Below are 53,951 nucleotides of genomic sequence, written 5' to 3' on the forward strand. Positions count from 1 at the left end.
TAGACGATTGGGTAAGGCAGCACCCGGATCACCGCAGGTTATACGACGAAGCCGCCGCGGTGTGGGATAATGCCGCCGGTGCGCCGCGTTACCAGCTGCCTGATAAAACGGCACTGCTCCGTGAAATTAGAAAACAGGCAATAAAACAGCGGCCCCGGGTAACTGCCTGGCGCATGGCTGCTGCATTACTGTTGCTACTGGGGGCTGTTGCGCTTTATTTCGTACTGCGCCCACCCGGGCATAAAAGCGCTCCTTTGGTTATCCGGCAAACCACTACCGGCATTTACCGCGATACCCTGCCCGATCACTCGCTGGTGGTATTGAATAATCATTCTTCCATAAAATACCTGCCAGGCGAAACAAGGCAAATACAATTAACGGGCGAAGCCTGGTTTAATGTAACTTCTGATCCGCTAAAACCGTTTATAGTATCTGTGGGAGATCTCCGCATTGAAGTACTGGGCACCGCCTTTAATGTGCGACAGCTGCCCGGTGCTATTGAAATAGCGGTTAGCAGCGGTGCAGTAAAGGTGAGCAGGGGCGATACTGCCATTACCGTAAGGGCGGGGCAACAACTCAGCTATGATATCAGTACGCAGCGTTTCAGTATGGTAAACACTTTTAACCCTAATGAAACAGGATATGCTACAAGGGTCTTTAATTTTGAAAATGCTTCCCTGAAAGAGATTATTGCACAACTGGAAAAGGCATACGGAATTAAAGTAACACTTGAAAATGAACGTCTGGGAAACTGCACTATGAGCAGCGCTTTTGAGAATAAACCTATACAATACGTTTTTGAAGTGATTTCAATTACGTTAAATGTACAATGCAGATTTGAGAATGACCGGGTATATATCAGCGGGGCAGGATGTAACTAATCTGCTGTCGAAGTTTTTTATGATGGTGTGGCTCACCTTCATCACCACAATGGTTTCCGCGCAAACGGCGAAGGTAAATCTCCATAAAGAAGTGAACATTCCGGCTGCAGATATGCAGCTGGGTGAATTGTTGCATCTCGTGAGTAAACAGGCAGGTACCCGGTTTTCGGTGAACACCAGGAAGTTTCCCGGCGCCACGGTGATACATGTGAAGAAAGGCCGTCAGCCTTTATTACGGTTGCTTGCGGATCTTCGTGCATCTACCGGTATGGGGTACCGCGTGCTGGAAAGTCATATTATTTTTGTAGATGACCCGGCGCCTGTTGCTGCGAAAAGAACGTCTGCCACCGCAATGAAGCAGGCTAAAGTAATAGCGCCGGTCCGTATGCGGGCGCCCTCCGGGCATGCAGCCCCGTTGCTAATAAACAGGCTGTATACGCTGGGAAGTGATACTGGCTTTTTGAGAACACCATTGTTGATAGACGCTTTCCCTACATCAGGCGCCGGGAGAACGGATACCAGGCATCTGACGTTACCGGCAGGGCCTTCATTGATAAATGCTTCTTTTACATCAGATACGGGGAAAACAGATACCGGGTATCTGAGATTATTAACAGGATCTTCTTTCATAAACGCTTCTTCCCCATTGCGGGATACTGCATATGCCGGGTCACGGATCACAAAGCAGGACTCCGTTACCGGCGGCTCATCAGTAGCCCGCTTCGGACTACGTATATCCGGTAAGGTTAAAGACACCACAACGGCAAAGCCGCCAATCGTTTCCCGGCCCCGCAAGTCTTTCGCAGCAGATTTGCTGGAACGCCTGCGGTCAGCAGGTGGTTATACACCCGTGGCCGGTAGCACAAAGAACAGGGGGCCACTATTTTCATTTAAACCATATGCAGCTGCCGGCCTGTTGGCAGACGAATCATTTTATATAAACCCCACTATCCAGGCAGGACTGCCATTCCTTTATGCAATTGGCTCCTGGAGCACTAATTTCTCTTTTTCTATGTTACGGTATGGCGCAGGAACCTCAGTGCGTTTGTCAGACAACTGGCGCTTACACGCCCAGGCTACTACCGGCCGTATCGAAGCCGCAGGTTACGACTCTCTTGGCTTTATCCCCGTTACAGTGAAAGCGCAGTTGCATAAGCTATCCCTGGTAGCAGAAAAACAAATCGGCCATCACTGGCGGCTGCAGTTTGGCGCTGCATTGAACAACCTGCAAACAACCTATTACCGGCATGGTAAACAAGCTCCGTTGAACAAAGAAGAGAACGAAGCATTGGCCAATATAAAATATTTCAAACCACCTTATACTATCAGCAATAATTTCTCTCCCGGTGCAAGCCGTAGTAATAAATTGTGGATAGGTTTCCAGGCAGGCATTCTCTATCGTTTTAATTTTTATAAAGAATAAGGGTTTTTTCCAGGCTGCGTGTAACAATAATGCAACAGTACCATAGGTACTATATTTTTCATTTTGAGAAGGTATTAAGATGATTGCATTATTAAAAACAGCAGAGCGTACAAACAATACTTCCAGTATCAATAACTACGTTTACCAGCGTCATGTGTTTGCTTATAAAGCCGTTCCCTTATCTTATATTTCCGGTAAACAGGTGCTGGAACTGGGCTGTGCATTCTTCCAATGTTATCAGGTATCCCCAGCCATTCATTTGATACCGTGATCTGCTTCCAGGTAATTGAACATATCAGGAAAGACCATTTACTGCTGGAAGAAATTAAACGGGTGTTGAAACCGGGAGGCGCATTGCTGATGACGACCCCCAACAAATCAATGTCTCTTTCCCGTAACCCCTTTCATGTAAGAGAGTACCTGCCGAATGAAATGGAAACATTGATCCGTTCCCATTTTTCCACTTATACCATCCAGGGCGTTTCCGGTAATGAAAACATGATGGCATATTATGAAGAGAATAAGAAAAGCGTGGCCGCTTTTGCCCGGTATGATATCCTGAACCTGCAATACCGTATGCCTGCATTTTTACTACGGGCGCCGTATACCTTACTGAATAATATAAACCGCCTGTTCCTGTTACAGAAAATAGCAACGGTTACTGCTAATCTTACGCATCGCGACTTCTTCCTCAGCGAAGAGAACGCTGATTGCCTGGATTATTTTGTAACAGCGTTGAAAGAGTAGATGTGCTGTTCCCCCAACAATGCCCAACCAGGGGCGTTCCGGCTTTGGAGCGCCCTTTTTTAGTAAAGCGATCCATATTTTCTGCCACATATTTGAATACTTTTATAACATTTGTAACCGGCAAACAGCACAGAATAATTAAAATCGCAGCAACAAACCAATTATTATCAGATGAAAACATACCTGCTTTATTTATTAATGCTCCTTTCGGGATATGCCTACGCACAACTCCCCGCGCAGCAGGAGCTTGCATTGGTAGGGGCTACCATCTATACTGCTCCCGGGGCTGCACCCATCAAATCGGGAGTGGTTATTATCAGGAACGGTAAAATTGCATTGGCAGGCAATGATAAACAGGTAAAAGTACCTGCACAAATGAAAGTAATAGACTGTAAAGGCCTGGTGATGATGGCTGGGTTCTGGAATTGCCATGTACATTTTATTGAGCCCAAATGGGACCATGCAGATAAACAACCAGCAGCTCAGCTCAGCGGGCAAATGGACAGTATGATCAACAGCCGGGGTTTTACACATGTATTTGACCTGGCTGCGCTGAACTACCCCAACCTGCTGGCGCTTCGTGCCAGGGTGATGTCTGGCGAAGTAAGGGGCCCTGCTATTTTCACAGTAGGTGAGCCCTTTGTGCCTCCTCATGGGAATCCTTTCTATATCCGGCCGCTTTCCCTGCCGGAAATGAATACGCCGGAAGAAGCAGTGGCGCATGTTACCAAACAGATCAGGGCTGGCGCCGACGGAATCAAGATAATGTCTGCATCCCCAGATGGGCACGGGATCGTGCCAATGCCTATGAATATTATTAAGGCTGCCAGCAGTACTGCGCATAAATTTCATAAGCCGGTATTTGCACATCCCACAGCTGATACGGGATTGCATATTGCGCTCGATGGGGGAGTGGACATCCTTGCTCACGTGGCGCCGGATGGTTATCACAGCTGGACAAAAGCAGAAACGGACCAGCTGTTACAACATAAGGTGGCGCTTATCCCTACACTCAAGCTTTACAAATGGGAACTGGAAAGAAACCAAATACCGCTGACTAACCCGTTAATGACAACCGCGGTACAGCAACTGGGTGCATATGCAGGTGCAGGTGGTGAAATTTTATTTGGTACCGATGTGGGATACATTACGGACTATGATACCTCCGATGAATTCAGGCTGATGTCTGAAGCGGGAATGAGCTTTGAGCAGATACTCGCATCATTAACAACCGCTCCTGCCAAAAGATTTGGAATGGCGCAGCACAGCGGCCGTATCGCCAAAGGGATGAATGCGGATATTGTGCTGCTGAGAGCGGATCCACATACAGACATTCGTCATTTTGCCGAAGTGGCGTATACCATCCGCAATGGTAAAGTGATTTATGCGGCGCCGGGGTTGCAACATTAAATAACCGGAGTTGTGGCGGCACAACTCCGGTTATTTTAATTAAGGAGCGTCTTACCGATTTGCTGGCCTATATGGTGGAGCAACCTTCGCACATCGCTTACCGGGCTCCCATAGCGGAAGAGATCCGCTACCTGCAGGATTTTGTAACATTGCGTGCCTATCGGCGACGCCTATATGAAACAGTTTATGGAAGCGAATAATATGCCGAGGTAAACAGTGAACCGGCAGTCAACTTAAAAACAGATACAATGAAAAAACTATTCCTGTTAGCAGCTTTGTTAACCGGTATGCAAACGCCGGTGCAAAGCCAGGCAAAAAAAACTCCCAATATTATTTTTTTCCTGGTAGATGATATGGGATGGCAGGACACTTCCGTTCCGTTCTGGGACAGTATTACACCGGCCAACCAAAAGTTCCGGACACCCAATATGGAGCGATTATGCAAAGCCGGTACAAAATTTACCAATGCCTATGCCGCCTCTATCTGTACGCCATCGAGGGTGAGCTTCCTCACGGGGATGAACGTGGCGAGGCATCATGTAAGCAACTGGACGGCTTACAGAAACAAGGCAGTAGACGGGCAGGACAGCCTGCTGGAAATACCAGCCTGGAATGTAAACGGCATTTCCCCGGAGGCTTCGCAGGAAAGAAGCGTATATGCCACCCCGTTACCCCAGCTGCTGAAAGAGCATGGCTACTACACTATCCAGTGCGGGAAAGCGCATTTCGGCGCCTATCAAACCATCGGCGCGGATCCCCTAAACCTGGGCTTTGTAAAGAATATCGGCGGCAGCGCAGCCGGCAATCCTGCCTCTTACCTGGCAGAAGACGATTTTGGCCGGCGGCCGGACCGTTTTATACTACAGGCGGAAATTCCTGGTATGGAGAAATACCGTGGAAAACACTCCTTCCTCACCGCCGATCTTACACAGGAAGCCATGCTTGCCATGGACACCGCCCAATTAAAAAAACAGCCTTTCTTCCTTTATATGGCGCATTATGCAGTGCACCTGCCTTACAACGCGGACGACCGCTTTATTCAACGCTACCTCGATATGGGGCTTCCACAACCCGAGGCAGCGTATGCCGCGCTGGTGGAAGGAATGGATGAAAGCCTGGGGCAACTGATGGATTACCTTGATCAGCATCATCTTACAGAAAATACCATTATCGTGTTTATGTCGGACAACGGGGGATATTCCCATCCGCCACGACAGGGAGCGCCTAATACGCAAAATTACCCACTACGCGGCGGTAAAGGCTCCTTGTATGAGGGTGGGGTAAGGGAACCGATGATTATAAGCTGGAATGGTGTTACAAAGCCCGGTACGGTGAATAGCCAATATGTGATCATGGAAGATTTTTATCCGACTATCCTGGAATGGGCGGGTATACGGAAGTCCAGAACAGTGCAAACCGTGGATGGGCGCAGTATGGTGCCTTTCCTGAAACAACCGGGGTTACGTGATCAAACGCGCCCGCTGGTATGGAATTTCCCGAACGACTGGACAGGGGGACGGCTAGGCGAAGATAACAGCTGGCTCACAGCTATCCGCCAGGGGAAATGGAAGCTGATCTATTTTGAGAAACAGCAGCGGCTGGAGCTGTATAACCTGGAAGAGGATATCCATGAAGCTGTAAATGTAGCGGCGCGTTATCCCGTTAAAACAAGGGAGCTGGCCGGTTTACTTACCAAAGAATTGAAACAACGTGGAGCGCAACTACCGGTATATAAGGCCACAAAGAAAGCGGTACCATATCCCGGTGAATTGCCGCTGAAGTAGAAGGCGTGTACAAGAACCCCTGAAACCACGCATTACGCGCAGTTCCAGGGGATGCTCCTTTTCTAGTCTTCCGCCTCATGAATCGCCATCACCGTTTTTATGATTGCATCTGGTGTAACTGAAATACTATCTATGCCCTGCTCCACAAGGAATTTTGTGAAATCAGGAAAATCGGAAGGGCCCTGCCCGCAGATGCCCACTTTTACTTTCTGCTGCTTCGCCACTTTGATCAGGTGTGCAATCATCCGCTGCACCGCAGGGTTACGCTCGTTATAAAGATTGGCCACCAGGGAGGAATCCCTGTCGAGACCAAGTGTGAGCTGTGTCAGATCATTGGATCCTATCGAGAATCCGTCTATGTATGCAGAAAATTCTTCGGCCATCATAATATTGGAAGGCAGTTCAGCCATCAGGTATACTTCCAGCCCGTGCTGCCCGCGGCGCAACCCGAACTCTTCCATCGTTGCCAGTACCAGCTGCAGTTCTTCCACGGTGCGGCAGAAGGGGATCATGACCACTACGTTTTTCAATCCCATCGTTTCCCTTACTTTCAGCAGCGCTTTACATTCCAGTTCAAAAGCCGGTTTGTATTGAGGGGAATAGTAGCGGGAAGCGCCTCTCCAGCCAATCATCGGGTTTTCTTCCGTTGGCTCAAAGTGGTTACCGCCCAGTAAATTGAAGTATTCATTACTCTTGAAATCAGAGAAGCGCACAATTACTTTTTCGGGATAAAAGGCGGCGGCAATTTTTCCCACGCCATAAGCCAGCTTGTCGACGAAATATGCTGTTTCATTGGCATGCCCTTGTATGAGCTGTGCAATTTTTGCCGACAATTCCGGGTCGTTCAGTTCCCGGTGATGCAGCAATGCCAGCGGGTGCGCTTTGATATAGTTGTTGATGATGAACTCTTCGCGGGCAAGCCCTACGCCTTTATTGGGCAGGTGTGTAAACTGGAAGGCCATAGACGGGGAGCCTACATTCAGCATCAGCGGTGTGCGGATGGAAGGCAGCGCGCCCAGGTCCAGCTGGTTTTCCCGGAAGGGAAGGAGGCCGTCATATACAATACCATCGCTGCCTTCTGCGCAGCTAACAGTAATGTTTTGCCCGTCGTTTAGTTTTTCGGTGGCATCGCCGCAACCAACAATAGCAGGGATGCCCATTTCGCGGGCCACTATGGCGGCATGGCAGGTGCGCCCGCCTTTATTGGTCACAATAGCGGAGGCCATTTTCATGATCGGCTCCCAGTCCGGGTCCGTCATATCTGTTACCAGTACATCACCCGGCTTGAATTCACTACCGGTAATGAGCCGGTTATCGAGAGAGAAAAGGATGTTTACTTTACCGGCGGCTATTTTGTCTCCTACGGCAATTCCTTTGAGCAATTGCCGTGGCGGGGTGCCGTTATGCTCGATGGCATAGGTGGTCACCTTGCTGTGGTCCTTGCGGGAATGAATGGTTTCCGGTCTTGCCTGTACAATGAACAGGTCGTTGGTAAGCCCGTCTACCGCCCATTCAATATCCATAGGGCACCAGCGGCCTTTCTTTTCGGAGTAGTAACTTTCTATGCATCGTACCCAGGTGGCCAGCTGCATGATCTGCGCATCGTTCAAACAAAAATGCTGCTGCTGCTTTTTTTCTACCGGGATGATCTTTGTTCTTTCATCACTGCTTTCCCCGTACACCATTTTTTTATCTTTTACTCCCAGTTTTTTTTCGATGATGGGGGTATAACCCTGCTGCATACACGGTTTGAATACCATGAATTCATCAGGCGATACAGCGCCCTGCACCACCATTTCCCCTAATCCGAAAGAGCCATTGATCACCACCACTTCTTTAAAGCCCGATTCTGTATCGAGCGAGAAGGCCACGCCGGAGGCGCCAAGATCGGCACGTACCATTTTCTGCACGCATACGGATAAGCCTATACTAAAATGGTCGTACCCGAAATTCTGACGATAGCTGATGGCGCGGTCGGTAAACAGGGAGGCGAAGCAGTTCCTTACGGCATCAATCAGGGCGGCAGGTCCTCTTACGTTAAGGAAGGTTTCCTGCTGACCGGCAAAAGAGGCGTCAGGAAGATCTTCCGCGGTAGCAGACGACCGTACTGCCACATCGGTTTGTTCCTGCCCGTATTGCCGGGATAAAGCATAATATGCGGCAATGATCTCCTCGCTCAGTTCATGTGGGAACCGGGTGCTGCTGATAGCCTGTCTTATTTTCTGACCCGCCCTGCGCAGGGTGATGATGTCGTTAAAGTCGACTGTAGCTACCTGTTCTGCAATAAATTGTTCCAGGCCGCTTTGCTTCAGAAAATCATAGTATGCCCTGGTGGTAATGGCAAACCCGGAAGGAACAGCTACGCCTGCTTCCGACAAATTAGCGATCATCTCGCCCAATGAAGCGGATTTACCGCCCACTAAGGCAATAGCATCCATGCCCACCGCATGAAGCGGCAGTACAATACTTTCTCTCATGTAAAAATGAGTTTAATGAATAATAATGTGGAGGACGGTTGGTTGTCTTCCAAACGTGGTTTAGATTTCTATAACAGCAAGTTAGATGAAGCAGCAATGGAATGACGGTGACACAGATAAAAGCGAAAACAAAACTAAAAAAATGGCACATTGCCGACTTTTTTTCATTAAATCAGTAGTAGTATCGCTATTTTTGAAAAAAAAATCACCCATGAATTTCATACCTGACCAGATTGATATGTGTATAATGGACATATTGCAGGAAGACGCCAGGACCACCAATAAAGAGATTGCGGCCAGGTTAGGTAAGTCAGTTACTTCCATTTTTGAACGGGTGAAACGTTTGGAGGCAGAGGGGTATATTTTACGCTATATCGCTGTGCTTAATAAACACAAGCTGGGCAAAAACCTGGTGGCATGGACCAGTGTAACCCTTAAAGAGCATGGCCAGGACAGGCTTCCGGCGTTTGAACAAAAGATCAATACATTCCCGGAAGTAATGGAATGCTATAAAATGAACGGGCAGTTCGACTACCTGCTTAAAATACTGGTGGCAGACATGGAAGCCTATGAACTGTTTAATCTCACCAAACTATCCAGATTGGATAACATCTATAAGATCCGCAGCCTGTTTGTTTTAGCAGAAACCAAACAGGAAGTGGAGCTGAACCTCAAAACAGGGTTACCCATTAAACTGCAACAGAAAAATAAATAATTTTAAAAAGTGGAGATGATGGTGGTGGCAGTACCTGCGGCCATCCGGGAAATCCCCAGAATAACCGCAGGTAACTACCGCATCAAGTCCACCTTTTGTGCATGCGCCAGGTATGCGCTAAGCTATGACCAGCCGGCTTCTCCGCCATTTTCAGGCATTATCACTGTCCGTTCACTACCGGGAACTGGGAAATGCGCAATTGAGTGCATCCAAAAGGCACTAACGTGATCTCTTCCTCTTCACCTGTTTCCATGCCATAGGCGATACTATACGGAATAGGACCGGTCATTTCATTGTATAATTTCCAGGAAGGGATCCTTTTTGCTGTTGTTTTCAGGGAGATGGGGGCCTGCCCCGGGGTCCACGGCCAGGCGCTCTGGCGGCCGCTTTTCTCTACGCGGAAACGTGCTTCCAGTTTATCGTCCGGCGTGGCTATCAGTGCATAATTCCATGGGGTAGTGGGGCGTACTTCCCGGTAGCTGTCGCCATAGTCCAAAGCGTCTTTATCATTCTTTACGGTAGTTACTTCTTCTCCAATCTTCAGCGCGTAAGTCACCGGACCGCGTTCAACTGATAAAGAATTTTCAAACCAGTGTTCCTGGTAGATGTGCATCGGCAACGCCAGCTCCATCACATCGCCCTGTTGCCAGGTCCTTTCCACTTTCACTACCTGGTTACCGGTTGCTTCCTGCCATACTTTCCCGTTGATCTTTATGGTAGCCTGTTTGCACCAGGCAGGGATGCGCAGGTGGAAAGGAAAGCTCACTTTTTTTGGAGTGCTGATGTGAAAGGTAACCCCTTCTTCAAACGGGTAATTAGTGATTTCCTTTACAGTAACCGGGGTTTGTCCTGCTACATATATTTTCACTTCGCTGGGTGCATACAGCAGTGCAGCCACGCCGCTATCGGCGGTAGCGTACCAGAGGTTCTGTGCAAATTTAGGCCATCCCTGGTGCATATTGGAGGTGCAGCATGCGTAGCCGGACAGCAACCCGTAGCAAAGATCCGTACCGCTGTGGTTCACATCAAAGTTGCGGATATGCCGTGTAGCCATCACCTGGTTGGACTGCTGGAAATACTGCCGGGTCATAAAGTCTTCCGTGATCTGTGAAGGCAGCACATTAAAAGCGATCTTCTCCAGCTGATCAGCATACCGCACATCGCCGCTTATTTCCAGGATGCTTTCCAGCGAAAACATCATTTCCACCGCCGAACATAACTCTGATCCCTGTGTCGGATTGTTGCCGTGCAGGGCTTCATCTCCGCCATAAAGACCGTTTGCCATCCCGTTAAATGTACGGAGATCATCGAATCCCTTGGCAGTGGCTTTACGGTATATGGAATCGGGATGCTGCTGAAAATAGATCATGGGCTCCTTTATTCCCTGTGCCAGGTTTACGCCATGAATGCTTCCTGTTGTTGACAGCAGGCTGGTATACATAAACGCATTGGTATAGTCGAAGGTCTGTTTGTGGATCAGCTCTGCAAGATCCAGCAGGAACGCATCCCCGGTAATATTATACAACCAGTACACTACCGCCAGGTTATCGCCTGCGCGGTATTTTGCCCAGAAGGTCCAGTGGTCCAGCGGTTTCTGTGGCAACTCTTTCAGCTGGTAGCGGAAATAGTTCGTCATCAGTTGAATGATCCGGGGATCAGCTGTGGCGTCGTAGTATTGTTTCAATACTTTCAGCATCACCATTTTGGGCCACCAGTCATGGCTGTTGTCCCGCTGTATGCCCGCTTCATATGGATAGTCTTTGGCTGGCCCGAAGTAACCATCGGGTTGCTGGCTTTTAATGGACCATTCCACCCAGGGTTTTACTTTCGCGATCAATGCCTCGTCTTTCAGCAGGTAAGCCAATGGCAGTAACCCATCAATCCAGTAAGGACCGCGTTCCCACTGGTCCCCATCGCCGCCCAGCCATCCGTTCCGCTGGTTCATCACCAGCGGGTAGAGTTTATCCAGCTGGCCGGTAGCGCCGTTCTTTTGCTGTACCAGCACCGTGCGCAGCCATCCCTGGGGAGTAATGGCGCCCAGGGGCAGCATGGTATAAGGTTTGGTATGAAGCGGTGCACGGTTGTTATAGTAATGCGGTACAGGTGCCGCATTTTTCTTTCCCTGTGCGGTGGCATGTAAGGTGAGCCCCAGCAATATGGCGGAAGCAATCGCAAAATGTTTCATAAATGATTTCTAACGTAGCAAAATGAAGGTCCAATATACCTTGTTTTTCTCCCCGTAGTTATCGCCATTGACTCATTCTTTCTTTTAAATGTATCATATATTTCCTTATGTTTGGAGGAAAAAGATGCGGCATTTATTGGCAGTCCTGTTAACCGTAGTGATAGGAATCAACACATCTACAGCACAAACCACTCCTTTTGTTTTAGGCGAAACACAGCAGTTTTCTTCCTCCATACTGAATGAAACCCGTACCCTGAATGTATACCTGCCTGATGGATATGCGCCAGCCGGGAACACCCGCTATCCCGTGATATACCTGCTGGATGGCTCGGCGAATGAAGACTTTATCCATATTGCCGGTATCGTGCAGTTCCTCACTATGATCAAACAGTTGCCGCCCAGTATCCTGGTTGGTATTGCCAATGTAGACCGGAAGCGCGACTTTACCTTCCCCACCACCGTGAAAAAAGATAAAGCCGATTTTCCTACTACCGGTGGTTCGGAAAACTTTATCCGCTTCCTGGATAAAGAGCTGAAACCCTATGTACAACAGCATTTCCGCACCAACGATACCAGTACCCTCATCGGGCAATCGTTAGGCGGATTGCTGGCTTCCGAAATAGTGCTTAAGCATCCGGCCATGTTCAACAACTACGTAATTGTTAGTCCCAGTCTCTGGTGGGACCAGGAATCTTTACTGAAGCAGGCAGGGAAATTACCGGAGGGACAAGCCAGTGTATTCGTTGCCGTAGGAAAGGAGGGAAAGATGATGGAAGAACCGGCGCAACAGCTGAGTGGGTTGCTGAAAGGCAGGTCCGGTATGCGTGTTAATTTTGCGCCGTTGCCGGAAGAAACACATCTTACCATTTTGCATAACGCAGCATACAAGGCATTGCAGTGGCTAAACGGAGTGAAGTAACCTATGTATAAATGATCTGGCAGTTGTTACAAAAGAAACTTCGCCGGTTCGTTTTCCCAAGATAGGCTTTAATAAGCGGGATGTTACAACGCGGGCATATTTTTTTCGTATGTGCGAGCCAGTGCTTTTTCAGTACAAATGCTTTCTTCCATTCCAGGAAGTCGTAGCTGTATTGTACGGCCTCCCGTACCAGTTCTTTCCGTTTTTTCAGCGGCAACTTTCCCACCAGGCTTTGCGGGTGTACGCGTATACGGAACAGCACTTCGTTCTTAATAATATTTCCTACACCGGCAAAAATATCCTGGTTCAGCAGGGCATCGCAAACCAATGCATCCGGGATCTTTTTGAGTTTGGCCATTGCTTTTGAGGCGTCCCAGTTTTCATTCAATACATCGGCGCTCCAATCGTACACTTCATCCAGGGGCTCTTCTATGATCCTTATGGATGAAGTGTAGAAGTTTATTTCCCCGGTATCAAATTCCAGTTGCAAACGGGCGGGCATGTCTTTGACTTCATTGATCCGGTAGGTGCCAAACATCAGGAAGTGGATGCGCACGGTGAAGCCCGGGAAGCAGATCAGGAAATGTTTGCCCCAGCTTTTAAAAGCAAGTACTTTTTTTCCTGTTATCCGGCTGAAATCAATTGTTTTTGAATTGCCCGAGGCGCGGATCACCTTCTTCCCGGCAAAGCGGGCCACTTCTTCTTTCAGTATTACTATCGACGGTCCTTCTGGCATAAAATTGATGTAAATTTATCTATAGGTAACCTCACTAAATTATGTGCCGTATATATGTCGCAGTTAAGTTTTTTTGATGACAACGAAAGCCTGCGTTTCCCGGAGAACCTCCTGGAATACTATCCCCATTTCCTGGAGGCAGGCCCCGCGCTGGCATTAATGAATGAACTGATTGCCACGGCGCCCTGGAAGCAAACTACACTTACCATCAAAGACAAAGTACTGCTCACCCCAAGGCTCACGGCCTGGTTTGGGGATGCAACAGGAAGTTACCGTCTGTCCGAAAAGCAGCTCAATCCTCACCCGTGGACGCCTGCGCTGAGTGCGTTAAGGGAAAAGGTGGAAGCTTTTACCCACATGAATTTCAACAGCGTATTGCTGAATTACTACCGTGATGGAAACGACTCGGTGGCCTGGCACAGTGATAATGAAAGGGAGTTGGGGCAACATCCCAATATCGCCTCCCTGAGCCTGGGGCAGGCGAGGAGCTTTGATTTCAGGAATAAAAAAGATCATCAGCAGAAGTATTCCCTCCGCTTAGGCAACGGCTCCTTACTGATCATGAAAGGGGATCTGCAGCATCACTGGGAGCATCGCATTCCCAAATCGGCCAGGCCCCTGCAACCAAGGATCAATCTTACTTTCCGGATCATTTATTAGGCGCTGTTATTACACAGTTGAGGAATAATGTCACACCCGCTCATGTCATCTTATTACAAATCCTTACTTTCGCAGCACGTTAAACACCTGTTTTATGAAACTATATACGGCAGTAGCATTACCGTTATTCCTTCTGACCCTGCATCCCATGGAGGTGCACAGCAGCAGTAAAGCTGGACTGGAAATAACGGCCCCAAAGCCAAAACCAAGGATCTCTTTTGGTAATGGCATTGATCTCATTGTAAAAGGCCTTGGGCTGAATATCGACAATGTCCGTTTTATCAAAGCCCCTAAAGCCACCGATTATTTTAAAAAAGCCAATGATAAAGCCCCGTATGCGCCTTCCCTGATTATTGCGGCACTTAACGGGGTGGAATCGCTGCGCGATGTGAACCCGGAATCGCCGGCCACCAGGGAGCAGTTTGCCATTGCTTTGTATGAGGCTATCCAATCCACAGGCCAGTATCCTGTGAATATGATGTTCATCAACATTAAAGATGAAAGCTCATTTGTAAGCGGTGGAATGAATGCGGTACAAACATTGATCAAGTTTAAGGTGGTAGACCTGGAAAACGGCAACTATCGCCCAAAATCCTATATCACGAAAGCGGAAGCTGCGAGAATGGTGGAGAAGGCAACTGCATTTATACAGGCGCATAAAAGCGCTGCGGCGGAACACAGTGGAAAAGGGCCGGTGAGCTTTGCTTCTACGCCAGTGAATGATAAGGTAAACAGCATTGTTATTACAGCAGAAAACCAGCCTACTTCCGGTTATACGCTTAAAGTAACCCGTATTGTTTTCACGGAAGCTAATGAAGCGGAGATCCATTATAAGCTTACTCCGCCGCCTTCCGGCAGTATGAACCTGCAGGTGATCACGTCGCCAACGGCGGAAACGTATGTGCCTGCCGGTTATACGGTGGTATTGAAGGAAGACTGATAACAGATCATAAAAAGAAGCGGGCGTACTATTTGGTGCGCCCGCTTCTTTTTTATCATTAATTTTTAACTCAGATGCTATCCTTGCCTATCACGGTCCAGTCTTCATTGCCATGCCCCTTTTCAATCCAACGGTCCATTTCCGCGGCGATAGCCGGTAATACGGCAAGAGGAACATTACTTTTATTCGCTGCATCTATAAACAGCTGTGTGTCTTTCCTTGCCATGCTCAGCTCCCAGGATGGATTGCTGTAATTGCCGGAAGTCATGCGTTGTAAACGGGCCGGTAAGGCGCCACCGGGGTTCCATGAGCTGAACAGGGCGCTTACATCGCTCAGCGGGATCTCCAGGGCTTTGGTAAGCGACAGGGTATCTGCCAGTGCGGCGGTAAGCCCTACCAGGAAGCTGTTCCCGATGAGCTTCATGCCTGCCGCCTTACCGGTAACATCACCAAAGTTGATCACCTGCCCGGTCATTTTTGAGAGAGCGGGCTCCCAGGTACTGATCACTGCCTGATCGCCGGAAACCAGCATATAGCCGGTGCTGTCCAGCGCATTTGCAGGCCCCATGAACACAGGCGCATGCAGGTAGGTAAAACCCCGTTCTTTCCATTCTTTCGTTCTGGCCACGGCGCCATCGGCGGAGGTGGTGGTGTGATCAATGATCACTGCGCCTGGTGTGAGCCCGGCTGCGGCTGCCGCCAGTACTTCATTTACCGTATGATCGTCTTTTAAAGTGAGATGAATATGGCTGGCGCCTTTAACAGCGGAGGCGGCATCAGCGAATGCCTTAGCGCCGTATGCCTCCAGGGCTGCGGCTTTTGAAGCAGTACGGTTCCAAACCTGTACCTGTTCGCCCTTACTGATCAATGCCCTTACGAAATTTGACCCCAGGAGGCCCATGCCTAAGAATGCTATCATAACCTTTTTTTTCCGAAGATAGGAAAAAGTTAAGCAGTGGCTGTTGGCTGTATGGACAACAAGAGATAGCAACAGTGCAGCTGTTACTATCTCTCCAAAAAAATCCAACCTTACTATCTCCCAAAAAAATCCAAAAAATAAATCAGCAAAATCAGCGTAATCCTGAGTCAGACAAAATCCGCTCAGGTCCGCGCTTTCTCGAAACTTCCGTTCTCTGCACCGGTACTGGTTTGCAGCAGTATAACGAATGGCGCTGTGCGCGGCGCATTTCCCACCTGGATAAAGTATTCATTCTTCCCGATCATCTCAGGCGTAATTTCAGCTGAAGGTTGCGCCAGCGGAGAGGCTTTCAGCAGCGTAGTGTGGGGCGGCAGTTTCACCCGCAGGTTACCGGATACCGGCACATTGCATACCACCATGAAAACGCTGTCTGTACCCGCTTTGCGGATATAGTATCCCCAGTCCTGTTTATCAAAACCTGCATAGCCGCCACCATAGATGGCATTGCCGTTTATCTTCATCCAACTGCCTGTTTCCTGCATGCGTTGTATTTCTTCGCTGCGGAACGTGCCATCGGGTTTGGGGCCAAAGTTGATCACGAAGTTACCGCCAAGAGAGGTGGATCTGGCCAGCATTTCAATCAGTTCGTTCGATGATTTGATATGACCTGCCCATTTAGCGCAGTATCCCCACTGGTTTTCGGGGATGGTCATTACGCCTTCCCAGTCGTTCCCATGTACATCTGCATATTTCTCCGGCAGCTTACGTTCCCAGCCTTGTTCATAGTCGCCCATCAGGTGGTTGTTGGAATCAAAATGCCGGGCGCCTTTTTCATCGGCGCGTAAGCGGCTGCCGATGATGAGCCCGGGGTGGAGTTGTTGCAGGTATTGTTCCAGTTCATCGGAGAAGGCGCCATCGTTTTTCCAGGAATCGTCCCAGGTGCCATCAAACCAGAAACCTTTTACGGTAGGGTACCGGGTCAGCAATTCCTGTAGCTGGTTCTTTACAAAAATTTTGAACCGCCCGTAGGCAACGCTGTCGGCAGGTGTTTTAAGCGAGGTGCGCCAGTCGGGATGATTCCAGTCGATGATAGAAAAGTACAGGTATACATCAATGCCTTCCTTATTATAGGCATCTACCATTGGCCCGATGATATCTTTCCTATAAGGAGAGGACGCAATGGTGTAGCGGGTGTACTTGCTGGGCCACAGGCAGAATCCATCATGGTGTTTGGTGGTGATGATCATATACTTTGCGCCCATTCCCTTTGCGTATTGCGCCCATTGTTCCGGGTTATAGTTCACCGGGTTAAATTGTTTGTAGAGGTTATCGTAATCGGCATGCGGCATTTCTTTCCAGGAGCGGATCCACTCTGCTGCGCCATTATATGTTTTTCCCTTCCATTCACCGCCGGTGATGGCATATACTCCCCAGTGGATGAACTGGCCCAGGCGCAGGGTACGCCACCGGGCCATATCGGCATCAGTTCTGTTGCCGCTGCGGTGTGCGCCGTGTTGGAGTGCGATGGTGTCTTTTTCCTGGGCGCTGCTATAGAGTTGAGCGATGAGCAGTGCGACCGCTATGCAATACTTTTTCATTGTTTCGTTTTTAATGGGTCCAGGTAATGGTGTCCGTATATACTTTACCGTTAGATATACCTGAAGCGGTGAGGGTATTTACGCCTGGCTTCAGTTGAAGGTTATCAAAAATAAAATCTTTATTGTTGGCGCCTTTGTGCCCGGTGATGGGGGCACCGTTGTTTAATGTAAGCGTTACCTTTTCCAGGTTGCTGAACACTTCTGCGTGCACCCGTTCGGGTTGGCGCATTTTATTCCGTCGCTCTGCAATATAGATCATAGGTGCAGGGTTCCAGTTGGCCTTGTACCAGTAGAACGCATCTTTTTTCTGTTTGCGGTCGTAGGTGATAAGCCCTTTCAGGTTACGTGCGTTCACACCGCCGCGATTCCACATAGGCACTGCAAACTCAAACATATTCCACAGATATGATGCTGTAATGTAAGGGTGCTTTTCTATCACAGCCCACTGCTGTACGTGTGTGGCAGTTTGATAGGTTTCCGGGAAAAACTGTCCGCTCACGGGGTCAAAGCGGGTGCTGATGCTATCGGTATGCTGACCGATGTTGCCATCTGCACCGTATTCCGTGAGCATTAGTTTGTAACCGGGGTAGTTTTTCTCCAGGCCGGACACCCATTTTTCTATATCGCCGATCTTGCCTTCATACCAGCCGAAATAACGGTTCATGCCTTGTATGTCTGTGGCCAGGTTGGCGGGACGTGTCATTTCGCCATAGCCGCTTACGGCAACGGTGTACCTATGGGGATCTTCTGTTTTGGCCAGATCGTTCAGCTGCCGGGTGAGCACTGCTACATACTCATCCGGTGTTTTGGAATATACTTCATTGTGCATGCCCCATACATAAATGGAAGGATGGTTAAAGTTCTGGCGGATCAGCTCTGTAAGCTGCTGCCGGGCGTTTTCACTTTCCTTGCCGGAGAAGTTATTTACGAAAGGGATCTCTGCCCAGATCACGAAGCCCATACTGTCGCATTGCGAATACAGGTATTCAGATTGCTGGTAATGTGCAAAGCGGATAGTAGTAGCGCCTATTTCCCGGATCAGATCCAGGTCGGCCTTATGCTGCGCATTGGTAAGCGCGTTGCCGCAGTCCTGCCATTCCTGGTGCCGGGTAACGCCGTGCATTGCATATGGCAGCCCATTCAGGAAGAAACCTTTGCCTGCCACTGCTTCAAAGCGCCGTAACCCCAGCGGTTGCGTTACTGCATCAGTAATGCGCCCGTTGCTGATCACGGAAGTAGTAAGGGAATAGAGATAGGGATCTTTTAAGCCGTTCCATAAATGCGGGCTGGTTACAGGCAATTCCTGGCGGATAATATTAATGCCCTGTGGGCTCAGGTTTACTTCTTTAACGGAAATGGCTACACGCTTTCCTTGTTTGTCGCGTATCTCCGTTTGTACCTTCACGTTAGTATGATGCGCCTGTTTGTTTTCAATTTTCGCAGTAACGCCTACTATTGCTTTTTTATCGCTTACTTCATCCTGGGTAATATAGATACCGGGAGAAGCATAGTCGGTGGTAGTGATGTTAATATCATTGGTGATCAGCAAATTTACCGGCCGGTAAATTCCCCCGAAAATGCCAAACAGGAAATTGTTGATGGGTAATACATCTTCCCTTGCCTGGTTATTGGCTTTCACTACAATGGTATTTTCTTCACCATACTTTACGGAGTGTGTTATCTCAAAGCAAAACGCCGCATAGGAGCCTTTGTGCTCACCAATGAAACGGTTGTTTAGATACAGCTGTGCTACGGATCCTACGCCATCGAAGCGGAGGAACAGCCTTTTCCCTTTCAGGCCGGCAGCAACCTGAAACATTTTCTGATAGCAGGCCTCTCCTGCATAGAAATTTTTTCCTTCCTGCATGTCCCGGTTATTCCAGGTATGAGGAATAGTGACGGTGGTCCATGCCGTGTCGGCCCGGCGGGTATCGGCTACCAGCGGACCTTTCCTGAATGCCCAGCCATCATTGAATGGAATTACCTGTCTTCCTTCCTGTGCGTACCCCTGTAATAACAGGAGCACGTTCAGGAAGGTGATGATATAACATTTGTTCATTTACCGGGTTATTTAGTATAGCCTGTATTCTGTGTCAGCACTGCGTCCTTATTCACATCAATTTCAGATTGAGGAATAGGCAGGTGAATGTTATAGTCGCTGATGGTAGGTGCTACTTTGGGATTATATTTCCTTACGCGTTGCACCAGTGTTTTGGTTCTTACCAGCGTGAGCCTGCGGAGCTCTTCCGCGGTGAGCTCACGGGCCCTTTCATCGAGCAGGTAGTCCAGTGTAACATCGCCTGCGAGTACTTCTTTCGCGTGGGCGCGGCGGCGGATCACGTTAATGCTGGCGGCGGCATCACCGGGGCGGCCCTGTTGCAGCTGCGCTTCCGCGAGCAGAAGGTAAGTTTCACCAAGCCGCATCTGGATACGGTCTTTGTAGGATTGTGCCCCTTGCAGATCCTGTGGCTGGAATTCGTACCATTTGGTGGTGTGCGCATAAATATTCTGTATGGTATCAAAACCGGTAACAATTACCGGCTGTCCGTATTTAGGGGAAGCCGGATCGTTGTAATAGTAGTTGCGGCGGATATTGTACGGGGAATTGCGCATATCGTCTTTATCGTACAATTCATAGGTCCACCAGTTGGTGGGCCTGATCCTGCCTATACCGCGGCCACCCAGTGAATCGCATATTTTCATACCGGCCACATTTACATAGAACGGGCCCCACTCGCGCCTGCGCTGATCAAAATCAGATCCGCCCCCGGTTACGTTATAGTTCTGTTCAATGACCCAGATAGCTTCGGTGTTACCCTGGCTGCGGCGCATATTGCCATAGGTGAACATATCTGCAAAAGGATCGCCGGGTTGCGTGGCCTTGACGCCATAGCGGGCGGTGATCAGGGTGAAGAATTTGCTGTCGATGATCCTTTTGGCAGCGGCTTCCGCTTCGGCGGGTTTGTTGGCCCTCAGCAATGCTTCCGCCAGCAGCTGCGATGCTGCAAATTTGTTGATCCTTCCCTGTTTGATCACGTTGGCCGGATCAGGAAGATTGGTTGCTGCAAAGGTAAGATCAGCGATGATCAGGTTCACCACATCGGCTTCTTTTGCACGTGTGTAATCGGTGCGTGGTACGCTCACCGGGGCAATGATCAGTGGTACATCTCCAAAAAGTATAGACAAATGATTGTAAGCATAAGCCCGGAAAAAGCTGGCTTCTGCTTTATAAAATTTTCTTTGTTCATCCGTAAGCTGCGCCTTTGGATTATCTGTTGCTGCAATAATGGTATTGGCGCTGTTGATCAGCTTATACCCCCAGTTCCAGATGGTGCTTAAAGAACCGGTTTGTGAATTGAGGTTCTGGTAATTTTCGTACGGGGCCTGTACTGTGTTAGGCTGGCCGGTAATGGCCATATCGGTGCCCACATAAAAGGTAGCCAGCAGCCCCTGCGTGTTGCCGTAATCGTTACGCATGATGCTGAGCATACCGGTGCTGGCGGCTTCAAAGCCCAGCTGGTCTACCAGCGTGTTGTCCGGTGCATAACTGGATTTCAGTTCTTCATCCAGGAAACTTTTACTACAGGAGGATACTGCCATAAGCGATATACCCGCCAGCACAAATCTGTATATATATTTAGCGTGTTTCATTGTTATCTCTTTTAAATTATAAACTGATATTTACGCCCATGATCACGGTGGTATTTAAAGGATAGAAGTCGGAGCTTTGCTGCCCGGCGCCCTGCCCGTTGCTCAAACGTGTAGAGCTGGAGGTAATGGACGAAGGAGATGTTTCCGGGTCATATCCCTGCCATTTGGTAAACGTGGCCAGGTTCCTTCCGCTGAGGTATATGGTGAGATTGGAGATCTTATAACGTTGTAATGCGGCCTTATCGAAATTATAACTAAGCGTTACATCTTTTATACGGATAAAAGAAGCGTCCTGTGCATACTTGTAACCTTTGGGATTGGTATAGAACAATGCAGGATTGGTGTTGATCTTGTTTTCGGAAGTCCAGTAGGGGATTTCCGCCGGCAGGTTGATAATCCCCGCCTGGTCGCGGTTGTCCAGGATATTATTAGGGCGGAGGGAACCATGTACATCCTGTATAAAAATATTCAGCACGAAATTTTTATAGGTAAATGTGTTGGTTAAACCTGCAATATATTTTGGTAATTGAGTACCAAGATAGGAGCGGTCTGCTGCATCTATCTTACCGCTGTTATCGATATCTGCAAATTTAATATACCCCGGTTTGGCGCCCGGATCTATTTTCGCGTCTTCTCCTTCCTGCCAGATGCCGGTCATGGTATAATCATAAATGCCCAGCATAGGTTTCCCGATAAACAGGTTGTTACCGATATCATCTTTGTTATCGCCGTAAAGCGCTACCACTTTATTTTTATTAAAGGAGATATTAAAGCCGGTATTCCATCCGAAGTCGCCCGACTGGATATTGCGGCTGTTCAGCATTAATTCCAGGCCTTTATTGGCGGTTTCGCCGATGTTGTCGTATACGGAAGTATAGCCGTTGATGGATGGGATTTTCCGGCTTAACAACAGGTCGGAAGTACGGGTGGTATATCCTTCAATACTGCCGCTAAGGCGGTTGTTCCACAGCGCGAAGTCGATGCCTATGTTTAAACCGGCGGTGGTTTCCCATTTCAGGCGGCTGTTGCCCAATGTATCGGGGATTACACCGATAGAAGTGACGCCGTCATAAATATAATTAACGGTGCTGAGCCTGGATAAGGTACGGTAAGCGCCCACGGCCTGGTTACCCGACTTGCCATAGGAAGCCCGCAGCTTCAGCTGGTTGATTACGGGAACGCCCGTCATGAACTTTTCGTTATGGATATTCCATCCTGCAGCGATAGAGGGGAATACTGCATATTTATTATCCGCTCCAAACCCGGAGTAGCCGTCGCGGCGTACAGTGGCGGTAAGCAGGTAGCGGCTGTCGTAGTTATAGTTAACCCGGAACATCTGCGATAATAAAGTGGTAGCGCCGTAACTGGTGGTGGTTTTCTGCACCTGTGCGGCTTTCATATTATTGAAGTCCAGGTTGTCGTTGATAAAAGTATTGGCCTCCAGTTCGGAGAAAAACTGTTCTTCCTTTTGCGCGCTGTAAAGACCGGTGAAGTCCAGCGAGTGTTTATTCCGGGTAAGGGAATAGCTGAGCAGGTTTTCCACGATCCACTGTTTGTTTTCCGAATTGGTAACATCGGCGGATCCTTTCAGATCGCCCATTTTGCGGCCGGAGTAATTGCCTGTACGGGATGGACGGAAGGCGTAAGATGCGTTCACCCGGTATTTAAGCCCTTTCACAAAACCGGGGGCTATTTCCGCGTAGCCAGCGGTTGTAATGTTTTTGCTGCGGTTTATTCCGGGATTGTACAGGTTGATCAGCGGGCTCATATACAGCGTTTGCGGGGCAATGGGATATACTTCATAATCGCCTGCTGCATTGTATAAGGAACCATAGGGGCTGAGGGCATTGGCATCAAAAAGGGTTACTTTACCGCCGTCCTGGTTGTTATTCACAAGGAACAGGTTAACGCCTGTTTTCAACCAGGAGGTAACGTTGGCGTCCAGGTTGGCCCTAATGCTGGAACGGTTGTACTGGAAGCCTTTCAGGTTCCCTTGTTCTTTCAGGTATGTTCCGGAGACGTAGTATTTCACATGATCGGTTCCCCCGGAAATGCTCAGTTCATGGCTGTGGATATAACCCTGTTGGGAGATTTCTTTGAGCCAGTCTGTTTCCGGTACCCCGTTGGCATAGTTCGTTTGTTCTGTGAGGTAGGGAAGGTCCGGGGCATCGGGGCGTCCGGCCTGTATATTGTACCAGTGGTTTTTGGTGCGGTATTGTTCACCGTTCATTTGTTTTACGGTATTGCGCTGGTATTCCGGCCCGGCGTAGCCGTTGTAGGAAATCACGGGTTTACCTGTTTTACCTTTCCTGGTGGTGATCATGATCACGCCATTGGCGCCCCTGGCGCCGTAGATAGCGGATGCGGATACATCTTTCAGGATATCGACAGATTCTATATCGTTCGGGTTAATATCGTTGTAGCTACCGCTGAAGGGGATCCCGTCCAGTACGATGAGCGGGGCATTGCTGGCGTTGATGGATTTCAGGCCACGGAGATAGAAGGCCGGGGAGCTGCCAGGCTTGCTGCTGTTGCTCACGATGTTAACGCCGGCGGTGGTACCCTGGATCGATTGCAGTACGTTGGTTACGGGCAGATTTTTCAGGCGTTCTTTCGGCACGGAAGACACGGAGCCGGTTACGTCGCTTCGTTTCTGAGTGCCATAGCCTACCACCACTACTTCGGTTTGTTGTTCCACGGAGGCTTTCAGCACAATATTGAAAGTGCCGCTGCCTGTTACGCCGACTTCCTGCGGGGTCATGCCCAGGTAGGAGAACTGCAGCACTACAGGGCCTTCTGTGGTAATATGGAGCGAATAGCTGCCATCCGCGCCGGTGCTTACACCCTGGGCGCTTCCTTTTACTCTTACGGAAACGCCGGGTAAGGGATTGCCTGCTTCATCGGTTACTTTACCTTTTACGTCTGTTGCAGGGGCGGAGGCGAAGTTAGCGTTGCTCTCCCTGATAACGGTTGTTTTCGGGGAAATGAAGATAGATTTGTTTTCAATGGTATATTTCAGGGGCTGGTCTTTCAACATCAGGTCCAGGAATTCCCTGACAGAAACGTTTTCCACTTTCATGGTTACAGGATTTGCTTTCTCCAGCACGTCTTTACTGGCTACTACATTGTAGCCGGATTGTATACGGATAACGGAAAAGATTTTCTCCACGCGCACATTTTTCCCCGACCAGGTGATCAGTTGTGCATACCCGGTGGCAGTTACATTGAGAAAAGCGGCAGTAAGCAATAAAAACGTCAGTTTCATAACTAACAGCATTTTGGTTGGAAACCAGCTCCCGGTATGCGCTTTTGCTGATTTTTGCGCATAGGGGAACCGGTTACAAAGAGCATTTTTTTGCATAGCTTTGTAGTGATTAGGCTTGTAAATAGATAGATGTATGGAATTACTCAACTGTTTTGCATAGCTGTAATCGTTTACCGGGGGCGGGTCCAATCACCTCCGGTTTTTATTACCTGCTAACTTCATTGGCTGATTACTGGTATTTTAGTTCACTGTTTTTTCTATGTTGATAATTAATTAGCTGTTTATTTTCCTACAATTAAAGTCTTGTTCTCCAGGCGGAAGTGTATACCGGATTCCCGCAGGAAGGTGAGTACACTGGAAAGATTTACGTCGCTGCCTATTTCTCCTACAAACGTGATATCAGGCGGAATAGTTTCGTAAACTACTTCTATATCGTACCAGCGGGCAATCATACTGATAACGGTGCTCAGCTTTTTATCCTGGAAACTCAGGATATCATTTTTCCAGGCAATGATGGCCAGTGTGTCTACCTGGTTGCTGATAGAAGTGGCGCCGGATTTTTGATTGAAGTCCAGTTGTTGCCCTGGTTTCAGCAACCTGCTTTCCTGGTTTACATTTACTTTCACTGCGCCACCCAGCAGGGTGGTAGTGATGTTGTTTTCGTCGGGGTATGCATGGATATTGAAATGCGTGCCCAGCACCTGTACGCTGGCGCCTTTACTGAGTTGTACAATGAATGGCTGATTTTTGTCGGAGGCTACTTCAAAGTAGGCTTCCCCTGTTAATGTTACCGTACGGGTATTGCCGGTAAAGGCGGTGGGATAGCTGATAGCGCTGGCTGCATTGAGCCATACGCCGGTGCCATCGGGGAGGCGCAGCCGGAATTTACGGCCGCGTGGCGTGGTCATGGTATTCTGGCTTACCGCACCGGCGCCGGCCGCCTCGTAGGAAAGCTGGCCGTTGCTGAGCGTTACGCGGGTGCCCTGCTGGGTAGTTACAATGCCGTTGCCCAGGCTGTCCAGCACTACTTCGCTACCATCAGCCAGGGTAAGCACCGCGCCGTTCCTGCCGGGTTTTACATCGGCTGCAGAGGCAAGGGCAACGGGTGTTTTAGGGGAGTGTCCTTTCCAGGCAAAATAGCCTGCGGAGCCTATCAGCAGGGCAATGGCTGCTGCCGCGGCATAAGGAATCACCCTGCGGCGTATATTTTTTACCGGTGTATTTGCCCTTTGCAGGATGTGATCCACCTGCTGTTCATACAGCGCCGGATCGTAAGCCGGATCGGCCGGGGCGGCAGCATGCAGCTCGCTGATCATGGCGGTCCATTCGTCCTCATCAGCGCCGCTGCGTAGTGCAGCAAACAACTCTTCGGCTTCCGCCGCAGTGGCAGAACCGTTATAGTATCTTTCTAATAAAAACCGGTAGTATTCTTTTGCTTCCACTGTACAACCCTTCTTTTGCTGATAGACGCAGAAATTTATCTGCCGTACTATGTCTCTCAAAAAAAAATTAAAAAAACTTCGACAGGAGTATAATCAGGAGGATAGGAAGTCGTGTGCCGGTGTGTTTTTCCAGGTATTCCCGGATAAACCTGCGGGCGGTGACCAGCTGGTTCTTTACTGTATTTTCAGAGATATCCAGGGCATCGGCTATTTCTTTGCGTGATTTGCCTTCCTGGGTATTCATCATAAACACTTCCCTGCGGGAAGCAGGTAGTTTTTCGATGGCGTCTTTGATCAATGCCTGTAATTCTTTTGCATAAATGGCTTCCGGTACATCTGCATTATCAGGCATATCGCCGGCGATGTTATCCTGCCGCTGCTTTTCACGGGCTTGTTTCCTGAGTGCCGACAGGGAGTAGTTGGCCGCCAGGGTATACATCCATCCCCCCGGATTTTCAACGCTTTCCAGGGTATGACGCATCATCCATACTTTAAGGAATACCTCCTGTAATACTTCTTCCGCGGCGATGCCCGACTTTAGCAGCTTCTTTACAGACCCCGCCAGTACTGCATTGTAACGGTGGTACAATAAACGGAAAGCTGCTTCATCTCCACTGGCAATTCTCGAAAAAAGTATCCTGTCGTCAGATAAACTCACAGCGTGATCCGGATTTTGTGGCAAAAATGATAAGCTACTGCCAATATTATACTATTTAAGGGTTTCCTGCAAGGGCTTTCTTTGTTGTGCCTGTTTTTTCTTACGTGGAAGCTATAAATTTACAACATGAGCAATCATCCCGTTTTTACAGAAATGGCTTCGGCAGCCATTCATGCAGCCCAGTCTGATATGGCTGAACATGCCCACCTGGTACCGGTTTTCGCTACCTCTACATTTACATTCGACAATGCGCAGCAGGGCATGGACCGTTTTAAAGGTACGGCTCCCGGTTATATTTATTCCCGGTTTGGTAATCCTACTGTTTCAGTGGCGGAAGAACTGATTGCTGCGCTCGAAGCTTTTGGCATCACCGGCGCAGACGGCGCTCCTTTACAGCTGAAAGCATTGCTGCACGCCAGCGGACAGGCCGCTATGGCCAGTATGTTCCTTTCCAATGTAGTGGCCGGAGATACCATTTTAACGCATTACTCGCTTTATGGGGGCACCCACGAATTCCTGTTCGATTTCCTGCCGCAGTTCGGCGTAAAAGCATTGATCGCCGATCTTCACGATCCGGCTGCCATCGCATTGCTGCTGGAGCAGGATCCTTCTATAAAAATGATTCATATAGAATCGCCTGCCAACCCATCTATGCGCTGTGTGGATATTGCCGCTATCTGTGAAACGGCCGGCAGGCATGGTGTAAAAGTAAGTGTGGACAACACCTTTGCTACGCCTTATCTGCAGCAACCGTTCCGTTACGGCGCCGATTTTGTTTTTCATTCCACCACCAAATTCCTGAACGGGCATGGCACTGCTATTGGTGGTGTGCTCATCGGGAAAGATATTGCCTTTATGCAAACAAAGGTGAACAGGACAGCGAAGCTACTGGGTGGTTGCGCCAATCCCTTTGATACGTTCCTGTTGATCCAGGGCGTTAAAACGCTGGAGCTGCGCATGAAGCAGCATTGCAGCAATGCGCAAGCGGTAGCCGGATTCCTGCATGCGCATCCCGCAGTAGCACAGGTGAATTACAACGGGCTGCCTTCCCATCCCGACTATGAACTGTGTGCCAGGCAAATGCGTTATCCCGGCGCAGTAATGAGCTTTGAACTGAAAGATGGCTTTGATGCAGCGGTGCGTTTCATCGACCGGTTGCAGATGTGCCTGCGCGCGGTATCACTTGGCACCGTGGATACGCTGGTATCGCATCCCGCTTCTATGACGCATTCCGGCATGAAGAAGGAAGACCGGGAGAAAGCGGGCATCTCTGATGGATTGATCAGGATGAGCGTAGGGCTGGAGAGTGTAGCGGATATTGTAGCGGATCTAAAGCAGGCGCTGGAAGGAGGGAGATGAAAAACATTGGCGGTGTAGTACTGGCTACACCGCCAGCACCAGCGACAATAAATACACCAACCCCACAGATACCAGCCCCATTACCACCGTTCCTGTACTATACACTCTCAGCATATCTTTTATTTCCAGCCCGGAGAATTTAGAGATCACCCAGAAGTAAGCATCGTTGGTATGTGAAATCATCATAGAGCCTGCACCCATTGCCAGTACGCAAAGGATCCGGCCATTGGCGGAATCCAATCCGATAACAGGCAGCAGTGGCTGCAAAATGGCGGCTGCGGCAATCACCGCTACGGTAGATGATCCCTGGGCGGTTTTCAGCAGTGCGGTGACCAGGAAGGGAAGCAATAGCCCCAATGCGGCAACAGACTGGCTCTGCGCAATGTGGCTGCCGATATCAGCTTTAGCCAGGATAGCGCCAAAAGCGCCGCCACCGCCAATGATCACCAGTATGCCCGCTGCTTTTTCAGCGCCCTCCTGTAGTAAGGCGCCCATATTGTTTTTCAGTTGGGTTAATGCCAGCAGGATCCCTGTACCTATTGCCACTTCGGGAATGCCCAGGATAGAAATAGCCTTGAATAAGGGATTGGGATGTGTAATTTCCAGTCCGCCCAGGGAACGGATAGCGATCAGTATAACGGGTACGGCTATAGGCAGTACCGACATGAGCACAGAAGGGCCTTGCGCCGCTTCGGCCAGCACTTCCTCCGTGCCGCTAACGTCAACGGCTATCCGTCGCCCTGCAAACACCGACCAGCAATACCCGGCCGCCGATGCAGGAATGGCTGTAAGCAGGCCGTACAGCATCACCCTGCCCGTTTCTGCATGCAGCGTACCCGTGGCGGCAGTAATCCCGGGGTGCGGGGGCATCAGGCAATGCACGGCATAGAGCCCGGTTGCCAGTGACGATGCCATCACGATCATCGGGATGCCGGAACGTTTGGCCAGCGCTTTGTTTAACCCGCTTAATACAATAAATCCCGAATCGCAGAATATGGGCATGCCCACCAGGTAACCGATGATATTCATGGCCAGGGCAGAGCGACCGGTACCGGTACGGCGCAGTACATAATTAGCCAGCACAGTGGTGCTGCCGGTATGTTCCAGGACAAGCCCCAGCGTGGTGCCAAGGATGATGAGCAGTCCGAGTGAGCCTATAATATTGCCCATACCGCTTTTAATACTGCCAAGGATATCTGCCACAGGCAACTGTAAAATAACGCCGGTAAGTATACTGGCCAGCAGCAATGCAAAAAAAGCATGTATCCTGAAACGCGCCGTGAGCAATACAATAAGGGCAATGCCAGCCAGCAGCCCCGATATACTTTGTATCAAAGGAATGGTACTCATATCTCTCCAAGATAAAATTATAAACCCAATGCAGCTATCGCTTTTTTATCAACCGGGCGGGACCATTATAACACTAACGCATATATGTTTTTGTAAATATTATAGATTATTTATGCAACAGCTTGATAATGGCTATTTTACATACCTTTGCATCTTAATACAGCGGATATGAAAAGAATGTTAATGACCTCACGTTATTGCCTGGTGGCAATAGTGACCATTGTTTTAATGGCTTCCTGCGCATCTTCCCGGAAAACCAGCAGCCAACATGCTTATATGACCAAGCAGTATGAAGAGCTGAAGAGCACCCTGAACGATGCAGAAGTAAGCATTATCAAAGACAGCCTGAAAGTGATCTTCCCCAACAACGTATTGTTTGCCTCTTCTTCCGACCAGGTGAACGAAAGTATAAAACCAACCTTTAAGCATTTTGCAGATGTGCTCAACAGGTATAATAAAACAAAGATCCTTATTACGGGTCATACTGATAATACCGGGTCTGCTGAATACAATCGCGATTTATCTGAACGCCGTGCAACAGGCGCCAAACAATTGCTGAATAGTTTTGAAGTGAGCAACGATCGTATGTTTACCTGGGGCCTTTCAGACCGTGACCCTATTGCCCCTAACAGTACAGACGCAGGAAAGGCAAAGAACAGGAGAGTGGAGTTTGTGATCCTGTATGATGTGAAGAACTGATTTTTTTATGAAGGTATAGTGGCCGCTCCTGTAATAGGAGCGGTTTTTTTGTCTGTTATAGTATTTTAAAGATTACTGTTCGAATCCCTGAATTTTTTACGGAATGTAAGCGCCGTCATTCCTGTTTCCCTGGAGAACAACCGGGAAAAATAAGAATGGTTCTCAAAGCCCAGATCATCAGCTATCTGCTTTACGTTCAGGTTGCTGAAGTATAACAGCCGTTTAGCTTCGATAATGATTTTGTATTTTATCCAGAATGAAACAGAAGAACCGGTTACTTTCTTTAAGGACTCATTAAGATACGGTGCTGAAATATGAAGCATCCGGGCATAGTCCGAAGGGCTTTTGTACTTCCTTATATTTTCGTTTAATAGTTTTTTGAATTTAAGAGATAGTTCTGCAGGTCTTGAGCCTTTTGTATCTGTGTCTCCTGCAACATGAACGGTATCTGCAGCCATTTCAAAGAAGGAGCGGAGCAACGAATGGAGCACTGTTAGATTTACATTGTCCCGGGTCATTTTACGATAGATAATGTCCAGGAGCTGGTCATAATCATGCGTATCGTTACGGGTTAAAGTAACAGGCTCCTGGAAGCCTGACCAGCTTTCGAAAGCATTGCGGCATGCAGGGTCTATTAAGGAAGGATCTGCAGCAATGAACCATCCCTTTGCCTTGGTGGCTTTAATCCGGTAGTGGATCTGTTCAGGCAGGATATAATATAACTGGTTCGCATGAACGGTTTTTTCTTCAAAGTCTACCACCGTTGTTCCGGTACCGTTTAACATGATAAAAAAGATATAATGGTCGTCCCGGTGCGCACCCAGGTATTCAGAGCGTTTATGATTCATTTCTTTCTGTGTGAAAGGCACGAGCAGAAAGCCATGATTGGTCCTGTCCTGTAATTTATGTACCGGAATACTGTTCATGCTTTAAATTTATAATGCCTGCAATCCAAGTAACTTATCGGCATTCCCATGAGCAATCTTTGCCACCTGTTCTGCAGGAAGCCGGATCTCATTCAAAAAGTCGATACCCATCTGGTTACTGCTGAAAGGGTAATCTACGGAAAATAAAATATTATCTATGCCAATAGTATCGAGCGCGATCCGGAGTGGTGGTTGTGTAAAAAATCCACTGGTAGTGATATAGAGCTGCTGCCGGAAGGTATCGATGAGCGTGCGTTGATTATGCCCCCCATTACCGGGTTGGAATGCCCTGTCCGATCGTGCCCACATCATGGGGAACATTTCGCCCATATGACCTATAATTATTTTCAGTCCCGGATAGATATCAAAGATGCCTGCAACCAGCAACCGTAATACATGAACCGCGGTTTCCGAATGCCAGCCCCATCCCCAGCAGGCAATGGCGTCAAAAGGCCCTGAGCTTTGCCCTATATTGCTGTAATAGGCATCCATTACTGATTTAGGCGGTAATCCGGGATGAATATAGATGGGAACGCCTAATTTTTCAGCCCTTTCGAGAACCGGGGCAAATTTAGGGGCATCAAGGAATTCACCGTTGGTAGTTCCCCTGATCATTGCACCACGAAAACCATAGGAGGTTACCGTGCGTTCAAGTTCATCAGCCGCTGCTACAGGGGCTGTCATGGGAAGATGTGCAAATGCTGTAAACCTGTTGGGATAGTCTTTGATTTTTTCCGCCAGCAGGTCATTGTACTTTGAGGCGAATGCCGGTGCAGAGCTGCTGTCTAATAAGTTTACATCTGTATTTTCAACTGATAATACCTGCATGGATATCCCGCATTCGTCCATGGAGCTTAAACGTTCACCGGAAATATCAGCCAGTTTAGGCATCATTTGAGTGGCGACGGCGGAGCGTGTTTGTTTATTCAACGCGCCGGCGGGAAGGAAACCGGTCATTTCCGGGAATGATGCATGTTCTTCTATAGCTACTATTCTCATTCTGATAGATTAAATAATGCAAAGGAATAACAGTATGCACGGATAATCAATGATCAATCTGTGGAGATGATAGCACAATTCGCGGTAACTTTTGGGTGCATTCAGCTTTTCCACTTTTCTCCCCATACTACTAATAATTTTTGTATTATTAAGGTATCAATGAAACCCAAATCTCCCGTTATGCACACTCGTCGCAACTTCATACAGAAAATAGCCGCCTCCGCTATGGTACTGCCCCTGATGCCGCTTGCCGGCTGGGCTAAAGACTTTGGCAATTATGATGGCCCGGTACTACGTGTAGCCATCATGGGTTTAGGCGGTTACGGCACCCGCGTGGCAGAAGCCATGCAGGCCTGCGTAAAGGCAAAACTGGTAGGCGTGATCAGCGGTACGCCATCTAAAATAAAGGATTGGCAGAGCCGGTTCTCTATCCCCGAAAAAAACTGCTACAACTACGAAAATTTTGACCGTATAAAGGATAATAAAGACATTGATGCGGTATATATTACCACACCTAATGCCCTGCATCACGACGAGGCGATCCGTATAGCGGCGGCCGGTAAACATGTGATCTGCGAAAAGCCCATGGCATTGAATGCCAGGCAGGGCCAGGAAATGGTAGCTGCCTGCAAAAAAGCGAATGTGAAATTACTGGTGGGCTATCGTATGCATTTTGAGCCCAAAACGCTGGAAGTGATCCGTATGCGTAAGAACGGCGACTTTGGAAAAATCATGTTCTTCCAGGGCCAGTGCGGCTTCCGCATTGGCGATCCTACACAGTGGCGGCTCAATAAGGAGCTGGCCGGTGGCGGCTCTTTAATGGATATCGGCATCTATGCTATTAACGGCTCCCGGTATATGATTGGCGAAGATCCCATATGGGTAACAGCCCAGGAAACAAAAACGGACCCCGTGAAATTTAAAGAAGGAGTAGATGAAACCATCCAGTTCCAGCTGGGTTTCCCTGGTGGAGCGGTAGCTTCATGCCTTTCCACTTACAATATGAACTACCTCGACCGCTTCTATCTCAACGGTGAAAAAGGATTTGCAGAAATGCAGCCATCCACCGGCTATGGCCCTATCCGCGGGCGTACCAATAAGGGAGAGCTTACCCAGCCTCATGTTACCCATCAAACCGTGCAGATGGAAGAAATGGCGGGGATCATCCTGGAGGGAAAGCAACCGGTAGTAGCTGTTGATGGGGAAGAAGCAGTGAAAGACCTTAAAATTATTGATGCCATCTACCAGGCGGTTAAAACCGGGAAGAAAGTAGACCTTAAACTATCATGATCCCGGGCGATCTGCCGAGAAAATATCCGGCATGATAGTGAAAAACAGCAGGATCATCTATTAGTGGCCGACCCGCAGCAATTCGCATCTGATCAATTCGTTTCTTTATGGTCAAAATCATCAGCTATGAAAAAACGATCACTGACAGTATTGTTGCTGGTTTGCTTTGTTGCCGCTGCCAGCGCGCAGGGACTGCATTATGGTATCAAGGCAGATCTGAACATGTTTAAACTGGATGGGGCAGGCATTAAATCAAATTATACACTGGGCGGAAGATTGGGCGTATATGCCGAATATGATTTTTCAAAGAAATGGGGCCTTCAACCAGAGCTCTTGTTCTCACAGGTAGCTCCAAAACGCGGCGATGATTTCAGCGCAAAATATATCCACACCAGTAACGACGACGCCAATAAAACCATTAAGCTCAGCTATATTACCTTACCGTTGCTGTTACGTTATAATATAAATAAATTGATTACTGTAAACGCAGGCCCGCAATACAGCTACCTGTTCTACGATAATGAAAATCTCCTGACCTACGACCGTAACGCTTTTAAACGGAGCGACTTTGGAGTGGCTGCCGGCGCTACACTCACGTTCGATATACTGCATGTGTATGCCCGTTATGTACTGGGCCTCACTAATGTGAATGATATCGACGACCGGTACCAGTGGAAAACCCGGCAGGCACAAATCGGTATTGGCGTGAATATTAAATAAGCCATTCTACGCTTTTACAACGGTATCGTATATACGTTGTAACTGGTGTATATGTCTTTGCGTATGGATGTTGATAAACTGTATCCATTCCAAACGTGTAAAAGGCCCGAAACCCGGTACTTCAAAACTGGTGCATTCTTCCGTAAGATCTACAGTATTGGCGGCAGTGGTCAGCTTCTCCCAGGTGGCAGCAGTATCCTTTAGTACCGATTCTTTAGGAAGATGCCCTTCGTTGGGCCGTATAAATTCCGGTGATTTCATTTTGGTATCGAAGTCCAGGAAAATGGATTTCACGGCGGGGATCTTTTCATCCGGTTGGCGGCCGGAAGGTACAGCAGTGCCATATAAAACATCGCAGTCGCCGGCTTTGCAGATATGCGATGCCACCTGCGCGGCGGTCCAGCTGCCTTCAAAAGGCACGGTATTCAGTTGTTCCTCGTTAAAAGAATCGAGCAGCTGTTGAAGGGTATCGCCGGTGCTGGTTACATCGCGGAGCAGTTCTTGTCTCATAGAATTTCTTTTCCACAAACTTAAGTGGATATATCCGTACAAGGCGGGGGAGAATACGACAATCAGGCGGGCAAAAAGAGACAAAAAACGAGGGCGTATCATATTTTGATACGCCCTCGTTCTATTCAGGCACCTTGCGAAGCGCAGCGCCTTCATTTATTTTTTATATCAGGATAACATTTTCTTTTCAGCAGATTCCACTGTTTGTGCAATCAGCGTGGCAATGGTCATAGGGCCAACGCCACCCGGTACCGGTGTGTAAGCGGCTGCCCGGTTCACCAGCGGAGCAAGTTCTATATCACCAACGCCGCCTTTGTGATAGCCCGCATCTATTACAATAGCGTTGTCTTTTATCCATTCGGCTTTTATAAATTCCGGCTTCCCTACCGCGCCCACTACAATGTCGGCCTGTTTGATCAGCTCCGGTAAATTATTAGTGCGTGAATGGCATATGGTAACGGTGGCATTTTCATTCAGCAGCATCATGGCTACCGGTTTACCCAGGATAGGGCTCCGGCCTACCACCACCGCATGTTTACCGGCAAGGGGCAGCTGGTAATGCTTCAGCAGCTTCATGATACCAGCAGGAGTGGCGCTGCCATAGGCGGGCTCGCCCATCGCCATCCGGCCAAATCCCAGGCAGGTAACCCCATCTACATCTTTATCAATATCTATTTTATCAAAACAGGCCCTTTCGTCGATCTGGTGGGGAACGGGATGCTGTAAAAGGATGCCGCAGATCCGGTGGTCGTTATTCAGCTGCTCAATAGTATCCAGCAGCTCCGCTGTAGTGGTTTCTTTGGGCAGATGCACTTTTACGGAAGTCATCCCCACCCGCTCACACGCATTACCTTTCATTTTCACATATACTTCAGAGGAAGGATCATCGCCTACAAGGATGGTGGCCAGTACCGGTACTATCCCCGTTTTTTCAATGATACGCTGTACTCTTGTCTTTAATTCCGCCTCCATTTGTTTGGATAATGCTTTTCCGTCAAGCAGGATTGTCGTAGCTGTCATATGCAGGTGTTTATGATAGAAGATGGCAAAGATACTAAGTGCCTGTCATAAATTTTTTTTAAGTCAGACGCATTCCGGTTACATTTTTTTCCGTCTTTATACACATAGCGGTCTTCCAAAGGGCGGTTATTTATTCACGTATGAAAATCAAACTCTTTTCTATCCTCGTTTTATGTACAGGTTATCTCTTTCCGCTTAACAGTTCCGGCGTTACAGCTCCTCCCAGGGAGGTGGATATCTGCGTATACGGCGGCACCTCCGCAGGGGTAATAGCAGCCTACACGGCAAAGCAGTTACACAAAACAGTACTGCTGGTATCCCCGGAAAAACACCTGGGAGGCCTTACCTCCGGAGGGCTGGGCTATACCGATATTGGTAACAAATATGCCATCACCGGCCTCTCCCGCGATTTTTACCGCCGGATCGGCGCCCATTACGGGAAGCTGGAACAGTGGATCTTTGAACCTCATGTAGCGGAAGCTACCTTCCAGCAATATATCAAAGCCGCCAAAGTAGAGGTGCTTTACGGGTATACTATCAGCAAGGCGGTAAAACAAAACGGGTATGTTACGGAAATAACGGTGAACGGTCCGGCTGACCAGGTAGTGAAAGCCAAAATGTTCATAGATTGTTCCTATGAAGGCGATCTGATGGCCAAAGCCGGTATTTCCTATACCATAGGCCGGGAAGCCAACGCGCAGTACCAGGAAACCTATAATGGGGTGCAGCTCCTGGATCAACACCAGTTCCCGGATGGGGTGGATCCGTATAAAATACCCGGTAAGCCGGAAAGCGGCCTGTTATGGGGCATCAGCAACGAAACACTGGCGCCGCAGGGCTCCGGCGATAAAAAGGTACAGGCGTATAATTTCAGGATCTGCCTGAGCAACCGCCCGGAAAACAGCATTCCTATTACCAAGCCGGAAGGCTATGATCCGTCGCGCTATGAGCTGCTGATCCGTGTACTGGAGGCCACCAGGCCCGGGGCGCTGAAGCCCAATCTCAAGATAGACCTTATGCCCAACGGGAAAACGGATATCAACAATTACGGCGCTTTTTCCACCGATATGATCGGGATGAACTACAACTACCCGGAAGCGGACCCTGCTACCCGGAAAAAGATCATCAGGGAACACGAGCTTTATACGAAAGGGCTGCTGTATTTTATAGGGCACGATGAACGGATAGCCCCCCATCTCCGTAAGGAAATGTTGAAATGGGGATACCCGAAAGACGAGTACACCGACAATGGGCATTGGTCACCCCAGCTGTATATACGCGAAGCAAGGCGTATGGTAGGCGCTTACGTGATGACCCAGGCCAATTGCCAGGGCAGGGAAAAGGTAACCGATGCGGTGGGGATGGCCGCCTACACCATGGATTCCCATAACTGCCAGCGTATAGTGGTAAATGGGATGGTGAAAAATGAAGGAGATGTGCAGAAGGGAGGCTTCGGGCCTTACCCGGTATCTTACCGGTCCATTATTCCAAAGCCGGAAGATGCTAAAAATGTGCTGGTACCGGTTTGCCTGTCTGCCTCCCATATTGCCTATGGCTCGATCCGTATGGAACCGGTGTTTATGGTACTGGCGCAATCCGCTGCTACAGCGGCGGCGGTATCTATCGACCAGCGTGTTTCCGTACAGGATGTGGATGTACAGAAAGTGCAGACGATGTTGCGCACTAACCCGCTGGCAGATAACAGTCCGGCTGAAATTCTGGTGGACGACGATGATGCACAGCATGTAACCGTGAACGGCGACTGGAAAAAGGTGACACATGGCAGCTATGGCCCGTCTATGCTTACAGACGACAGCAAGGGAGCTACACCCAAATCCGTGCGTTTTTCACCGGTCATTGAGCGGGCTGGTAAGTACGAAGTATTTACCTATGTGCCCCGCCTCCCCGGTTTGGATGGCAATGCCCATGTAAAAGTGTTCGATGGCAGTACCGTAAAAGAAGTGGGAATTACTGCGGCCAGCATAAAGGTAGAAGGACAAACTTCCGGGGAATGGGTAAGCCTGGGCACCTACCAGCTGAAGGCTGGTACCGGCGCCTATGTGGAAATAGGCAATCACAAAACCGAAGGAATAGTGGCAGCAGATGCGGTATTATTTGTGCCCAGGTGAGTATTTAAATAAAAAAGAAGAGCAGGAAGGATTCGGTTTATTTTTTTTACCGTCTTAATAAATACTGGTAATTCCGCGAAATGATTATTTTGTAATAAATTCCATGACCTTCCTTGCCGAAAGATAGTCCACATAATGAAAAAGAGCTGTTACTGCGCGTGGCAGCAGGGGATCAGCCTGCGTTCCAGCGGTTATTTAACCATTACTGGAGCAGGATGTACGCCAATGCCCTGCAGTTTGTGAAGTCGCCTGTTCTTGCAGAAGACCTGACGCAGGAGATCTTTATCAAAATATGGATGAACCGGGAGCGGTTGCTGGCTGTACAGCGTTTTGATGCCTTCCTGTATACTACGGCAAAGAACCTCATCCTGGATGAGTTCAGGAAAAGGGTATTGCCTACGGTACAGGAAGAAGGGCATCATGTAGCTATGGCATCCGACCTCCCTTCGGCACAGGATAAGCTGGAGCTGAAAGATGTGGAAGGCCAGCTGCATGCAGCTATTAACCAGTTGCCTGCGCAGTTGCAGCTGGCGTTCCGCCTGAGCCGCTTCCAGGGCATGTCGCACGATGAAATTGCCCGGCAGATGAATATCTCGCGGGTGACTTCCAAAAATTACATCGCAAGGTCTATCGCGGCCATCCGGAAATATATGGGCAGAAGAGCGGAGCATGTTACATGAGTATAACGTTACCGGTTAAACGAAGTATAATAATTTCCGGTAACAAAGGATTCCCCTTCATTCTTTTTTCGTCTTTATTATAACAACCCTTCATGAGAGTGTTGTTTTTGTACCCGGTTTTATGTTACACGATGAGTTAAAAGATTTATTGGAGAAATACCTCGGCAACCGGCTTACCCCGGAGGAAAGCAGGCGCCTGCAGGTATTGATGCAAGCGGAACATACCGGGCCTGTACTGGAAGAAATGATTGCAGGCATACTGGCAGAAAACAGGTACGCCCCGGAGGCGGATACTGATTTGCAGCAGGAGTTTGATAAAGTGATGGCCACTGCTGCATTGAGGCAGGCATTGATACGGAGGGACGATCCAGAAGAAACAGATACTACTGCGCAGCAGGCGATGCAGGAAGAAGATAATCTCCGCCATCTCCCCCGGAAAAATATCCGCACCTTTTATAAAACAATGGCCGCCGCCGCAGTACTGGCTTTTATCCTGGCAGGCGTTTATACCTGGCGTTATTATTACGTACAGCCGAAAACGTTAGTATCGGAAAAGAAGGTAACGATAAAGCCCGGCAGCCATAAAGCAGAGCTGATCCTTGCAGATGGCAGCACTATTGTGCTGGATGAAGCAGGCGCCGGTACGGTAGGCCAGCAGGGCAATACGAAGATTATAAAACTCGACAGCGGCCGGCTGGCTTATCACGCTGTTTCAGCTGGCAGTACCGCTGTTCCTGAATATAATACCATCCGCACACCCAAAGGCGGGCAGTACCAGGTGGTATTACCTGATGGCAGCCAGGTATGGATGAATGCTGCTTCCTCGCTGAAATTTCCCGTTGTGTTTAGCGGTAGCAGCAGAACGGTAATGCTCACCGGCGAAGCATATTTTGAAATTGCACAACAGGCAGGAAAACCATTTATCGTGCAAACATCCGGCATTGAAGTGAAAGTGCTGGGCACTCATTTTAATGTAATGGCTTATGCCGATGAAGACCATGTAAGAACCACCCTGCTGGAAGGCGCTGTTCGTGTAACACAGGGCGCTGCCACAGTTATGATAAAACCTGGTCAGCAGGCGAGTATAGCAGGAAAAGAAGACCAGTTTCTAATTACCCGCCCGGAAATAGAAGACGTAATGGCCTGGAAAGAAGGACAGTTCAGGTTCCGCAAAGCTGAGATCCCGGTGATCATGCGGCAGATTGCCCGCTGGTATGATGTAGACATCGAATACAAAGGCGATGTTTCCGGTATCCGGATGTATGGCAGCATGACCCGCAAAGAGAACATTGAACAACTGCTGGAACTAATGGAACAAACCGGAAGGGTGCATTTCACCATCAATGGAAACCGTATCACCGTAATGCCCGTCGCTATAAATTAAACCAGGACATTACTCCACGTATCATTTATTTAATCTCAACCAAAAGGTAGTATGGAATTGTTCACTATTGCCCACTCCCACGGGAGGAGGAGCCGTATGCCGGCTACACAACGAACATGGATGGTAATGGGGCTCTTCGCCTGGCTGCTGCTGGCGGCACCTTTCATCGCCGGCGCACAAACCGTGAAGCTCTCTGTTAACAAAATGCCGCTCGACAAAGTATTTGATCTCATCAGCAAACAAACCGGTTACCAGTTTATCTGCGATGAAAAACTGCTGGCAGATACGCCGCCACTGAGTGTGAATATCACCAACAAATCACTGGAAGAAGCATTGAAGATCTGCCTGAAAGATCTGCCGCTCACTTACCTGATCAAGTATGGCACAGTGGTTATCAAAAGAAATCCGGCGCCCGGCGGAAAGCTGGCGCCACCCGGCAGCGGATCACCGGCTAAAACTATTACCGGTATTGTTACTGATAGCGCCGGCACGGGTTTGCCCGGTGTAACAGTTGGCATACAAGGCACAGCAAAAGGCGTGCTTACAGATGAAAAAGGAAAGTTTTCATTGGCAGGTGTTACAGACGATGATGTGCTCTCCGTTTCCAGTATCGGTTATCTTACCAGACAACAGCCGGTAAAGGGCGAAATTTTTTTTCGTATACCTTTGTCCGTTACCCCCAAATCATTGGTGGAAGTGGTGGTAGTAGGATACAGTACACAGAAGAAGGTAAACCTGACCGGCGCCGTATCTACCGTATCCGGTGAAGTGCTGGCGGCCAGGCCGGTAGGCCAAACTACCGCGGGATTGCAGGGTACTATGCCCGGTGTTACTATTACGCAAGGCAATGGTAAGCCTGGCGGCGACGGTGGCACAGTGCGTATCCGCGGCTGGGGCACCCTGAAAAATCCGGACCCGCTGGTGCTCATAGACGGGGTGGAAGGTTCCATTAATAATATTGATCCTAATGTGATCGCCTCTGTTACCGTGCTGAAAGACGCAGCATCAGCGTCTATCTATGGCTCCCGCGCTGCCAATGGTGTAATACTGGTTACCACCAAAAGAGGTAAAGGCAATAAGCTGTCGGTTAACTATAACAACTATGTGGGCTGGCAAAAACCTACCAACCTGCCGGCGCTCACCAATGCACTGGATTATATGCTGCTCGCCAACGAAGCCTATAAAAATTCCGGCCGCTCGCCCCTGTATTCGGATGAACTGCTGGAGAAATACCGTCGCCAGGGCAACGGCAGCTCAGACTCGCTGCCCAATACCGACTGGCAGAAAGCAGTACTTACAGGTTCCGGTTTTCAGCAAAGTCATTTCTTAACAGTAAACGGTGGTACGGACAAAGTAAGGATGCTGGTGTCGCTGGGGTATTTCGATCAGAAAGGAGTGATTGAACATACGGAATTTAAACGCCTTACCATACGCAGTAATACGGATGTTATTTTCTCGAAGAAGTTGAACATGCAGTTTGATCTGCAGTATATCAGTCCTGTTACCACGGAACCTGCATTGGGCGCCGATGTGGTGTTTGCCTATATGAATAATATTTCCCCTAACCAGCTTGCTGTAAATTCCAACGGCACTACGGGCGAAGGATGGGTAGGAGCCAATCCCGCTGCAGCTGCCAGGATAGGTGGTTTGAACCGTGTAAACGCACCCTGGGGCAGTATTAATACTTCCCTGAATTATCAGCCGGTAGAATGGCTTACTGCCTCCTTTAATATTGCGCCTAAATACGTGCAAACCTATACGAATAAGTTTAACAAGGTGCTGCAAACCTATCGCCCTGATGGGACTCCCAGTTACAAGCAGCCTGCAGTAAGCACCCTGGACGTTTCCAGCCAGCGACAGTTTTATAACAACATGCGCGGTACGCTCACCTTTCAGAAAAAATACGGCGTGCACGACCTGAAAGTATTAGTAGGTGCAGAGCAGAATAGTTACCGCCAGGATAAGTTCTCTGCTTACCGCGATAATTATATCCTGCCCGATTACCCGGTGCTGGATGCCGGATCAGCTATTAATATGAACAACAGCGGCGCCGGGGAGGAATGGTCGCTGCGCTCCTTTTTCGGCAGGATCAATTATAACTATAAAGAAAAATATTTACTGGAGATAAATACACGTTATGATGGATCTTCCCGGTTTGCAGAAGGCCGCAAATGGGGCGTATTTCCTTCTGCTTCCGCGGGATGGCGTATTTCAGAAGAACCGTTTATGGCTTCACTGAAACCCGTGGTGAATGAGCTGAAGCTCCGTGCATCATGGGGCCGGCTGGGTAACCAGAACATTGGTACCTATCCTTCTTCTACAGTGGTGAACCTGAGCCCTTATGTGATAGGCGGGCAAATCGTAAACGCGGCCACGCTGGATGCACTGGCAAATAAAAATATCACCTGGGAAAGTACCGAGATGAGTGATGTTGGATTTGATGTGACGTTGTTTTCCCATCTCTCTGTAACAGCAGATTACTACGTAAGCAGAACAAAAGATATCCTGCTGTTGCTCAATATCCCGTTGATTACGGGACTAAAGGCGCCTTACCAGAATGCAGGTAAGGTAAGTAATAAAGGATGGGAACTGGGCCTTAACTACGACGGGAAAATACGTGACTTTAAATACAACATCGGCGTTAACGTTTCTGATGTGAAAAACAAAGTAGTAGACATGCACGGTATTAATCAATCGGCTGTAACCGTGAGCAGGGAAGGATACCCGGTAAATTCAATCTTCGGTCTGCAGGCGGAAGGATTTTTCCAGAGCGATGATGAAGTAGCCAAACACGCTACACAGTTTGGTACCATTGCACCCGGCGATATCAGGTACAAGGACCAGAACGGCGACGGCATCATCAATGAAAGCGATAAAGTGATCCTTGGCAATACAGTGCCCCGTTATACCTTCGGCGCTAACCTGAACGCATCCTGGAGAGGCTTCGATCTGGGCGTTTTCCTGCAGGGAGTGGGGAAGGTAGATGGCCTGATCTATGGCGCCGGTATCATGCCGTTTTATGTAAGCTCTGTTGGAGGTACTGCACAGGAACGCTTCAAAGACTACTGGACACCGCAGCATAAAGATGCTGCATTTCCCCGGCTGGTATTTGGTGGCACCAACAATCAGCAGATCTCCAGTTTCTGGATGAAGAGTGCGGCATACCTGCGTCTGAAAAACCTGCAGATAGGATATACCCTGCCTGCCCACCTCGTAAAGGCGGTGCGGCTCAACAGCCTGCGGGTATTTGTAAATGGTTCCAACCTGTTTACCGCCAGTAAATTCTGGAAGGGATACGATGTGGAAACCGCTGTAGGCGTAGCCGATAGCTATGCTATTGTAAAGGTGTACAGTTTTGGTGTTAATGTAAATTTCTAAAAAACAGCAATCATGAGGAAGCATTTCACTTGTTGGGCCATCATGGCTGTCCTGGTGACTACGTTCGCTTGTAACAAATCATATCTCGATAAAGACCCTCTAAACGGGCCTTCAGATGCCGCATATTTTAATAACCAGGATGAACTTTTGCTGGCGGTAAACGGCTTGTATAAAGGACTGAATAAGCCAAATGATAAGGAGTCCGACCCATCACAACTGGATGGCTTCCCGCCGGTGCTCCTGTTTGACGCCGCCAGCGATATCGGCTATGAACGGAATAACAGCGACCTGCAGAAAATAGGCATGGGAAATCACGATGCCAACAATACCTTTACCCAGGGCATCTGGACTGCTTACTATAAAGTAATAGGGCGATGCAATTATATACTTGATAATGCGGAGAAGGTGCGGCCGGTAACAGACCCGGTGCTGTACAGACGTAGTATGGCGGAAACCCGTTTTGTACGTGCATTTATGTACCAGCAGTTGTTGTCGATGTTTGGTGGCGTGCCGCTGGTAACGCATACGCTTACGCTGGAAAACTCGCAGGTACCCCGCAGCGAAAGAGCTGCTGTGCTTAAATTTGTATTTGATGAACTGGACAGCGCAGCGGCCTCGCTGCCGGTTAGCTATACGGCGACCGATTACGGCCGTGCCACCAAAGGCGCTGCATTAACCATAAAGGCAAGGGCTGCTTTGTATAACAGCGAATGGAAAGTTGCCGCTGATGCAGCCAAAGCAGTGATGGACCTGAACGTGTATAAGCTGGACGACAGCTATCCACGGTTATTCAGCTACGATGGGAAAAATTCGCCGGAAGTGATCATGGCCCTGCAATACCAGCTGCCTGTTATTAACTGGGCCGGGCCCTATCCGTTACTGTGCAGGAATGCGGGCGGCGCTTCCAATAAGATCCCGACCCAGTCGCTGGTCGACAGTTATGAATGCACCGACGGACTCACTATTGATCAGTCGCCGTTGTTCAATCCGCAAAAGCCTTTTGCCAACCGTGATCCGCGGCTGGGTTACACCATTGCGCTTCCCGGGTCTGTATTTTTTAATTACCAGTTTGAAACGCATAAAGACAGCCTGATGTGCTGGAATTATAACACCACCCCGGCTACGAGGATCGCCAACCAGGATGCTACCAATGCCTATGCCTCTTTCAGTGGTTATTGCTGGCGTAAGTATGTGGATCTGAAAGATAAAGACAACACGCGGCAATCGACCCTGAGCATCATCCTGGCCCGGTATGCAGAGGTCCTGCTTATTTATGCGGAAGCAAAGATAGAAGCCAATGAACTGGATGGTACGGTATACCAGGCCATCAATGCAGTGAGAGGCAGGCCCGGTGTGAATATGCCGGCTATCCCGGCTGGCAGTGCCCAGGCTGCTTTGCGTTCTGCAGTAAGGAAAGAACGGCTGTATGAACTGGCCATGGAGGGATTCCGTATGTTTGATATCCGCCGCTGGAAAATTGCCGATAAAGTGATGAAGGGCCCGTTATACGGGCGTGTGCCAAGAGGATTGCTGGCTACCGCCCCGAAGATAGACGCCAATGGCATCCCTGATTACAGCGCAGTACCCAATAAAGCAGATATGCGGGTAATAGAAGTACGTACTTTTAATGCAACAAGGGATTACCTTTGGCCGATCCCTTATATAGAAACACAAACTGATCCATTGATAGTACAGAATCCCGGGTATTAATTTCCGGAGATGATTTCGCGATATTTCTTCCTGCTGCCCGTTGTGTTTACAGCGGGCAGCTTAATTTTTGAGGTCTTTCGGAAGCAGGCCGAATTTTTTCCTGAAGGCTGCAGTGAAGTGATGCGGGTATTTATAACCCATCCTGTCGGCCACCTCGTTTACATGCATTTTTCCCTCCAGCAGTAACCGTTTGGCTTCCTGCATCCTCAACCCGGAAATATAACCGAACACCGTGTTATTAAACAGGGCTTTAAAACCGTTTTTCAGTTTCATCTGGTTAATACCGGCTGTACGGGCCAGCGCCATGATGGAAAGCGGTTGTTCGTAATGCGCATCAATATAATGTTTGATGCTGTGAAGCCTTTCCATATCGGCTGCTGATAGCCCTGCTGCGGCAGGAAAGGGCTGGTCCAGTTGCAGCACCTGCATAAGGAACAGCTCTGTGGCTTTGGTTTCCAGGTAAGTGGCCTTCAATGCACCGCTGTACGGGGCATGCTGCATATCGTTGATGATGTGGTGCATGACCGGTAACATTTGCGCGGTAAATTCCTGCGAAGGGGTGTTAAAGGTGTGATATTGCCGGAAACGTTCCATAAACCGGCTTTCTTCAGTGAAAATATGATCAAAGAAATCGTCGGTAACGATCAGCTCAAAGAAGGAGCGCGTTTTATGATTGGTAGGAGGGATGTAAAGCTCATGGGATTCCGGCGATTCGCGGTATACCACGAATTGTTTTTCCCTGATGGCGTGCGTGTTGGCTGCGCCGGCATCCTGTATCCTGAAGTGCGATACGATGGCCTTTTTATCGGGTATAAATGAAAGTACCCGTGGCTCGTGGTTTACATAACTGCCCCAGCGGAGATCCAGCCCGTTAAAAGAGATTTCTTCCAGCTTTATGCGAAAGCCGGAAGGGTCTTGTATATGCAGTTGTTTTTCCTGTACGGGAGACTGATCTGCGCTACGGGTTACCTGGCATCTGCGGATCATAATACTTCTTTTTGCGTTGATGAGAGTTCCTGTTGCGTTAGCTGCCGGAATGAACGGGCAATAACTTTGGCTGAGCAAAATTAAATGATTAAAATGGAAAACACACAGTACCGCACTGTATTTGGTGCAACAGGAAAAATAGGTAAAGAACTGCTCGGGTATTTGTCGCGCGCACAGGTGCCTACCATAGCAGTGACCCGGGATCTCAGCAGGGCGGAGATCCTGCCTTTTGTAAAATGGGTGGCTGCAGATATGAGCCGGCCGGAAACGCTTTGGGCCACTATGGAAAACAGTACGGCAGTTTTCCTGGTATCCGGTATGGGAACCGGCTTTGTGCAGGAACAGCATAATGTAATCAAGGCAGCTAAGGCTGCCGGGGTAAATCATTTGGTAAAGGTATCCTCTGCCGCCGCAGGGAAAAGCTCGCCGCAACATATGGCTGCATCGGCCATTGGGCAGTCGCACAAAGAAGTGGAAGAGTTGCTTATGTCTTCCGGTCTGAACTGGACCCTCCTGCGGCCTACAGGGTTTATGCAGAACTGGCTGGGAGAGTTGGCTAAACGGGTAAAAGAGGAGCGCAGTATTTACGAAGCTGCCGGTGATGGCAGCCGGGCGTATATCGACCTCCGGGATATTGCCGAAACAGCCTTTACAGTGCTCCTGAACCCGGCTGAACACCTAGGGAAAACCTATGTCCTTACCGGCGACGAAGCCATCAGCTACTGGCAGCTGGCAGATATTATTGGAGAAGTTATCCGCGATAAGGTAACCTATGTGCCGATTACCCTGGAGGAGGCCCGTGAGAGAATGGAGAAGAAGGGAATGCCGCAGTGGGCCATTCAAACATTTATAACTTATGCCGAAGTACAGCGGAATGGAGAAGCTGCATATATCAGCCGGGATGTACAGCAGTTGCTGCATAAACCGGCACGAACGGTAGCTGAGTTTATAAGGGACTATATGGAGTGGTTTAAATAAATCCCGGTACTCCGGAGTGTAATGGTTAAAACGGGTAGCACCTTTGCAGCATTCCCGGTAAAATACCTGTTTAACAGGCCGCAATTCTATCATTCCGCTTGGCCCCTTTTTTAAAAGGATGTATCAACATAGATGGACGCGCTGAGCTTCATTTAACGGTGGCTGGACTTTATCTAGTACCAGGATAAAATAGGGTGTGTCATACTTTTGATACACCCTATTTAGTGTAAAAATGACATTTATATTAAAAAGATGGCAATTCGCCGGCAGGGGCCTGCCCGGTGGTGGTTTCTTATTTTATCTCCGGGAATATTTTAAGAATCCCGGAAAAAAAATAATGTGCCAATAAGTATTAATTGTATATTAGACAATTAATAATTGCCTGATTCCGGGAAGAAAGGACAAGCCGTAAGTAGAGACAGGTTTCACGTTTATGTTAATTTTCCACTTATGAATGGTGTGCATCTTCAACAATATGCAGACGATATCCTTTTAGATTTGCTGAAAGAAGATAACAGGGAAGCTTTCGATGTGATATACATGCGTTACTGGGAGCAGTTGTACTTTTACCTGGTAAAAGCAATCAGGGATACTGCAGAGGCGGAAGATATACTGCAGGAGATATTCGTGTCGCTCTGGAAACGCCGTCATAACCTGGAGAACATAGACTCCTTGTATTCCTATCTTCACTCCTGCGTGAGGTATGGGGGCTTCCGGTATATCCGCCAGGAAATAAAGAGGAACCATTTCCGCAAATCATGGAGCCTGCTTTTTACAGATGCAGATGATTTTTTTGAACAACAACTGGCGGCCAACGAATTATCCCTGCTGGTAAACCGCGAAATAGATAAACTGCCCCTGAAAATGAAACAGGTATTTCTCCTGAGCAGGGCGGAAGACCTCTCCCATAAAGAAATTGCGCATAAACTGAATATCTCCGATAAAACAGTAAAGAAACAGATCAGTAACGCCCTTAAATATCTTCACCTGAAGCTGAATGTATAAGTTCAAAAAAATATTGCCGGCATCTACTACCATCCCTGCTTTTTTTACACTTCTATATAACCACGTGTTCCAATACAAAGAAAAACAGCCGTTATGAATGATACAGAGTTTAACACGCTGCTGGAACTTTACCTGAAGGGGGAATGTACGCCGGAACAAAAAGAGTGGATGGAACAGTGGTTCGACCGCCTTTCGGAAGAAGGAAGCGGAGACGAGCCGGCGGTGGACAGGGAGATGGTCATGCGGCGGTTAAAAGATCGTATTGACCAGCAGATTGAAAGGCAAAATTTTTTTAGCCTGCCGGTATTATTCCGTGTAGCCGCTTCCGTTATAATTATTGTATCGCTGGGTTCGTGGATATACCTGCATTATCACAGTACAAAATCCGTACAGTATATCACTATGTCCGCAGCCAGGGGAAAACAGCTGAAGCTGCTGCTGCCGGACGGATCAAAGGTAATACTTAACGCAGGTTCAGTGCTCCGTTACCCGGAAAACTTTAAGGAGAACAGGACCATAACGCTACAGGAAGGAGAAGCCTGTTTTGATGTAGCCAATGATCCGGTTCATCCCTTTACTGTAACAAGCGTCGGTATACAAACACAAGTACTGGGCACCACTTTTAATGTACAGGCATATAGATCACTGGATGAAGTAACGGTAACGGTTATACGTGGAAAAGTAGCAGTAGGATCATCCGGGCAGAAATTGCCAATGTTGCTGACGCCGGATGAACAGGCGGTGATTCAACGCAATACCGGCGCCCGGCAGAAGAAAAAGGTGAATGCAGCAGCTATTGCAGCATGGACGGCCGGTAAGCTTGTGTTCAAAAATGAAACACTACAGCACGTGGCTACTATGCTGGAGAATATTTATGATATTAAAATTGTTTTTAAAGATGAAGCTACGAAAGGGATACGTTTTACAGCAAACTTCAGTTCCACCGATTCATTGGAAAAAATCCTTTTCGCCATTGCTAAAGCCAACAAACTTAACTGGTCTGTACGTAACAAAGTAGTACAATTCTAATCTAACTTTTACTTAACCAAAACTCTAACTTGTATGAAGCGATTCACTTGGTGTCATCTCCATGCCATCCGGAAAACGATGCGCGCCGGCTGCAGCATATTCCTGCTTATCTCTCTGTGTACACAGCTATTGTTTGCAGGTGCGTTAACCGGGCAAACAGCCAATAGCATCAAAATAAGTATACAGCTGGAAAACCGTTCCCTGCAGCATATCCTGGCGGAGATGGAAAAGAAAAGCGGTCTGGCATTTGTTTATAATGATAAGCTTGTAGCGGAATACACCCGGCTATCCGTATCGGCAAACGGGCTGCCGTTGTCTGTTGTTTTGGATAAAGTACTGAAAAATACAAAGCTCGGTTACCTGCAAAAAGATAACCTGATCATTATCGTGGAGAAAGAAGCGCCGGCCCCGGATATGATCCGGGTAACCGCCGCACCGGTACAGGAAGTAACCGTTCAGGGAAAAGTAACAGATGGAGAGAATGCACCATTGCCCGGTGTGAGCGTGAAAGTAAAGAACGGGCAAACAGGAACCACTACCAATGTGGATGGTAAATACCATATCACCGTTTCTCCAAACACCGTCCTTGTATTCTCTTATCTCGGCTTCCAGGAAATGGAAATGCCGGTAAATGGCAGAACATCGATAGATGTGGTAATGAAAGCCTCAGTAGCCAGTTTGAGTGAAGCCGTGGTAATTGGCTACGGTACCCAGCGCAGGGGAGATGTAACCAGTGCAGTGGCCACCGTAAAATCAGAGAACTTTGTAAAAGGACCGGTACTGGATGCAGGTCAGTTACTACAGGGAAAGGTTGCAGGTTTAACCATTGCTACACCCAGTGGTAACCCCACCGATGGCTCACAGATATTGCTGCGTGGTAACACTACTTTATTCGGCGCCAATGCCAACCCCCTCGTTATCATTGACGGTATTCCAGGCGACCTGAAAACAGTAGCCCCGGAAGATATTGAATCCATGGATGTGCTGAAAGACGGTTCCTCCGCTGCTATTTATGGTGTGAGGGGTTCCAACGGCGTTATCATCATCACTACAAAAAGAGCCAAGAGCACTTATTCCAACTCCGTTGATTACAGCGGTTATGCTACTACCCAGGTCATTTCCAAAAAACTGGATATGCTTACTGCACAGGATTACCGCGACCAGATCAAAGCCGGTACCAGGCTGGCATCCTGGGATGCGGGCGGCTCTACCGACTGGCTGAAGGAAGCTACCCGCACGCCTTTTACACAGGTGCATAACCTGACTATCCGTGGTGGTAATGTAACTACCAACTACCTGGCGTCTGCCAACTATCGCGCATTACAGGGGATCTTCAGGAAAAGTGATAACAATACCTTCTCCGGCAGGATAGATGTGAATCACAGCATGTTCAACGATAAACTGAAACTGAATGTAGGTATCCTGAACCAGACCAATAACTATACCCGTAACAACAACGGTGATAACAGTTTCAACGGATGGATCTACCGCCAGACAGTGATCAGGAATCCTACTGAACCTGTGCGCAATGAGAACGGCGATTTCTATGAGCAAACAGGCAACTTCGATTATGAAAACCCAATGGCACTGCTGTATGAAAGCGATGGCGAGGCGAAGAATGTAAATTCACGTATGAACGCTACCCTTACCTACAGGCCCACTAATAATTTGAAGCTGTCGGCCTTATTCTCCTATGCACGCTTTAACTCCAATAAAGGATATGCGGAAACAAAGAAGCATATTTCCAATATTAAAAGCGGTGTGAACGGTTTTGCTTCTGTAGCTTCCGACTTGTCTATTGACCGCCTTACGGAATGGACGGCAGAGTATACCAGGTCGTTCAACGAGCACCATTTCACTTTACTGGGCGGATATGGTTACCAGGAGAATGAATCTTCCGGATCTTATTCTGATAACCAGGATTTTCCGACGGATGTTTTCGGCTATAACAATATAGGTTTGGGAGAAGGGATCAAGAACCAGCTGGCTAACATCAGCAGCTATAAAACCGAAACAAACCTGATCAGTTTTTTCGGAAGATTAAACTACAACTACAAAGATCGTTACCTGTTGCTGGCCAGTTTGAGAAGGGAAGGAGCCAGCCAGTTGTACGGAGCTAAAAGCCCATGGGGTAACTTCTGGGCAGTATCCGGTGGATGGAGGATCACCAACGAGAATTTCATGAAACAACAAAACCTGTTTGATGACCTGAAACTGCGCGTTGGATATGGTATCACAGGTAATCCACCCCAGGATGGGTTTCTGAGCCAGCCGTTGATCGGTTACGGCGATTACGTATATACGAATGGCAAATGGTCCCGCATCCTGATACCGGCTACCAACGCCAACCCGTTTATCCGCTGGGAAGAGAAAGCAGAAGCTAACATCGGACTGGACTTCAGCTTACTGAAAGGCCGTATCAGCGGTAACGTGGACGTATATAACCGCCAGATCAGGGGCCTGCTGTATGAATACGAAGTGCCTAGTCCACCGAACCTGTACCGCCGGACCAAGGCGAATGTGGGTAAAATGGAAAACAAAGGCGTGGAAGTAATGCTGAATTTTGTGCCGGTAAAAGCCAGGGACTTCACCTGGAATTCCAGCGTCAATTTCTCTACTAACAGTAATAAACTGGTTAGCCTTTCAAACGAATTATACCAGACCACTACCCCTTATTTCACTACAGGTGGTGCCGGCGTTCCTATTCAAACATTTACCAGTATTGTTACTATAGGTAAAGGCATCGGCGATTTCTACGGCTATAAAGTAATTGATGTGGATGATAACGGGAAATGGATATACGAAGGAAGAGATGGGAAACCTGTGAACTATGATAATTTTGCCCATGCCTTTGAAGACAAAAAAGTGATAGGTAATGGTTTGCCGAAATATTATGCCGGATGGAACAATAATTTTTCCTACAAGCGTTTCGACCTGAGCGTTACTATGCGCGGGGCTTTCGGATACCAGATCCTCAATTCACAACGGATGTATATGGAGAACCCTGCCATCCAGAATTACAACATCCTGAAATCAGCTTATGATCCCGTTTTCGGAAAAAAAGTGCTGAATGTAAATGCACTTGAGCTTAACAGTTATTATGTAGAGAACGGGGATTTCTGGAAGATCGATAATATTACTTTAGGTTATTCTCTTCCTCAAACAAAGAACAAATATCTCAAGGGCGCGCGCTTCTATGTTTCTTCATTGAATACGTTTATTATCACGAAGTATAAAGGATTGGATCCCGAAGTGAACAGGTTGGGGCTGAATCCCGGTATAGACGATCGCGACAAGTATCCGTCGACCCGCTCCTTTACTGTTGGTGTGAACCTGAATTTCTAATCTCCCAAAAAAACACGTATGAAAATGCTTCGCAGAATAAACATACTGATGGCCATCATTTTACTATCGGCTTGTACAAAGTTAAAAGATACGCCGTACACAACTATCATCTCTACCAGATTCAATCCTACAAAGGATGATATAGCAGCGCTTGTAGGTGCTGGCTATTCGCAATGGAGGTTTATATTGCTGGACTGGAATGGGCTCTGGCGCGCACAGGAAGTAACCAGTGATCAGCTGGTGATTCCCAAACGTCCATGGGGATGGTTCGATGATGGCGTGTACCAGCGTTTGCACAGGCATACCTGGACCACCGATGATGATGTGGTGAACCAAACCTGGTCAAGAACCTATGCAGGCATCACTAACTGCAACAGGATCATTTACCAGATTGAATCCGGGCTGATCCCCATCACCGATGAGAAGGAGGCCACCCTGGCCGAACTGAAAGCGCTTCGCGCTTCGTATTATGCCATCCTGTGCGACTTCTACGGCAATGTGCCCATTGTAACACAGTTTGATCTGCCATCGGGTTTTTTACCTGAGCAGAACACACGCAAAGAGGTGTATGAGTTTATTGTGAAAGAGCTTACTGATAATATTCCTTTACTCAGTAAAGAAAACAATACTGCTACCTACGGCAAGTTCAACAAATGGGCGGCCTTTACCCTACTGGCGAAAATGTATCTCAATGCGGAAGTGTATACCGGCACACCGCAATGGGAAAAGTGCATCAGTGCCTGCGACAGTGTGATCAAATCAGGCGCAGGATATATCCTGGAACCTGCTCAGAAGAATGTGTTTTTAACTGAGAACCAGAATTCAAAGGAAATAGTGCTGGCTATACCAATGGATGAAGACTATACGAATAACTGGAATGCGTTTGACCTGCACATGCAAACATTACAGCAGGAAAACCAGGCCACCTATAATCTGAAGAATACGCCATGGGGCGGTATTTGCGCTATTCCCCAGTTCATCAGCACCTATGATCCCGCCGATGCACGTTACCGGAATAACTGGATCAAAGGGCAGCAGTACACCGCTGCAGGCCAGATGTTATATGTAGCACAAGGCGATTTTGCAGGTAAGCCGCTGAGTTTTGTAAATGAATTGCCTGGACTTGAAAAAGGAGAATCAGTGCATGGTTTCCGTTTAGGAAAATTTGAAATAAAGATGGGTTCCACAAACCGGTTAAGCAACGATTACCCCCTGTTCCGCTATGCCGAAGTACTGATGATGCAGGCAGAAAGCCTGCTCCGGCTTGGCAAGGCAGATGAGGCAGCAGCGATAGTTACCCAGGTGCGGCAACGGAATTTTACCGCTGATCCATCTAAAGCAGTAGTAACCGGCGCCCAGCTGAAAGGTGGCAGCGCTTACCAATATGGTATGAAAGACGCTGTCAATAACCAATACAGTAATGAAGGCGGCGCAGATCTCCTGTATGGCCGGTTCCTGGATGAGCTGGGCTGGGAGTTCGACCAGGAAGGGCACCGCCGCACAGATATGATCAGGTTTGGCGCATTCACAAAAAAATCGTGGCTGTCGCACGCCGCTACCAATAATAATAACCGCACGCTCTTCCCAATACCCAGAACGGAGATACAGAAGAATAATAATTTAACGCAGAATCCGGGGTATTAGGACTGTTTTGGTTGTAGATGGATCACGGGGATGAATATTCATCCCCGTTTTTTTTATTATTAAGTATATAACCCCAATCATTCTTCTTCCAAAAAATAAAATTTCCTCAAACACTAGGATGCTATCGTAAAATATTTTAGTTTCATTCTTACATATTTGCTTAAACGTGTAAGCAGATGAGACTGATCCACGGAAGAACAACGAAAAACGAAATGCTTAACCGACAGACCTATAGTTGATTTTATCATGAAATGCGGCGCCATACAGTGTTGCCGGCTGTTTTAAATTTGAAAACCACATGAAAAAAAGTAATAACAGGCGTTTTTTCCTGAAAAACATGGCTGTTGCCTGCCTGGGGGCTACCACTGTGCCTGCTATAGCGCTCGCTGCAAAAGAAGA

At 48.4% G+C, this 53,951-nt stretch carries 39 protein-coding genes; 23 read left to right on the plus strand and 16 right to left on the minus strand.

All coding sequences use genetic code 11. From position 1 onward, the window contains the following. The 5 genes from VIM72_RS08955 to VIM72_RS08975 all read left to right on the plus strand — a co-directional run. The coding region (locus VIM72_RS08955) for a FecR family protein (protein WP_332002496.1) at window positions 1-881 on the plus strand (881 nt) is incomplete at its 5' end. Next, entirely contained in the window at window positions 823-2,304 is a 1,482-nt protein-coding gene (locus VIM72_RS08960; protein ID WP_332002497.1) for a hypothetical protein, read from the plus strand. The genes VIM72_RS08955 and VIM72_RS08960, both read left to right, overlap by 59 nt. A 231-nt stretch (window positions 2,305-2,535) precedes the next feature. After that, window positions 2,536-3,051, plus strand: a complete 516-nt coding sequence (locus VIM72_RS08965) for a class I SAM-dependent methyltransferase (RefSeq protein WP_332002498.1) — start codon at window positions 2,536-2,538, stop codon at window positions 3,049-3,051. A 171-nt stretch (window positions 3,052-3,222) separates the two neighbouring features. Continuing rightward, complete coding sequence (locus tag VIM72_RS08970) at window positions 3,223-4,461, plus strand: amidohydrolase family protein (protein ID WP_332002499.1); 1,239 nt, start codon at window positions 3,223-3,225, stop codon at window positions 4,459-4,461. Window positions 4,462-4,709: 248 nt separating this feature from the next. Continuing rightward, the gene (locus VIM72_RS08975; protein WP_332002500.1) at window positions 4,710-6,245 is read left to right on the plus strand and encodes a sulfatase; all 1,536 of its coding nucleotides are present in this window, start codon (window positions 4,710-4,712) and stop codon (window positions 6,243-6,245) included. 62 nt (window positions 6,246-6,307) lie between these two features. Here the strand turns inward: VIM72_RS08975 and ppsA are convergent, their stop codons facing one another. Beyond that, window positions 6,308-8,722 carry a phosphoenolpyruvate synthase gene (gene ppsA, locus VIM72_RS08980; protein ID WP_332002501.1) on the minus strand — a complete coding sequence of 805 codons (2,415 nt, stop codon included), beginning with the start codon at window positions 8,720-8,722 and terminating at the stop codon, window positions 6,308-6,310. Window positions 8,723-8,933: 211 nt separating this feature from the next. On the opposite strand from ppsA, the gene VIM72_RS08985 reads away from it, so the two are divergent. Continuing rightward, entirely contained in the window at window positions 8,934-9,437 is a 504-nt protein-coding gene (locus VIM72_RS08985) for an Lrp/AsnC family transcriptional regulator (protein ID WP_332002502.1), read from the plus strand. A gap of 160 nt (window positions 9,438-9,597) precedes the next feature. On the opposite strand, the gene VIM72_RS08990 is transcribed toward VIM72_RS08985, so the two are convergent. Next, a complete protein-coding gene (locus VIM72_RS08990) occupies window positions 9,598-11,622 on the minus strand; it encodes a beta-L-arabinofuranosidase domain-containing protein (RefSeq protein ID WP_332002503.1) in 2,025 nt (674 codons plus the stop codon). A gap of 136 nt (window positions 11,623-11,758) precedes the next feature. Between VIM72_RS08990 and VIM72_RS08995 the strand changes: the two genes are divergently transcribed. Then, the gene (locus VIM72_RS08995) at window positions 11,759-12,541 is read left to right on the plus strand and encodes an alpha/beta hydrolase (protein ID WP_332002504.1); all 783 of its coding nucleotides are present in this window, start codon (window positions 11,759-11,761) and stop codon (window positions 12,539-12,541) included. A 1-nt stretch (window position 12,542) separates the two neighbouring features. On the opposite strand, the gene VIM72_RS09000 is transcribed toward VIM72_RS08995, so the two are convergent. Continuing rightward, on the minus strand, window positions 12,543-13,277 hold the full coding sequence (locus tag VIM72_RS09000) for a DNA-formamidopyrimidine glycosylase family protein (protein ID WP_332002505.1): 735 nt from the start codon (window positions 13,275-13,277) through the stop codon (window positions 12,543-12,545). Window positions 13,278-13,331: 54 nt separating this feature from the next. Between VIM72_RS09000 and VIM72_RS09005 the strand changes: the two genes are divergently transcribed. Both VIM72_RS09005 and VIM72_RS09010 read left to right on the plus strand, forming a co-directional pair. Continuing rightward, entirely contained in the window at window positions 13,332-13,937 is a 606-nt protein-coding gene (locus VIM72_RS09005; protein ID WP_332002506.1) for an alpha-ketoglutarate-dependent dioxygenase AlkB, read from the plus strand. Window positions 13,938-14,031: 94 nt separating this feature from the next. Further along, complete coding sequence (locus VIM72_RS09010; protein ID WP_332002507.1) at window positions 14,032-14,877, plus strand: protease complex subunit PrcB family protein; 846 nt, start codon at window positions 14,032-14,034, stop codon at window positions 14,875-14,877. A 70-nt stretch (window positions 14,878-14,947) separates the two neighbouring features. Here VIM72_RS09010 and VIM72_RS09015 read toward each other — a convergent pair whose 3' ends face one another. From VIM72_RS09015 to VIM72_RS09045, 7 genes are all read right to left on the minus strand, one after another. Continuing rightward, on the minus strand, window positions 14,948-15,796 hold the full coding sequence (locus VIM72_RS09015; RefSeq protein ID WP_332002508.1) for an NAD(P)-dependent oxidoreductase: 849 nt from the start codon (window positions 15,794-15,796) through the stop codon (window positions 14,948-14,950). A gap of 182 nt (window positions 15,797-15,978) precedes the next feature. Continuing rightward, the gene (locus tag VIM72_RS09020) at window positions 15,979-17,394 is read right to left on the minus strand and encodes an alpha-L-fucosidase (RefSeq protein WP_332002509.1); all 1,416 of its coding nucleotides are present in this window, start codon (window positions 17,392-17,394) and stop codon (window positions 15,979-15,981) included. Between the two features lie 10 nt (window positions 17,395-17,404). Then, on the minus strand, window positions 17,405-19,453 hold the full coding sequence (locus VIM72_RS09025; protein WP_332002510.1) for a glycoside hydrolase family 2 protein: 2,049 nt from the start codon (window positions 19,451-19,453) through the stop codon (window positions 17,405-17,407). 8 nt (window positions 19,454-19,461) lie between these two features. Beyond that, window positions 19,462-21,045: a RagB/SusD family nutrient uptake outer membrane protein gene (locus VIM72_RS09030; protein ID WP_332002511.1), complete on the minus strand. Its 1,584-nt coding sequence runs from the start codon at window positions 21,043-21,045 to the stop codon at window positions 19,462-19,464. Between the two features lie 16 nt (window positions 21,046-21,061). Further along, on the minus strand, window positions 21,062-24,310 hold the full coding sequence (locus VIM72_RS09035; RefSeq protein ID WP_332002512.1) for a TonB-dependent receptor: 3,249 nt from the start codon (window positions 24,308-24,310) through the stop codon (window positions 21,062-21,064). A gap of 281 nt (window positions 24,311-24,591) precedes the next feature. After that, the gene (locus tag VIM72_RS09040) at window positions 24,592-25,752 is read right to left on the minus strand and encodes a FecR family protein (RefSeq protein ID WP_332002513.1); all 1,161 of its coding nucleotides are present in this window, start codon (window positions 25,750-25,752) and stop codon (window positions 24,592-24,594) included. 67 nt (window positions 25,753-25,819) lie between these two features. After that, complete coding sequence (locus VIM72_RS09045) at window positions 25,820-26,410, minus strand: RNA polymerase sigma-70 factor (RefSeq protein WP_332002514.1); 591 nt, start codon at window positions 26,408-26,410, stop codon at window positions 25,820-25,822. A 126-nt stretch (window positions 26,411-26,536) separates the two neighbouring features. Here VIM72_RS09045 and VIM72_RS09050 point away from each other — a divergent pair, with 126 nt between their 5' ends. Next, complete coding sequence (locus VIM72_RS09050) at window positions 26,537-27,769, plus strand: aminotransferase class I/II-fold pyridoxal phosphate-dependent enzyme (protein ID WP_332002515.1); 1,233 nt, start codon at window positions 26,537-26,539, stop codon at window positions 27,767-27,769. Window positions 27,770-27,793: 24 nt separating this feature from the next. Here VIM72_RS09050 and VIM72_RS09055 read toward each other — a convergent pair whose 3' ends face one another. Next, complete coding sequence (locus VIM72_RS09055; RefSeq protein ID WP_332002516.1) at window positions 27,794-29,119, minus strand: GntP family permease; 1,326 nt, start codon at window positions 29,117-29,119, stop codon at window positions 27,794-27,796. 168 nt (window positions 29,120-29,287) lie between these two features. Between VIM72_RS09055 and VIM72_RS09060 the strand changes: the two genes are divergently transcribed. Continuing rightward, a complete protein-coding gene (locus VIM72_RS09060; protein WP_332002517.1) occupies window positions 29,288-29,818 on the plus strand; it encodes an OmpA family protein in 531 nt (176 codons plus the stop codon). A gap of 65 nt (window positions 29,819-29,883) precedes the next feature. Here the strand turns inward: VIM72_RS09060 and VIM72_RS09065 are convergent, their stop codons facing one another. Further along, window positions 29,884-30,744 (minus strand): AraC family transcriptional regulator, encoded by an 861-nt coding sequence (locus tag VIM72_RS09065; RefSeq protein ID WP_332002518.1) that lies wholly within the window; start codon window positions 30,742-30,744, stop codon window positions 29,884-29,886. Window positions 30,745-30,753: 9 nt separating this feature from the next. Next, window positions 30,754-31,743: an amidohydrolase family protein gene (locus tag VIM72_RS09070; RefSeq protein ID WP_332002519.1), complete on the minus strand. Its 990-nt coding sequence runs from the start codon at window positions 31,741-31,743 to the stop codon at window positions 30,754-30,756. A gap of 180 nt (window positions 31,744-31,923) precedes the next feature. On the opposite strand from VIM72_RS09070, the gene VIM72_RS09075 reads away from it, so the two are divergent. Next, window positions 31,924-33,033: a Gfo/Idh/MocA family oxidoreductase gene (locus tag VIM72_RS09075; RefSeq protein WP_332002520.1), complete on the plus strand. Its 1,110-nt coding sequence runs from the start codon at window positions 31,924-31,926 to the stop codon at window positions 33,031-33,033. A gap of 126 nt (window positions 33,034-33,159) precedes the next feature. Continuing rightward, window positions 33,160-33,753, plus strand: coding sequence for a porin family protein (locus VIM72_RS09080; protein WP_332002521.1), 594 nt, complete (start codon window positions 33,160-33,162; stop codon window positions 33,751-33,753). 6 nt (window positions 33,754-33,759) lie between these two features. On the opposite strand, the gene VIM72_RS09085 is transcribed toward VIM72_RS09080, so the two are convergent. Further along, entirely contained in the window at window positions 33,760-34,263 is a 504-nt protein-coding gene (locus VIM72_RS09085; protein WP_332002522.1) for a DinB family protein, read from the minus strand. A gap of 168 nt (window positions 34,264-34,431) precedes the next feature. Further along, a complete protein-coding gene (gene folD / locus VIM72_RS09090) occupies window positions 34,432-35,283 on the minus strand; it encodes a bifunctional methylenetetrahydrofolate dehydrogenase/methenyltetrahydrofolate cyclohydrolase FolD (RefSeq protein WP_332002523.1) in 852 nt (283 codons plus the stop codon). A 140-nt stretch (window positions 35,284-35,423) separates the two neighbouring features. On the opposite strand from folD, the gene VIM72_RS09095 reads away from it, so the two are divergent. The 5 genes from VIM72_RS09095 to VIM72_RS09115 all read left to right on the plus strand — a co-directional run bounded on the left by VIM72_RS09095 (window position 35,424) and on the right by VIM72_RS09115 (window position 44,564). Next, complete coding sequence (locus tag VIM72_RS09095) at window positions 35,424-37,412, plus strand: FAD-dependent oxidoreductase (protein ID WP_332002524.1); 1,989 nt, start codon at window positions 35,424-35,426, stop codon at window positions 37,410-37,412. Window positions 37,413-37,525: 113 nt separating this feature from the next. Further along, a complete protein-coding gene (locus tag VIM72_RS09100; protein WP_332002525.1) occupies window positions 37,526-38,092 on the plus strand; it encodes an RNA polymerase sigma factor in 567 nt (188 codons plus the stop codon). Window positions 38,093-38,213: 121 nt separating this feature from the next. Continuing rightward, complete coding sequence (locus VIM72_RS09105) at window positions 38,214-39,476, plus strand: FecR family protein (RefSeq protein WP_332002526.1); 1,263 nt, start codon at window positions 38,214-38,216, stop codon at window positions 39,474-39,476. Window positions 39,477-39,527: 51 nt separating this feature from the next. After that, window positions 39,528-42,854, plus strand: coding sequence for a TonB-dependent receptor (locus tag VIM72_RS09110; RefSeq protein ID WP_332002527.1), 3,327 nt, complete (start codon window positions 39,528-39,530; stop codon window positions 42,852-42,854). Between the two features lie 12 nt (window positions 42,855-42,866). Then, window positions 42,867-44,564 (plus strand): RagB/SusD family nutrient uptake outer membrane protein, encoded by a 1,698-nt coding sequence (locus tag VIM72_RS09115; protein WP_332002528.1) that lies wholly within the window; start codon window positions 42,867-42,869, stop codon window positions 44,562-44,564. A 60-nt stretch (window positions 44,565-44,624) separates the two neighbouring features. Here VIM72_RS09115 and VIM72_RS09120 read toward each other — a convergent pair whose 3' ends face one another. Further along, entirely contained in the window at window positions 44,625-45,551 is a 927-nt protein-coding gene (locus VIM72_RS09120; protein WP_332002529.1) for an AraC family transcriptional regulator, read from the minus strand. Between the two features lie 93 nt (window positions 45,552-45,644). On the opposite strand from VIM72_RS09120, the gene VIM72_RS09125 reads away from it, so the two are divergent. From VIM72_RS09125 to VIM72_RS09145, 5 genes are all read left to right on the plus strand, one after another. After that, a complete protein-coding gene (locus VIM72_RS09125; protein ID WP_332002530.1) occupies window positions 45,645-46,529 on the plus strand; it encodes an SDR family oxidoreductase in 885 nt (294 codons plus the stop codon). Window positions 46,530-46,979: 450 nt separating this feature from the next. After that, entirely contained in the window at window positions 46,980-47,534 is a 555-nt protein-coding gene (locus VIM72_RS09130; protein ID WP_332002531.1) for an RNA polymerase sigma-70 factor, read from the plus strand. A 93-nt stretch (window positions 47,535-47,627) separates the two neighbouring features. Further along, window positions 47,628-48,563: a FecR family protein gene (locus tag VIM72_RS09135; RefSeq protein ID WP_332002532.1), complete on the plus strand. Its 936-nt coding sequence runs from the start codon at window positions 47,628-47,630 to the stop codon at window positions 48,561-48,563. Window positions 48,564-48,596: 33 nt separating this feature from the next. Then, window positions 48,597-51,908 carry a TonB-dependent receptor gene (locus VIM72_RS09140; RefSeq protein ID WP_332002533.1) on the plus strand — a complete coding sequence of 1,104 codons (3,312 nt, stop codon included), beginning with the start codon at window positions 48,597-48,599 and terminating at the stop codon, window positions 51,906-51,908. 24 nt (window positions 51,909-51,932) lie between these two features. Then, a complete protein-coding gene (locus VIM72_RS09145) occupies window positions 51,933-53,552 on the plus strand; it encodes a RagB/SusD family nutrient uptake outer membrane protein (RefSeq protein ID WP_332002534.1) in 1,620 nt (539 codons plus the stop codon). Window positions 53,553-53,951: the final 399 nt, after the last annotated feature.

The organism is Chitinophaga sp. (assembly GCF_036569185.1).
GTDB lineage: Bacteria > Bacteroidota > Bacteroidia > Chitinophagales > Chitinophagaceae > Chitinophaga.

What these genes read in the sequence shown, in the direction of transcription:
- VIM72_RS08960 (WP_332002497.1), top strand. Translation starts at nt 823, where the DNA reads ATGTACAATGCAGATTTGAGAATGACCGGGTATATATCAGCGGGGCAG.
- VIM72_RS08965 (WP_332002498.1), top strand. Translation starts at nt 2,536, where the DNA reads ATGTTATCAGGTATCCCCAGCCATTCATTTGATACCGTGATCTGCTTC.
- VIM72_RS08970 (WP_332002499.1), top strand. Translation starts at nt 3,223, where the DNA reads ATGAAAACATACCTGCTTTATTTATTAATGCTCCTTTCGGGATATGCC.
- VIM72_RS08975 (WP_332002500.1), top strand. Translation starts at nt 4,710, where the DNA reads ATGAAAAAACTATTCCTGTTAGCAGCTTTGTTAACCGGTATGCAAACG.
- ppsA (WP_332002501.1), bottom strand. Translation starts at nt 8,722, where the DNA reads ATGAGAGAAAGTATTGTACTGCCGCTTCATGCGGTGGGCATGGATGCT.
- VIM72_RS08985 (WP_332002502.1), top strand. Translation starts at nt 8,934, where the DNA reads ATGAATTTCATACCTGACCAGATTGATATGTGTATAATGGACATATTG.
- VIM72_RS08990 (WP_332002503.1), bottom strand. Translation starts at nt 11,622, where the DNA reads ATGAAACATTTTGCGATTGCTTCCGCCATATTGCTGGGGCTCACCTTA.
- VIM72_RS09000 (WP_332002505.1), bottom strand. Translation starts at nt 13,277, where the DNA reads ATGCCAGAAGGACCGTCGATAGTAATACTGAAAGAAGAAGTGGCCCGC.
- VIM72_RS09005 (WP_332002506.1), top strand. Translation starts at nt 13,332, where the DNA reads ATGTCGCAGTTAAGTTTTTTTGATGACAACGAAAGCCTGCGTTTCCCG.
- VIM72_RS09010 (WP_332002507.1), top strand. Translation starts at nt 14,032, where the DNA reads ATGAAACTATATACGGCAGTAGCATTACCGTTATTCCTTCTGACCCTG.
- VIM72_RS09015 (WP_332002508.1), bottom strand. Translation starts at nt 15,796, where the DNA reads ATGATAGCATTCTTAGGCATGGGCCTCCTGGGGTCAAATTTCGTAAGG.
- VIM72_RS09020 (WP_332002509.1), bottom strand. Translation starts at nt 17,394, where the DNA reads ATGAAAAAGTATTGCATAGCGGTCGCACTGCTCATCGCTCAACTCTAT.
- VIM72_RS09025 (WP_332002510.1), bottom strand. Translation starts at nt 19,453, where the DNA reads ATGAACAAATGTTATATCATCACCTTCCTGAACGTGCTCCTGTTATTA.
- VIM72_RS09030 (WP_332002511.1), bottom strand. Translation starts at nt 21,045, where the DNA reads ATGAAACACGCTAAATATATATACAGATTTGTGCTGGCGGGTATATCG.
- VIM72_RS09035 (WP_332002512.1), bottom strand. Translation starts at nt 24,310, where the DNA reads ATGAAACTGACGTTTTTATTGCTTACTGCCGCTTTTCTCAATGTAACT.
- VIM72_RS09050 (WP_332002515.1), top strand. Translation starts at nt 26,537, where the DNA reads ATGAGCAATCATCCCGTTTTTACAGAAATGGCTTCGGCAGCCATTCAT.
- VIM72_RS09055 (WP_332002516.1), bottom strand. Translation starts at nt 29,119, where the DNA reads ATGAGTACCATTCCTTTGATACAAAGTATATCGGGGCTGCTGGCTGGC.
- VIM72_RS09060 (WP_332002517.1), top strand. Translation starts at nt 29,288, where the DNA reads ATGAAAAGAATGTTAATGACCTCACGTTATTGCCTGGTGGCAATAGTG.
- VIM72_RS09065 (WP_332002518.1), bottom strand. Translation starts at nt 30,744, where the DNA reads ATGAACAGTATTCCGGTACATAAATTACAGGACAGGACCAATCATGGC.
- VIM72_RS09070 (WP_332002519.1), bottom strand. Translation starts at nt 31,743, where the DNA reads ATGAGAATAGTAGCTATAGAAGAACATGCATCATTCCCGGAAATGACC.
- VIM72_RS09075 (WP_332002520.1), top strand. Translation starts at nt 31,924, where the DNA reads ATGCACACTCGTCGCAACTTCATACAGAAAATAGCCGCCTCCGCTATG.
- VIM72_RS09080 (WP_332002521.1), top strand. Translation starts at nt 33,160, where the DNA reads ATGAAAAAACGATCACTGACAGTATTGTTGCTGGTTTGCTTTGTTGCC.
- VIM72_RS09085 (WP_332002522.1), bottom strand. Translation starts at nt 34,263, where the DNA reads ATGAGACAAGAACTGCTCCGCGATGTAACCAGCACCGGCGATACCCTT.
- folD (WP_332002523.1), bottom strand. Translation starts at nt 35,283, where the DNA reads ATGACAGCTACGACAATCCTGCTTGACGGAAAAGCATTATCCAAACAA.
- VIM72_RS09095 (WP_332002524.1), top strand. Translation starts at nt 35,424, where the DNA reads ATGAAAATCAAACTCTTTTCTATCCTCGTTTTATGTACAGGTTATCTC.
- VIM72_RS09105 (WP_332002526.1), top strand. Translation starts at nt 38,214, where the DNA reads ATGTTACACGATGAGTTAAAAGATTTATTGGAGAAATACCTCGGCAAC.
- VIM72_RS09110 (WP_332002527.1), top strand. Translation starts at nt 39,528, where the DNA reads ATGGAATTGTTCACTATTGCCCACTCCCACGGGAGGAGGAGCCGTATG.
- VIM72_RS09115 (WP_332002528.1), top strand. Translation starts at nt 42,867, where the DNA reads ATGAGGAAGCATTTCACTTGTTGGGCCATCATGGCTGTCCTGGTGACT.
- VIM72_RS09120 (WP_332002529.1), bottom strand. Translation starts at nt 45,551, where the DNA reads ATGATCCGCAGATGCCAGGTAACCCGTAGCGCAGATCAGTCTCCCGTA.
- VIM72_RS09125 (WP_332002530.1), top strand. Translation starts at nt 45,645, where the DNA reads ATGGAAAACACACAGTACCGCACTGTATTTGGTGCAACAGGAAAAATA.
- VIM72_RS09130 (WP_332002531.1), top strand. Translation starts at nt 46,980, where the DNA reads ATGAATGGTGTGCATCTTCAACAATATGCAGACGATATCCTTTTAGAT.
- VIM72_RS09135 (WP_332002532.1), top strand. Translation starts at nt 47,628, where the DNA reads ATGAATGATACAGAGTTTAACACGCTGCTGGAACTTTACCTGAAGGGG.
- VIM72_RS09140 (WP_332002533.1), top strand. Translation starts at nt 48,597, where the DNA reads ATGAAGCGATTCACTTGGTGTCATCTCCATGCCATCCGGAAAACGATG.
- VIM72_RS09145 (WP_332002534.1), top strand. Translation starts at nt 51,933, where the DNA reads ATGCTTCGCAGAATAAACATACTGATGGCCATCATTTTACTATCGGCT.